Raw genomic sequence first — 56785 nt, forward strand, 5'->3', positions numbered from 1 at the left:
GACTTCGTCGCCTTCGACCCGCTGCCCGAGTTCACCGAAAGCGGCCATATCAGCGCCCGACACCTGGATGACAAGGCCGGCGTTGCAGCATTGCTGGCGGCACTGAAGGCCGTGGTAGAAAGCGGCCGCCAGCCACTGATCGACTGCCACCCGCTGTTCACCATCACCGAAGAGACCGGCTCGGGTGCGGCGGGCGCCCTGCCCTGGGACGTCAGCGAATTCGTTGGCATCGACATCGCCCCGGTGGCACCCGGGCAGGCCTCCAGCGAGCATGCGGTCAGCGTGGCCATGCAGGACTCATCAGGGCCTTATGACTACCACCTGTCCCGGCATTTGCTGAAACTGGCCGGTGACCACGACCTGCCGGTGCGCCGCGACCTGTTCCGCTATTACTTCAGCGATGCCCATTCGGCGGTGACAGCGGGGCATGACATTCGTACCGCACTGGTGGCGTTTGGTTGCGACGCCACCCATGGCTACGAACGCACGCATATCGACAGCCTTGCGGCGTTGAGCCGACTGCTCTCGGCCTACCTGATGAGCCCACCCGTGTTTGCCAGCGATTCGCAACCGGCCAATGCCTCACTGGAAAGGTTCAGCCACCAGCTGGAACACGATGCTCAGATGGAAAGTGACACGCGTGTGCCGGCAGTGGACAGCCTGGTCGGCAATAAAAGCTGATCGCACTGGGGGCTGCTTTGCAGCCCCCAAATCCCGAGAGTTTCGCGTAGCATTGCCCACACTTACTTCAGAAACTACCCACCATGCTGATCCCCTACGAGCAACTGCAAGCCGAGACCCTGACCCGCCTGATCGAGGACTTCGTCACCCGCGATGGCACCGACAATGGCGACGATACCCCGCTGGAGACACGTGTACTGCGGGTACGCCAAGCGTTGGCCAAGGGCCAGGCGTTCATCCTGTTCGACCTGGAAAGCCAGCAGTGCCAGTTGCTTGCCAAACATGATGTGCCCCGCGAGCTGCTCGATTAGCAGGCCAGGCCCCTTCGCGTGCCTATTCGCGAAGAGGTCGGCTCAGGCGAAATCAAGCCCTGCTCTGCCTCCTTGATGCGTTTGTAGACCTCTGCCCGATGCACGGGCACCTCCCTCGGCGCCTCCACCCCGAAGCGCACCACCCCGTCACGCGACTCTACCACCATGATGCGGATGTCATCGCCAATCACGATGATCTCCCCCACTTCGCGCCCTATTACCAGCATGTTCCGCTCCTCCAGCGAATGGGAAAACCGGAGCGTGCATCGTAGCCATTTACCTACTCAATAGTTCCACAGCAAATCAGAAGAACCCTACAGCTCTTAGTAACATCTCCTACAGGCCATTCATCTCGAGTGGGCTTTGACGCGCATTTTTACCGCCATTTCGGCCATTTCGTCATACAGCCGCCCCGGTGCCTCCCGCTTTAGTGCCCACGCCTGGCGCCCGGCTTCGTGGGGCAGGATCAGGAACTCGCCAACGGCCACCTGCTGATGCATGTAGTCGGCAATGTCCGCCGCACTGATCGGCGAGCCTTCCAGCAGTTTGCCCACCTGGGCCTTCATTGCCGGGTTGGGCCCGCGGAATGAGTCCAGCAGGTTGGTCTGGAAGAACGACGGGCACACCACGTGCACCGCTACTTCCAGCTGGCGCAGCTCCACCAGCAGGCTCTCCGACAAGGCCAGCACACCGGCCTTGGCCACGTTGTAGTTACTCATGCCCGGCCCCTGCATCAGCGCGGCCATTGAGGCAATGTTGATGATGCGCCCTTTGCTGCGCTCCAGCAGCGGCAAGAAAGCCTTGCAGCCTTTGACCACGCCCATCAGGTTAACCGCCAGCTGCCAGTCCCAGTCCTCCAGCGACAGCTCGGCGAAAAAGCCACCCGAAGCGACGCCAGCGTTGTTGACGATCACGTCGATGCCGCCGAACTGCTCGGTGCAGGCCTGGGCCAGGGCGGTAAGCTGGCTATAGTCGCGCACATCGCAGCGCTGGACGAAGCCGTCACCGCCGGCAGCGCGGGCCAGCGCCAGGGTTTCGCGCAGGCCCGCTTCGTTGACATCGGCCAGCGCCAGGCGCCAACCCTCGCGCGCCCAGCGCAAAGCGATCTCGCGACCAAGCCCGGACCCGGCGCCAGTAATCATGATGCGGTTTTGCATGGTGGCTGGCCTTGTTCATGGTGGTAGTGCACCGAGTCTAATCAAGGCCGGGTGGGCAGGCAGGGTTCATCAGGGTAGTGAATGGGCGGGCATGGCTATCTGCATGAATGCGCACGGCACACGGATGGAATCTTTCGCAAGCGGCAACAGTCCGAACATACAAGAGGCCAGCAGTACGAGGCCCTTGACCCTCAACCACGCAAGGATTTCGCCATGACCACGATTCTCATCATCATCCTGATCCTTTTGCTGATTGGTGGCTTACCGGTCTTCCCACACTCGCGCAGTTGGGGCTATGGCCCGTCGGGTATCGTCGGTGTGGTGCTGGTGATTCTGCTGGTGCTGTTGCTACTCGGCATGATTTGAACACAGGGCGTGCGAGGCCAGCTGGCGATCCAGCTCCAGCATCGCCTGAAGGAGTGCCTCCACGTCCCTTTTCACGTCCACAGGTGCGAGCGTCTGGTCGTTACACCGGCGCTCCAGACGCTCGCACCGGTTGACCACCTCATCTGCTCGAACGATTTGCGCGGCCCCTTTGATGCGATGGGCCAGCTTCCCCAATGCTGCAATGTCCTGATTTTGCCTGCGCAGCTGCTGAAGGTCATGAATATTGCTTGTGCGCAACTCCCTCAGTAGCGCATGCAAAGCTCTCTCGTCGTTGCCTACCAGGCGGTGCACATGCTCAATGTCGAACACTGCGGGGCTGATCTGCGCCGACATTTCTGGCAGACATTTCAGGCTCAGATCAGGTGATTGCGGCGGGCGAACTCCGCCAGGTCTACGACCGAGTTGAGCCTGAGCTTTTCCAGCAGGCGCGTTTTGTAGGTGCTGATGGTCTTGTTGCTCAAGAGCATGGCTTCGCCAATGGCTTTGTTGCCATGACCACGGGCCAGGTACTGCAGTACCGTCAATTCGCGGTCGGTCAGGCCAGCAATGCACTGGGCTTCACTGGTGATCAGGTCCTGCCTGCGGACCGAGCTCGTGGCGATTTCGGGGTAATAGGTGAAGCCCGATAGCACAGCGGCCACTGCCTTGCCCAGTTCGCCCAGGTCATCGGTCTTGGCCACATAGCCTGCGGCACCGGCCTGCAGGCATCGCAGCGAGTACGCTTCGGCCAGCTGCGACGTCAATACCACGACCTTGCTGGAAAGGCCGCAGGCCTTGATCCGGCTGATCACCTCCAACCCGTCCAGGCCTGGCATCGCGATGTCGAGAATCACCAGGTCCGGCACCAGCTCGCGTACCTGGCGCACGGCGTCTATGCCGTCGGCCGCCTGGCCGACCACCTGTATACGCTGTTGGCGCAGCAGCATGCAGACCGTGGCCCGGATGAAAGGGTGGTCGTCCACCACCAGTGCTGTGTGCATGCCCCCTCCTCGTTTGCTGTGGTTGCCGACTACAACTCGGCATCGAAGACTACGGTGACCTGGCCGGTGTAAGTGGTACCGGGGTACCTCAGCATGCTGTCCATGTCATCTCGGGCCACTACAACTCGGCATCGAAGACTATGGTGGCCAACCCGGTATAGACACTTCCGGCGTTAGGCAGCATGCGGCGCACATCCTCCTTGGCTATTTCAAAATGCATCTGGCCAGGCCGGTTGAGGGTTGGTTGCGCTGCTTCGAACTGCAGCGCCAGAGCACGGCCCGTCGGCAGTGCAAGCCTTTCGACCGGGCCACCTCGATGCTGGATGCCCGCGGGCAAGCTCAGAGAAAGCAGAACAGGAATTCGGTCTCCCTTGTCGTTGGCGAGCCCGCACCGGGCATCAATATCGTACTGGCACAGCTTGTAAACCTTGAACGGGCCAGAAGATGACAGCCTGAATGGCAAGTCTCTGTAGAGACGCTGTGGAACACTTCCCCCGGCAAGCCAGTGCAGCCAGCCATCGCGAGGTTCTAGCACGGCACGGTCAGTCCCCGGCGGAAATTCGAAGAAGAATGCATGCTGGACGTCAAGCAGAAAGTTGACTGTCACAGTGTTGCTATTAAGTGCAGTAACGCCATCACCAAAATCGAAGTCACCGCCGGGGCCAACGCTGTATGTAGTGCTTCCTCTATAGAGCCCGGTTTTCATGCGAAATGGGGCAGGCATCTGAAGGTTGTAAGAGATCCCCATGTCTGTCACATCAATGATCTCGTGATAATCAGACGGACTCCTGGAACTTATTGAGTGGCACCCCGCTGGCGCTGTTGGGTTGGTAATGTCCCAGAGAAAGAACACCCACGGTGGATTGGCTACGGCGGCGACATGGTTGCAACCACCTTCAATGACAGCATCGTATGTAGGGTTCCGATTCCAGGCTCCGCCACCCGTTCTCTGACTGACCCCCGTGAACTCGAAAGACACTGTGTACGGCTCACCGGTGACCTCGTGGTAGACATCGACCTGGCGCCGGCCCGGCATCTGTATGAAAAACTTTGCCCGAGGTGCGACAGTAGTGACCTCTTTTGAGTAGGTCAGGGGCACATCGACCACGTCATTATTCGTACAGCGATAGGCAAACCTTCGGCAGAACAATGCGGGTGGCGTCGTGTTTTCGAATTGCCCCGCCCCTTTGCCCAGGTACTCCGCCGACACCGTAACATCGAGCGCCTGGGCACCCGGGACAAACAACAGGAGCCAGCACGCGCCCCCCCATGCCAGCCAGAATCGCATAAGCTGAGCCATCACTTTTACCCCTTGACCACCATGACTTGATGATCCCCCCCTTCATGAAGTTCGAACTGGTGCACTTTTTGCGAGTGTCCCTCGAACTGCCTGCTACGGCCCGGCAACAGGTGGTGCTTGGTCGCGGGCTCACATTGTTCCCCTGCCACCTGGCATTGGCGGAAGTGATCCAGGACCACGGTGGAGTTACCTTCGTTGACCACGGTCAGTTGCCCGTTTTCACGCTTTACCGGGGTGTTGAAGCGCGCCTGCGCGGGCCGTACGAACAGCAGCGAGCCATACCCCGCCAGCAGGTTGACCCCCGCCGTAAGGCTGTCGCGGTACTGTTCTGCTTCCTGTTCGTCCACGGCAAAACCGTCGCCCAGTTCCGGCAATACCGGCATGAAGCGCAGGCGGAAGTAGCGCTCCTTGTCGCGGGCCCCACGGTACAACAGGCGCACGGCCTGCATGCCCTGGGCCGGTACGATCAACCGCGCCGGGCTGGCGACCAGGCCGCGCTGCTCCAGCGCCAGGCCGTCGGTATCGATTTCATGGGCCACGCCGGCATCGTCATAGACCAGCTCAGCGACGCTCACCTTGACGAACGCTGTGCTATCACCACTGTTGCGCACGCGCTTGAGCAGCGTGCTCTTGTCGCCGTCCAGGTAATCATACAACCCACCAATGTTGAGCTCGGGGGCGGCGTCTGCGGCCAGCGGAAGGGACAGCAAGGCGAAGGCCAGAAAAGAGCGCATGTTCATACGGCAAAGCTCCCTGAGTGACTGGGTTAAGGGTATTGCTGTGCGCAACCTGTCGGCCACGATCAAAGCAGTAGGAAATTTCTGAAAATCACTAAAAACGAGCGGCAATCTCGGGCAGGCAAGGTTGGTCGCCGGCCAGCAGCACCTCGCCCTCACGCGTCAGGCCGTCAAGGTCCAGCCGCAACAGACACAACGGCTGGCCACGCTGGCGAATTTCCAGGGTCGGCGTCGCTTCGCTCATTTCCACTGCGAAGAAGCCATCGGCTTCGCTGACACTGCGGCTGGCATGGTTGATTACCTGGGCACCGCGCAGCGGCTGGCCCTGGCCATCCAGCAGGCGACCCAGCACGGTGACCGTGCGCAGCACGCGCACCTGGCGGTAATCGATGCCACCGCGGTTCAGGTGATAGTCCAGGCTCGACGGCTGAATCACGGCGGCGGTGGCCTCGCGCCCCTCGAAGTCGAACTGCACGTGGCCGGCCTTGTAGGCCGTGACCGGGATGATGTTGCGCCCCGGGTGCAGGTCGACACCCAGCACGTCGTCGGCGCGAAGCTTCAGGTCTTCGATGTCGGTATCCACATCAACGATCAGCGCTGCCTGGTGCGTCATGTACTGGCCACTCACCGCCGCCTTACCGGCGCCCACCGCCACCAGGCTTTCCAGGTTGAGCCCCCCTGTGAACTCACCGTTGTAGGAAGAGCGCAGCAGGTAGGCGTCGCCGTGCATTGCCTGGTTCTCAAACTGGGTGTCGGCGCCCAACCCCGCACCATAACGGTCGGCACTGAGGGTGGCGCCGACACTGCGCAACGGCCCTAGCTCGACGTCCTGCTGATAACCCAGCGACGTGTTGAGGTCACGCCCGCCATCACGTGAAGTGCGGCTGCCGATGCTGGCGGACAAGCGGCGGCCACCGCCACCCAGGCTCATGCTCAGGCTCAGGTTGACCCCACGGCTGCGTGCGTCACCGGTGCCGCTGTTGCCGGGTCGGTCGAACAGCGACAGCCGCCAGTTGGCATCGGAGCCAAGCAGGCGCCCGTAGTAGGCCCAGCCCAGGTCAATGCCGGTGCCTGCGTCGCTGCCACTGCTGTGGGACAGGCGCACGCTGGCGGTATTGCGGGGGTCGAGACGGTGGCTGAGCGACAACGCAGATTGCGTCTGGCGCGCCTGGAACGGCCGTGCCGACGCGTCGTCGCGACGGTCCGGGTAGGTGCGGGTCAGCCAGCTACGGCTATGGCTGGCGACCAGCGAGCCGCGCTCATAGGCGTGGATCAGCTGAAGGTCATAGCCGCTGCCATGGTCTTGAGCCTGGAACAGGTTGCCATACAGTTTGAACCGGTCGCGCACATCCCAGTCCAGCGACGTGCCGTATTGCATGGCATCGTCGATGCGCTGTGCGGACAGGCCGACGATCGCCCTGGGGTGCAGCAGGTAGTTGGCCAGCACACCCGCCGCCAGGCTGTCGTCATGGGTATCTTGCCAGTTGCTGAGCTGGCTGCTCTGGCGACCCACGTACAGGTTGTAGCGCCAAGGCGCATCGGTGCTGCGCCAGTTGCCGGGCTTGTACACGAACGCCTGGCTGCGCGAACTCACCTGCCCGTCCTCGACCAGGCGCACCTCCACCTCGTAGATGCCGCCGGGCAGCACCTTGGTATCAAGGGTCTGTAGCCCGGGTTGCACCGGCTGGCTGTTGATCAGCACGCCGTTGCGGTAGATCTCCGCCACGGCCGGGCGGTTGGGGGTGACATGAATGGGCGTGGCACTGGGTGCGGCGTTGTCGATCAGCAGGCTGTCGCTGCTGCCGAACATCAGGCCCACGGTGGTGTCGGGGCTGGCGCCCATCAACCGGGGTTGGCGGGTAAGGCCTTGGGCACTGGGGGTGAAATACCCCAGGCGGTAGAAATGGTCCTCGACCAAGCGCTCGCCATACAACTGGTCTACCCGGTAACGGGTACCCTCGCGGCTGTCGCTGCCGCGGTCAAGCTGGCCGTCCGCCAGTGCTGTCCACTGGCCAACGCTGCCCTGCCCCTGCAAGGCATAGCGGCCACTGGTAGCCACGCCATCGTTCACCAGGTTGAGCTGGTTGCGCAGCAACAGGCCATGGCTGCCCTGCTCTGGCAGGCGGTGAAAACGTTCGGCAGTGGCCATAGATTCGGCACGGTCGGTCAGCAACGAAAGCTGGGAATTTGCCAGGCTGTAATGGATGGCCCGCAAGCCATCCGGGCAGGCTGCCTGACAGTCGCCAAGGGGGCGGCCATCGACCAGACGCTCGCGCCAGATCCGGCGCAGGCTCTCGGGTTCACGGCTGTCGAAGGTCTCGGTGAACTCCAGCAGCTGTACCTGCTGGTCACGGCTGAGCACTACCATGGCATCACCGAGGTAACGGCCGTCCAGGTCAACCCGCACGGCCAGGGGCACATCGAAGAAATGCGCCTCGAACTCGCGCGGCAGGCCCTTGATCGGCCCCAAGGCGCTGCCCGCGCCGTGGCTCATGCCGGCCCAAAGAGCCATGCTGGCGGCCAGGGGTAGCCAGCAGCGCAAGGCGGCATTGGAGGAATGTCGGGACATGGGGGTCGCTTGCAGGCATGACCCGCCCACCCCTCGCTACGGGCGAGGGCCAGGCAGGCACTGTGGATGAACGAAGTATTAAGGGGTGGCGGTTTCGAAGATCATGCTGACCAGGCCTTGGTAGTTGCCAGGCTCGTAACCCGCTGGGGGGGCAGGCTGGGCTTCGACATGGAAGCCGATGATCGCGCCTGGTGCGGCCTGGGCGGCGCTGACCACTTCCTCGGGGGTGGTTTGCAGCACGGTGTCGCCGACCGTGACGTTCAGGCCGATGTTGTTGCTGCCGCTGGCGATCACTGCCGGAGAAACCAGATAGGCACTGATCGGGCCAATGGTGCTCTTGACCTGCAGTTGCTTGCGGATCGGGTCGAGCCTGCCTTGAAAGGAGTTCCAGGCCATTTCCTGCGGATCGTTAATCCAGTTGCCACCCACCGGCTCGACGTAGAAGGCATCGGTCGGTACCTGGGCGACGATTTGCACCTGTTTCTCGATCGGGTCGGCGGCATGGGCGGTGCCCACGAACAACAGGGCCAGGGGAAGGGCAAGTAACGTGCGTTTCACGAATAGATTCTCCTTGAAGGTAACAGGCCTGCCGGGTGAGCCCGACGGGTGAGGAGAAGTATTGGGGAAGTGTGCGACGGGATAACCAGGATGCTTCCGAGCGAGCCTCGGAAATTTCCGAACGCAGGCAAATCGTCACCGCACAATGCACAACGCCCCGGCTGGCGGGGCGTTGTGTTACTGCGCTAAAGGGTTAGTGGGAAACCGCCCCGCTGGCCCCCAGGCCAGTCTGCGAACGCACGAACTGCGGATAGAACAGCGCACGCTCGTCGTCGGCAGCCTTGGACTTGTCGGTGACCGAGAAGAACCAGATGCTGACGAAGGCAATGGCCATCGAGAACAGCGCCGGGTACTCGTACGGGTAGATCGGCTTCTCGTGGCCGAGGATCTGCACCCAGATGGTCGGGCCAAGGATCATCAGCGTCACCGCGCTCACCAGGCCCAGCCAGCCGCCGATCATGGCGCCGCGGGTGGTCAGTTTCTTCCAGTACATCGAAAGCAGCAGCACCGGGAAGTTGCAGCTGGCGGCGATGGAGAACGCCAGGCCGACCATGAAGGCGATGTTCTGCTTCTCGAACAGGATACCCAGGCCGATCGCCAGCACGCCCAGGGCGATGGTGGTGATCTTCGACACGCGGATCTCGTCCTTGTCGTTGGCCTTGCCCTTGCGCCAGACGCTGGCGTACAGGTCGTGGGACACCGCCGAGGCACCGGCCAGGGTCAGGCCGGCAACCACTGCCAGGATGGTGGCGAATGCCACTGCCGAAATGAAGCCGAGGAAGATGCTGCCACCCACGGCATCGGCCAGGTGCACCGCTGCCATGTTGTTGCCGCCCAACAGGGCGCCGGCGGCGTCCTTGAAGTCCGGGTTGGTGCTGACCAGCAGGATCGCGCCAAAGCCGATGATGAAGGTGAGGATGTAGAAGTAACCGATGAAGCCGGTGGCGTACAGCACGCTCTTGCGCGCTTCCTTGGCGTCACTGACGGTGAAGAAGCGCATCAGGATGTGTGGCAGGCCGGCGGTACCGAACATCAGTGCCAGGCCCAGCGAGAACGCAGAGATCGGGTCCTTGACCAGGCCGCCCGGGCTCATGATCGCCTCGCCCTTGCTGTGCACCTTGATCGCTTCCGAGAACAGGGTGTTGAAGTCAAAGCCTACGTGCTTCATCACCATCAGTGCCATGAAGCTGGCACCGGACAGCAGCAGCACAGCCTTGATGATCTGTACCCAGGTGGTGGCCAGCATGCCGCCGAACAGCACATACAGGCACATCAGGATACCCACCAGGATCACCGCGACGTGGTAGTCCAGGCCGAACAGCAGCTCGATCAGCTTGCCGGCACCGACCATTTGCGCGATCAGGTAGAACGCCACCACCACCAGCGAACCGGAGGCCGACAGGGTACGGATTTCCTTCTGCCCGAGGCGGTAAGAGGCCACGTCGGCAAAGGTGTACTTGCCCAGGTTGCGCAGGCGTTCGGCTATCAGGAAGAGGATGATCGGCCAGCCGACCAAAAAGCCGATCGAGTAGATCAGGCCGTCGTAGCCAGAGGTGAACACCAGGGCGGAAATACCCAGGAAGGAGGCCGCCGACATGTAGTCGCCGGCAATCGCCAGGCCGTTCTGGAAGCCGGTGATCTTGCCACCGGCCGCGTAGTAGTCCGCCGCCGACTTGTTGCGTTTGGAGGCCCAGTAGGTGATACCGAGGGTGAAAGCGACGAACGCCACGAACATGGCGATCGCGGCAACGTTCAGCGGCTGTTTCTGCACCTCGCCGGTCAGGGCATCGGCTGCCCACACGGCGGGTGCAAAGGCTCCGCAGGCCAGTACGGCCAGGGCTTTGGCGTGGCGAATCATTGTTGCGCCTCCTTGAGGATGGCCTTGTTCAGCTCATCGAATTCGCCGTTGGCGCGGCGTACGTAGATGGCGGTCAGGACGAATGCCGAAACGATCAGGCCGACGCCCAGGGGAATGCCCCAGGTAATCGACGACTCAGGGCTGAGCTTGGCGCCCAGCAGATGAGGACCGTAGGCGATCAGGAGGATGAAGCCGCAGTACAGGCCGAGCATGATCGCCGAGAGAATCCAGGCGAACCGTTCGCGTTTGGTGACCAGCTCCTTGAAACGGGGGCTGTTTTGTATCGAGAGGTAAATGCTGTCGTTCATTGTTTTTGTCCTAGCAGCACAGGTAGGGGATAAAACCCACACCCTTACTTTATGCGGCTGTTGGACGGCAACCAGACGACCTTAGTCTTAGATGCAACGGTGTTTTACCGATTGCGTAACAAAACAGCTTGCGCCTGCCCTGTAGGAGCAGCCTTGTGCTGCGAAGAGGCCGGTGCAGGCTGCCCGAATCTTCGCAGCTTGTACCGGCCTCTTCGCAGCACAAGGCTGCTCCTACAGGGATTTGCAACAGCTGATTACTTGCCAGTCCACTCCTTCACGCGATCAGGGTGCTTGGCTACCCAATCCTTGGCCGCCGCTTCAGGCTTGGCCCCTTCCTGGATTGCCAGCATCACCTCGCCAATCTCGTCCTTGGACTGCCAGCTGAATTTCTTCAGGAACTCCGCCACTTCCGGTGCCTTGCTGGCCAGTTCCTTGCTGCCGATGCTGTTCACGGTTTCCGCCGCGCCATACACGCCTTTCGGGTCTTCGAGGAACTTCAGCTTCCACTTGGCGAACATCCAGTGCGGTACCCAGCCAGTCACTGCAATCGACTGTTGCTTGGCATAGGCACGTCCCAGCTCCGCCGTCATCGCCGCGCCCGAGCTGGCCTGCAGCTTGTAACCGGTCAGGTCGTAGTCCTTGATCGCCTGGTCGGTCTTGAGCATCACGCCGGAGCCCGCGTCGATGCCGACAATCTTCTGCTTGAAGCTGCTATCGGTCTTGAGGTCGGCGATGCTCGCCGCCTTCACGTACTCGGGGACGATCAGGCCGATCTTGGCGTCCTTGAAGTTGGCACCGTAGTCGACCACGTTGTCCTTGTTCTTGGCCCAGTACTCACCATGGGTAACCGGCAACCAGGCCGACAACATGGCATCGAGCTTGCCGGTTGCCACACCCTGCCACATGATCCCCGTGGCCACGGCCTGCAACTTCACGTCGTAGCCGAGCTTTTGCTTGATCACTTCGGCGGCCACGTTGGTGGTCGCCACGCTGTCGGCCCAACCATCCACGTAACCAATGCTTACTTCTTTAGCCATTGCCTGTGCAGCGCTCATGGCCATTACCAGGGCGGTGCCCACACCCAGGAAACGTCGCATTTTTTTCAAAGTTGCCATCAAAGCATCCCCTCGTCAGGTCTTGGAGATTGCATCATCTTCCTGCAACACAGGTCGACCTGATCCAGCTGCGACCTGCACCCGCCCCATATGCGACAGCACTGTGCCATTAGCGTCATCGGCCTACACCCGCCTGCGCGATCCTTGCATGCCAAAGCTTTGGCGCCGGGCTACTATCTACCCTTTTGCGCCTGACGATGGACCGCCCGATGCCCAGTTCTGCCCGCCTGTTGCCGCCGCTTTACCTGCTTGCCTGCCTGTTGGCCCTGCTCGGGCTCGCCGGGCTCTGGTACGGGCTTGGCAAGCCGGTGCACCTGCCCGATGCGGCCAGCCCGACGCACAGGTTGCAATGCGCGTCCTACACGCCGTTCGACAAGGATCAGTCGCCCTACGACCAGCCGTTTCGCCTGCGCCCGGCACGCATGGACGCCGACCTTGCCTTGCTGGCTGAGCGTTTCCAGTGCATCCGCACTTATTCCATGACCGGCCTTGAGGCAATCCCGGCGCTGGCGCGCAAGCATGGGCTGAAAGTGATGCTGGGCGCCTGGGTCAACGCTCACCCGGCCGACACCGACAAGGAAATCGACCTGCTGATCGCCACCGCCAACGCCAACCCCGATGTGGTCAGCGCGGTGATCGTGGGCAACGAGACGTTGCTGCGCAAGGAAGTCACCGGCGCGCACCTGGCCAAGCTGATCGCCCGGGTGAAAAGCCAGGTGAAGGTGCCGGTGACCTACGCGGATGTGTGGGAATTCTGGCTGCAGCACCCGCAGGTAGCACCCGAGGTGGACTTTTTGACCATCCACCTGCTGCCCTATTGGGAAGACGACCCGCGCGGCATCGACGATGCGCTGGCCCACGTGGCCGATGTACGCCGGGTGTTCGGCACACGCTTTGCGCCCAAGGACATCCTGATTGGCGAAACCGGCTGGCCCAGCGAAGGCCGCCAACGCGAAACCGCAATACCCAGCCGGGTCAACGAGGCACGCTTCATTCGCGGCTTCGTGACCATGGCCGAAAGCAACGGCTGGCGCTACAACCTGATCGAAGCGTTTGACCAGCCGTGGAAGCGCGCCAATGAAGGGGCCGTAGGCGGTTACTGGGGGCTTTACGATGCCGACCGGCAGGACAAGGGCGTGCTGGAAGGGCCGGTGAGCAACCTGCATGACTGGCCGCAATGGCTGCTGGCCAGTGCACTGCTGATGGCGGCCATGTTGTTGCTGGCGGGGCGCCCTGCTACGCCGATGGCGGCCTTGCTGTTGCCATTGCTGGCCGCGTTTGGCGCAGGTTGCCTGGGGTTGTGGGGCGAACTGATGCGCACCCATGCACGCTTTGCCGGGGAGTGGCTGTGGGCCGTTGCGCTGGCTGGCCTGAACCTGCTGGTGCTGGCCCATGCGCTGCTGGCGTTGGCGCAGCGGGCCGGCTGGCGCGAGCGCTTGTTCGCCTGGCTGCAGGCGCGGGCCGGCTGGCTGTTGCTGGCGGCGGGTTTTGCCGCGGCGGTGAGCATGCTGGCGATGGTGTTCGACCCGCGCTACCGCAGCTTCCCCAGCGCCGCGCTGGCCTTGCCGGCGCTGGTGTATGTGCTGTGGCCGGTGCGGGCGCGGCGGGCGGAGGTAGCGTTGCTGGCGTTCATTGTCGGGGCCGGGGTAGCGCCGCAGTTGTTCGTTGAAGGGCTGGAAAACCAGCAGGCCTGGGTTTGGGCGGTGGTGAGTGTGCTGATGAAAGCCGCATTGTGGCGCAGCTTGCGACTTACTCAAAAAGCCTGAAAACACACCTACCTGTAGGAGCGGCCTTGTGTCGCGATGGGCCGCAGAGCGGCCCCGGGATTCTGGGATTGGCGAAGATTGCCGGGGCCGCTCTGCGGCCCATCGCGACACAAGGCCGCTCCTACAGGGACCGCGTAGCTTCACCTGCTCTTACAAGGCGCAACCCCGCCAGCACCAGCGCAAACACGGCAATGCTGGCGGTATACAGCACCAGCGCCGGCACCGCGAACACCAATGCCAACACCGCCAGCCACCAGCCGGCCCGAGCGGGCACGAACTGCGCCAGCAGCGCCAGGCCCAGCCCGCTCCAGGCCATCACCTGGTGGTGAATGCCCAACCCCAGCAACGACCGCACCTCACACTGCCAATACGCCGCAGGCACCGTGCACAGCCCAACCCACTGGCCATCCTCCATCAGCCCATAGCGCACGCCATAGCTGGCAGCGAGCCACAGCCCCAGAAACAGCACCAGCAGCGCAGCCGGCAGCGAACGAAACATCCTGTTCTCCAATAGCGGTAATCGAAAGTATCCATGATCGCTTATGCTCGGTTCCAAGGCAAAATCCCAACCCTGCAGCTATGTTGCAGATAACAAGCACACCAAAGGCCACCGCAGCTGGCAACTTTGCCCGGTTGGATGTGGTCCTAGCCTGCACACTGCTCGACCTTGCGTTCTTTTGGGGGATTACATGCTTCGATCTTTGCGCCTCGCTGCCGTGCTCGGTAGCCTGCTCATGGCGGTGGCCGCTTCAGCGCGGGATATCGACGCTGCCAGCTACGGCTACCCCTTGACCAACCCGTTCGAGGCGACCATCGCCACCACGCCGCCGGACCAGCGCCCGACCCTGCCCAGCGACGATGACATCGACCAATCGGACTACAGCCTGAACCTGCGCCCGGAGCGTGAGTTCACCTTGCCCGACAATTTCTGGGCGGTGAAAAAGCTCAAGTACCGCCTGGCCCGCCAGGATCACGAAGCGCCGCTGATTTTCATCATCGCCGGCACTGGTGCGCCGTACAGCAGCAGCATCAATGAATACCTGAAGAAGCTTTTCTACCAGGGCGGCTTCCACGTGGTGCAACTGTCATCGCCCACCAGCTACGACTTCATGAGTGCCGCCTCGCGCTTTGCCACCCCCGGCGTCAGCCAGGAAGACGCCGAAGACATGTACCGGGTCATGCAGGCCGTGCGTGCCCAGCACCCGCGCCTGCCAGTCAGTGAGTTCTACCTCACCGGCTACAGCCTTGGTGCGCTGGACGCCGCTTTCGTCAGCCACCTGGACGAAACCCGCCGCAGCTTCAACTTCAAGCGTGTGCTGCTGCTGAACCCACCGGTCAACCTGTACACCTCTATCAACAACCTCGACAAGCTGGTGCAAACCCAGGTCAAGGGCATCGACCGCAGCACCACCTTCTATGAGCTGATGCTGACCAAGTTGACGCGCTACTTCCAGGACAAAGGCTACATCGACCTGAACGACGCATTGCTGTATGACTTCCAGCAGTCCAAACAGCACCTGTCCAACGAACAGATGGCCATGCTGATCGGCACCTCGTTCCGTTTCTCGGCAGCCGACATTGCCTTCACTTCAGACCTGATCAACCGCCGCGGCCTGATCATTCCGCCGAAGTTTCCGATTACCGAGGGCAGCAGCCTCACGCCGTTCTTCAAGCGTGCCCTGCAGTGTGATTTCGACTGCTACATGACCGAACAGGTGATCCCGATGTGGCGCGCCCGCACCGACGGCAACAGCATCCTGCAGCTGGTCAACCAAGTGAGCCTGTACGCCCTGGAAGACTACCTGCGCGGCAGTGACAAGATCGCGGTGATGCACAACGCCGACGACGTCATTCTCGGCCCGGGCGACATCGGCTTCCTGCGCAAGGTGTTTGGTGACCGGCTGACCCTCTACCCCCATGGCGGCCATTGCGGCAACCTCAACTACCGCGTCAACAGTGACGCCATGCTGGAGTTCTTCCGTGGTTAACAAACTCCTCTTCGCCACTGCCCTGCTTGCCGCCGGCCACACCCTGGCCGCCGAAACCGCCCCCCGGGCCAGCGTAATCGAGGCCGACCCGCAAGTGATCGGTACCGCGCCGCTGGTGCCTGAATCCGATGGCTTCATCGACCCGCTGCGCGAGCTGAAATTCAACCCGGGGCTGGACCAGCGCGAGTTCGAGCGCTCAACCCTGGAAGCGCTGAACGTGTACGACCCGCTGGAGTCGATCAACCGGCGCGTCTATCACTTCAACTACCGGCTCGACCAATGGGTGCTGCTGCCGCTGGTGAGTGGTTACCAGTATGTAACCCCGCGCTTCGTGCGCACGGGGGTAAGCAACTTCTTCAACAACCTGGGCGATGTACCAAACCTGTTCAACAGCGTGTTGCAGCTCAAGGCCAAGCGTTCGGCCGAGATCACGGCGCGGCTGATGTTCAACACCCTGATCGGGGTGGGTGGGCTATGGGACCCGGCGACCAGCATGGGCCTGCCGCGCCAGAGCGAAGACTTTGGCCAGACCCTGGGCTTCTATGGCGTACCGGAGGGGCCGTACCTGATGCTGCCGGTGTTGGGGCCTTCGAACCTGCGCGACACCACCGGGCTGGTGGTGGACTATGCGGGGGAGCAGGCAATCAATTACTTGAACATGGCCGAAACCAGCACCGACCACCCGGAAATCTTCGCCCTGCGCATCGTGGACAAGCGCTATACCACCAACTTCCGCTATGGCCAGCTGAACTCACCGTTCGAGTACGAGAAGGTACGGTATGTGTACACCCAGGCGCGCAAGTTGCAGATAGCCGAGTGAACCCGTTTCTGCGACTGACTCGGTCCCTGTAGGAGCGGCCTTGTGCCGCGAAAGGGTCGCGAAGCGGCCCCAAAATCTCGGCTAGTGCATAGATTGCTGGGGCTGCTGCGCAGCCCTTTCCGACCGGTCCGTCGCCCAGGCAAGGCCGCTCCTACACGGGATCGTGTCAGCAGGTCATATTCCCAGGAACTGGCACAGCTCCCGCTTCTTTGCCAAGGCATCCTTGCGCCCCAGTTCGATCAGCTCACTGCAATAGCTGGCCTCGAACAGCAGATAGCTCAATACCCCCCCGCCCCGCTGGTGCGCGTCGCCCCCGGCCCACGCAGGAACAGGCGCAACGCCGCCGGCAGCTCACGCCGGTGCCGGGCGGCGATCTCGTCCAACGGCTGGCTGGGCGCTACCACCAGCACCTCGATAGGCGCCAGCCCCAAGCGGCGGGCATCCAGGTGCGCCGGCAACAGCCGGCTCAAGTGGTTGAGCCGCTGCAGCAGTTCGATGTCGTCTTCCAGGCTGTCAATGAACGTGCTGTTGAGCAAGTGCCCACCGATCTGCGCCAGGCTGGGCTGCTGCCCCCTGAACACGCGCTGAGCGGGCAAGGGCGGCGCTGGCCGCTGCGGGTTGCCGCTGACCCCCACCACCAGCACCCGGCTGGCGCCCAGGTGCAACGCCGGGCTGATCGGCGCCGACTGGCGCACCGCGCCGTCACCGTAAAACTCGTCGCCCAGTTGCACCGGGGCAAATAGCAGCGGAATGGCCGCGCTGGCCAGCAGGTGGTCGATGGTCAATGGCGTGGGCACGCCGATGCGGCGGTGGCGCAGCCAGGCTTCGATGGTGCCGCGCCCCTGATAGAAGGTGACCGCCTGGCCGGACTCGTAGCCAAAGGCGGTGACTGCCACCGCGCGCAACTGCTCGGCGGCCAGGGCATGGCCGATGCCATCCAGGTTCAGGTGTGCCTCCAGCAGGCTGCGCAACGGGCTGCTGTCCAGCAGCGCCACCGGCGCCTGGCCGCCTAATCCCAACAGGCTGTGGCCGACGAAACGGCTAGCCTGGCGGACGACGCCGGGCCAGTCACTGCGGATGACCAGGTGGCTGCGAAAGTTCTGCCAGAAGGCGGTAAGTCGCTGCACGGCGTCGTTGAAGTGAGTGGCGCCGCTGGCCAGGGTGACGGCATTGATGGCACCGGCAGAGGTGCCGACGATGACCGGGAACGGATTATGTGCGCCTGCGGGCAGCAGCTCGGCAATGCCGGCCAATACGCCGACCTGATAGGCGGCGCGGGCGCCGCCGCCAGAAAGGATAAGACCGGTTACCGGGGGTGGGGCCATCGCTTCCTTCCTGGGGTTGATGTGCTTTCAGCGCTTTTTCTTGTCATACAGCCGCGGCGCACCCTCGGGCCGTGACTTGAACCGCCGGTGCGCCCACAGGTACTGCTCGGGGCACTCGCGCAACACACTCTCGACCCACTGGTTGATGCGCAGGCAATCGGCCTCTTCGCTTTCGCCGGGGAAGTCAGCCAGCGGCGGGTGGATGACCAGACGATAACCGCTGCCATCCTCCAGGCGCTTTTGGGTGAACGGAATCACCTGCGCCTTGCCCAGCCGGGCGAACTTGGTGGTGGCGGTTACCGTCGCTGCCGGGATACCGAACAGCGGCACGAAAATGCTCTGCTTGGCGCCGTAGTCCTGGTCCGGTGCGTACCAGATCGCCCGGCCCGAACGCAGCAGCTTGAGCATGCCGCGCACATCCTCGCGCTCCACCGCCAGCGAATCGAGGTTATGCCGCTCGCGGCCGCTGCGCTGGATGAAGTCGAACAGCGCATTGCCGTGCTCGCGGTACATGCCGTCGATGGTGTGCTGCTGGCCCAGCAGCGCGGCACCGATTTCCAGGGTGGTAAAGTGCACGGCCATGAGGATGGCGCCCTGCCCTGCCTGCTGGGCGGCCTGCAGGTGCTCCAGCCCCTCGATATGGGCCAGGCGCGCCAGCCTGGCCTTGGGCCACCACCAGCTCATGGCCATTTCGAAGAAGGCGATACCGGTGGAGGCGAAGTTGGCCTTGAGCAGACGCCGCCGTTCGTCGACCGACAGCTCCGGGAAGCACAGCTCAAGGTTGCGCGCGGCAATGCGCCGACGTTCGCCGGCAAAGCAATACATCACGGCCCCCAGCGCGGCACCGGCTTTCAACAGGGCCCGATACGGCAACTGGACCACCAGCCACAGCAGGCCCAGGCCCAGCCACAGGCCCCAGAACTTTGGGTGAAGGAAATAGGGACGAAAACGCGGGCGTTCCATTGAAGCTTCCGGAAAGACAAAGGCTGCGCATTCTACAACGGATCAGCGTATGTTGCGGGCAACCGGTGTTCTCGTTATAAATCAGGGCACTTTTTTCGCAACAAGCCGTCTATGCAGACCATGAGCCCAAACCACACACCCGACACCGCCTCCGTGTTCCAGCTCAAGGGCAGCATGCTCGCCATCACAGTGCTGGAACTGGCGCGCAATGACCTTGAAGCCCTCGACCGCCAGCTGGCGGCCAAAGTTGCCCAGGCACCGAACTTCTTCAGCAATACGCCACTGGTGCTGGCGCTGGACAAGCTGCCGGCCGGCGAAGGGGCAATCGACCTGCCAGGCTTGATGCGCATCTGCCGCCACCATGGCCTGCGTACCTTGGCCATCCGCGCCAACCGCATCGAGGACATCGCCGCCGCCATCGCCATCGACCTGCCGGTGCTGCCGCCATCCGGTGCCCGCGAGCGGCCGCTGGAGCCCGAGCCCGAGGTGGTCAGAAAGCCCGAGCCGGCCCCCCCGCCGCCACCGCCCCCCGAGCCGGAGGTGCGCCCGACCCGGATCATTACTGCGCCGGTGCGCGGCGGCCAGCAGATCTATGCTCAGGGTGGCGACCTGATCGTTACCGCCTCGGTCAGCCCGGGCGCGGAACTTCTGGCCGATGGCAACATCCATGTGTACGGCGCCATGCGCGGCCGGGCCCTGGCCGGCATCAAAGGCAATACCAAGGCGCGGATCTTCTGCCAGCAGATGACCGCCGAAATGGTCTCCATCGCCGGCCAGTACAAGGTTTGCGAAGACCTGCGCCGCGACCCCCTGTGGGGCACCGGTGTGCAAGTCAGCCTGTCCGGTGATGTGTTGAACATCACCCGTCTTTAACGGATACTTGCCGTCATTTTCAGAGCAACTTTTTTAACTGTTGCCGTTTTTTTGCTTTTTGCAGGGACACATGTCCCGACTTATTTTAGGGGTGAAACACCTTGGCCAAGATTCTCGTGGTTACTTCCGGCAAGGGGGGTGTGGGCAAGACCACCACCAGCGCCGCCATTGGTACCGGCCTCGCACTGCGTGGCCACAAGACCGTCATCGTCGACTTCGACGTGGGCCTGCGTAACCTCGACCTGATCATGGGCTGCGAGCGGCGCGTGGTATACGACTTCGTCAACGTGGTCAACGAAGAAGCCAACCTGCAGCAGGCCCTGATCAAGGACAAGCGCCTCGAGAACCTGTACGTACTTGCCGCCAGCCAGACCCGCGATAAAGACGCGCTGACCCTGGAAGGCGTCGAGAAGGTGCTGATGGCGTTGAAAGAAGATTTCGAATACGTGATCTGCGACTCGCCGGCCGGTATCGAGAAAGGTGCCCACCTGGCGATGTACTTCGCCGACGAAGCCATCGTGGTAACCAACCCTGAGGTTTCTTCGGTACGTGACTCGGACCGCATGCTGGGCATTCTGTCGAGCAAGTCGCGCCGCTCCGAAAACGGCGAGGAGCCGATCAAGGAACACCTGCTGATCACTCGCTACAACCCAGAGCGCGTCGTCAACGGCGAAATGCTGAGCATCGATGACGTCACCGACATCCTGGCGATCAAGCTCAAGGGCGTAATCCCTGAGTCCCAGGCTGTGCTCAAGGCCTCCAACCAAGGTATCCCGGTCATCCTCGACGACCAGAGCGATGCTGGCCAGGCGTACAGCGACACCGTCGACCGCCTGCTGGGGAAAGACAAACCCCTGCGTTTTGTTGAAGTGCCGAAGCAAGGATTCTTCGCGCGCCTGTTTGGAGGCAAGTAAACCATGAACCTTTTTGACTTCTTTCGTGGCAGACAGAAACAGACCAGCGCGTCGGTAGCGAAAGAGCGTCTACAGATCATCGTGGCGCACGAGCGCGGCCAACGCAGCGAGCCGGACTACCTGCCGGCGCTGCAGAAAGAACTGCTGGAAGTGATCCGCAAGTATGTGAACATCGGCAACGATGACGTGCATATCGAACTGGAAAACCAGGGCAGCTGCTCGATTCTGGAGCTGAACATTACCCTGCCGGATCGCTGATCTGGCTGAAAGCCGGGGCTGCTTTGCAGCCCATTCGCGGCACAAGGCCGCTCCTGACAAGGGATCGCGTTCCCCTGTAGGAGCGGCCTTGTGCCGCGAATGGGCCGCAGAGCGGCCCCGCTTTTTTCTCCCGATTTAACAGAGAACACGCAATGCCGCTGTCCAATATCCAGATCCTGCACGAAGACGCCGCCATCCTGGTGATCAACAAACCGACCCTGCTGCTGTCGGTGCCTGGCCGCGCCGAGGACAACAAGGACTGCCTGATCACCCGTCTGCAGGAAAACGGCTACCCCGACGCGCTGATCGTGCACCGTCTGGACTGGGAAACCTCCGGCATCATCCTGCTGGCCCGCGATGCCGACAGCCACCGCGAGCTGTCGCGCCAGTTCCACGACCGCGAAACCGAAAAGGCCTACACCGCACTGTGCTGGGGCCAACCGGCACTGGACAGCGGGAGCATCGACCTGCCGCTGCGCTACGACCCGCCAACCAAGCCACGGCATGTGGTGGACCACGAGCAGGGCAAACATGCGCTGACGTTCTGGCGTATCGTCGAGCGCTGCGGCGACTACTGCCGGGTAGAACTGACGCCGATCACCGGGCGCTCGCACCAGTTGCGCGTGCACATGCTGTCGATCGGCCACCCACTGCTGGGTGACCGGCTGTATGCCAACCCCGAAGCGCTGGCAGCCCATGAGCGGCTGTGCCTGCATGCATCCATGTTGAGCTTCACCCACCCGGTGTCCGGCGAGCGGTTGAAGTTCGAGTGCCCTGCGCCCTTCTAAGCCGCACCTCATCCCCCTGTAGGAGCAGCCTTGCGCTGCGAAGAGGCCGGTGCGAACAACCTCTATCGGTGTTGTTGGGACTGGCCTCTTCGCAGCACAAGGCTGCTCCTACAGGGCGTAATGCAGACACAAATTGTCGACATTGTGCGTTAAACTCGCGCCACTGCTGTCTGGAGTGAGCTATGCGCGACGAACTGAATTCTGGCCTTATCGATTTCCTCAAGGCCTCCCCCACGCCCTTCCATGCCACCGCCAGCCTGGCCCAGCGCCTGGAAGCTGCCGGCTACCAGCGCCTGGACGAGCGGGACAGCTGGGCCACTGTGCCTGGCGGCCGCTACTACGTCACCCGTAATGACTCGTCGATCATCGCCATCAAACTGGGCAAGCAGGCACCGTTGCTGAACGGTATCCGCATGGTCGGTGCCCACACCGACAGCCCGTGCCTGCGGGTCAAGCCGCAGCCGGAGCTGCAGCGCCAGGGCTTCCTGCAACTGGGCGTGGAAGTGTATGGCGGCGCCCTGCTGGCGCCCTGGTTCGACCGCGACCTATCGCTGGCCGGCCGCGTCACCTACCGCCGTGACGGCAAGGTCGAAAGCCAGCTGATCGACTTCAAGCTGCCAATCGCGATCATCCCCAACCTGGCCATCCACCTGAACCGCACCGCCAATGAAGGCTGGGCGATCAACCCGCAGAACGAGCTGCCGCCAATCCTGGCCCAGGTAGCGGGTGACGAACGCATCGACTTCCGCGCCTTGCTTACCGAGCAACTGGCCCGCGAGCACGAGCTGATCGCCGACGTGGTGCTGGATTACGAACTGAGCTTCTACGACACCCAGGACGCCGCACTGGTCGGCCTGAACGGCGACTTCATCGCCGGGGCCCGCCTGGACAACCTGCTGTCGTGCTACGCCGGCCTGCAAGCCCTGCTGGCCGCCGACAGCGACGAAACCAGCGTGCTGGTGTGCAACGACCACGAGGAAGTCGGCAGCAGTTCAGCCTGCGGCGCCGACGGCCCGATGCTGGAGCAGACCCTGCAGCGCCTGCTGCCCGATGGCGACGCTTACGTGCGCACCATCCAGCGCTCGCTGATGGTGTCGGCCGACAATGCCCACGGTGTGCACCCCAACTACGCCGACAAGCACGACGGCAATCACGGGCCCAAGCTCAACGCCGGGCCGGTGATCAAGGTGAACAACAACCAGCGCTACGCCACCAACAGCGAAACCGCCGGTTTCTTCCGCCACCTGTGCATGGCCGAGGAAGTGCCGGTGCAAAGCTTTGTGGTGCGCAGCGACATGGGCTGTGGCTCGACCATCGGCCCGATTACCGCCAGCCACCTGGGGGTGCGCACGGTGGATATCGGCTTGCCGACCTTTGCCATGCATTCCATTCGCGAGCTGTGCGGCAGCCATGACCTGGCGCACTTGGTGAAGGTGCTGACTGCCTTCTACCGTAGCCGCGAACTGCCCTGACCTGTTGAGCCCCATACTGCACTTGTAGGAGCAGCCTTGTGCTGCGAAGAGGCCAGTACAACCCATGCATCTTTACTGGGTGTACCGGCCCCTTCGCAGCACAAGGCTGCTCCTACATAAAGCGGTGCGACCTGATCGAATGCTCAAGGTCAATTCCGCTTCGCTCGCTAACCGCTATGCTTGTTACATGGCCCCACTGCAAAAGGATTGCTGTCCATGTCCCCGTTCCTGTCCCTGTTCGTGCCGGTGTTCCTGTTCCTGATGCTGCTGACCATCGGCTTCAGCATGCGCGAACGCAACATCGGTGTACTGATGATGTGGATCGGCACCTTGGGCATCTTCGGCCTCACCTGCTGGAAGATCCTCGAGAAACTGCCGACATAAACCTCTACACTCGGTCAATCGTTTGACCTGAGGTAGATTTGCCCGTGCCTGCCCTCCTGCGTTACCTGTTCCTTCTCCTGCTGCTGTTCATCACTCCAGTACAGGCAGCGGGCCTGCCCGGCCTGCTGGGCGGCAGTGCGCCCGCGCAACCGGAGGCCACCGAGCCACTGGGCAAGTCGCTGGACGAAGTGATCAAGAACCTGGAAAACGACCAGCAGCGGGCCAAGCTGCTGGCCGACCTGAAAAAGCTGCGCGACGCCACCAGGCAATCACAACCCAGCGTGGAACAGGGCGTGCTCGGCCTGATCGGCGGCGCCCTGCACGACTTCGAAAAACAGTTCAGCGGCGATGCCAGCCCGTTCCACCGCTGGTCTACGGAAATCGAACAAGCCCAGGCCGAACTGGCCGAACTGATAGTGCCGGTGCACCAGTGGCCGGCGATCCTGTTCGGCTTTGCCGCCGTCATTGCCGTGTGGAGCGTGCTGGCCTACGCCTTCAACTGGGTCGGCCACCGGATACGCCTGCGCTTTGGCCTGAGTGAAGAACTGCCCCAGCACCCGCGTACCTGGGACCTGGTGCGCTTTGCCCTGCGCAAGCTCGGCCCGTGGCTGGTGGCGCTGGTGTTCACCGTGTACCTGAGCTTTGTGCTGCCGCCGTCGCTGGGTAAATCGCTGGCCATGGTGCTGGCCTACGCATTGGTCGTCGGCACCTGCTTCTCGGCCATCTGCGTGATTGCCTTCTCGCTGCTCGACGGCCCGCACCGCCACCGCGCCCTGCACATTTTGCGGCACCAGGCATTCCGCCCGCTGTGGCTGATCGGCAGCTTCGCAGCGTTTGGCGAGGCCATGAGCGACCCGCGCATGCTGGTCGCACTGGGCACCCACCTGGCCCATGCCCTGGCGACCCTGGCCAACGTCATCGCCGCGCTGTGCACCGGGCTGTTCATTCTGCGCTTCCGCCGCCCGATCGCCCACCTGATCCGCAACCAGCCGCTGGCGCGACGCCTGACCCGCCGCACCCTCAGCGACACCATCGAGATCCTCGGCAGCTTCTGGTTCATCCCGGCGCTGATCCTGGTGGCCATCTCGCTGTTCGCCACCTTCGTCTCGGCCGGCGACACCAGCACCGCCCTGCGTCAGTCGCTGATGTGTACCGTGCTGGTGGTGGTGTGCATGGTGCTCAACGGGCTGGTACGCCGCCACGCCGCCAACCCCAAACGCGCCAACAAGCGCCAGGCGGTTTATGCCGAACGCTTGCGCAACTTCGGCTACCTGCTGGTGCACCTGTTCATCTGGCTGGTGTTCATCGAACTGGGGCTGCGGGTATGGGGCCTGTCGATGATCGGCTTTGCCGAAGGCGATGGCCACGAAGTAAGCCTGCGCCTGCTGGGCCTGGCCGGCACGCTGATCGTCGCCTGGCTGGTGTGGATCCTTGCCGACACCGCCGTGCACCACGCCCTGGTGCGTTCGCGCCGGGGCCTGGCCAACGCCCGCGCACAAACCATGATGCCGTTGATCCGCAACGTGCTGTTCGTGGTCATCTTCATCATTGCGGTGATCGTCGCCCTGGCCAACATGGGCATGAACGTTACCCCGCTGCTGGCCGGTGCCGGTGTGATCGGCCTGGCCATCGGCTTTGGTGCGCAATCGCTGGTGGCCGACCTGATCACCGGGTTGTTCATCATCATCGAGGACTCGCTGGCCATCGACGACTACGTGGACGTGGGCGGGCACCTGGGCACGGTCGAGGGCCTGACCATCCGTACCGTACGCCTGCGGGACATCGACGGCATCGTGCACACCATCCCGTTCAGCGAGATCAAGAGCATCAAGAACTACTCGCGGGAGTTCGGCTACGCCATCTTCCGTGTCGCCATCCCGCACAACATGAGCATTGACCGGGCTATCACGCTGGTTCGCGAGGTGGGGCAAAAGCTGCGCAATGACCCATTGATGCGCCGCAACATCTGGTCGCCGCTGGAGCTGCAGGGGGTGGAGAGTTTCGAGTCGGGGTCGGCGATCTTGCGGGCCCGGTTCAAGACCGCGCCGATCAAGCAGTGGGAAGTGTCGCGGGCATTCAACCTGGCGCTGAAGCGGCAGTTGGATGAGGCCGGGCTGGACCTGGCGACGCCGCGGTTGTCGGTACAGGTGGTGACCGCCGGGGGTGGAGGCATGACGGAGGCAGGTTCATCCAGTTAGGGCCCCCTTATCAACCGGCCTGGGCACGAATGCGGATAGCATCATGCCGCCAATACTCAAGGTCGCAGTCGATCAAGTGCCCATGCTGGTCGCTGTTGACCCGGGTAATGTGCAACCCCGGGCTGCCCACCGACACCTTCAATGCAGCCGCGGCGTCCACCGGCAACGCCGTCGGCAGGATCTCGAAGCACACCTGCCCATACCGAATGCCGTACACCCGCCCATAAATCTCGGTCAGCGACTGCGCCAGGTCCTGTTCGAGAATGTCCGGAAAGTACCGGGGGTTGAGGTAATGCTCGGCATACAGCACCGCCCGCCCGTCAATCCGCCGTAACCGGCAAATACGCACCACACTGGACAACGCCGGTAGCTGCAAGCGCGCACAAATGGCCGCCGAGGCTGGCTGCAGCCGTGCCGAGAGCAGTTCGGTAGTGGCCACACGCCCCTGGTCGCGCACCATGGCATGGAAGTGACTGCGCTCGATCAGGTCGTAGGTCAGCCGCTGGGGCGCGACGAACCAGCCGCGGCGCTCTTCGCGGTAGATCAAGCCCTGCGCCTCCAGCTGCGCCAGCGCCTCGCGCAGGGTGATGCGCGTGGTGTCAAACACCCCGCTCAGCTTGCGCTCGGCCGGCAACTTGCCACCCGGCGCCAGCAGGCCGTGCTCGATCTGCTCCTGCAGGGCATGGCAGATGGCTGTTACCGCACGCGGTGGCATCGGCTGCATCAAAGGTTACCTATCTGGACTAGTCCAGCCCCAGAACAGGGCACTTGGAGAATAGTGCAAGCCTAGGCAGGGCTGATGAACATCCTGTGACAAGGCTGCCCACAGGGTACTGCCAGAATCGGGCCAGCCCTGCAAAACCGGGGGTTCACCATGGTCTACGCTGTATTGCCAGGAGCCCGTCGTCACCTTGACGGGCCCTTCCCTACATCAAATTGTCACGCAAGCGGCCTACCTTGGCTCAAGGTTTGCTGACCTAGACCAAAGGTTCCAGGCAACGGCTTCACTCATACCAACGATCGGTAAAAGGCACCCACCCAAGGAGCTACGGATGAAAAAGTTGTTCATGGCGTCACTGCTCGGTTCGGCCATCGCGTTCTGTACCTCGGCCATGGCCGACGACCTCAAGGCCCTGGAAGATGCCGCCCGCAAGGAAGGCACCGTCAACAGCGTGGGCATGCCCGATGCCTGGGCCAACTGGAAAGGCACCTGGGAAGACCTGGCCAGCAAGTACGGCCTCAAGCACAGCGACACCGACATGAGCTCGGCTCAGGAAATCGCCAAATTCGAAGCCGAGAAGGACAACGCCAGCGCCGACATCGGCGATGTGGGCGCCGCCTTCGGCCCGATCGCCGTGACCAAGGGCGTGAGCCAGCCGTACAAACCAAGCACCTGGGACCAGGTGCCGGAGTGGGCCAAGGACAAGGACGGCCACTGGGCGCTGGCCTATACCGGCACCATTGCCTTCATCATCAACAAGGACCTGGTCAAGGAAGAGGAACGCCCAAAAACCTGGCATGACCTGGAAAAAGGCAAGTACAAGGTCGCCATCGGTGACGTCGGCACTGCCGCCCAGGCCGCCAACGGGGTGCTCGCCGCCGCCATCGCCTACAAAGGCGACGAAAACAACGTGGCGCCGGGCCTGCAACTGTTCACCAAACTGGCCCAGCAGAAGCGCCTGTCGCTGGCCAACCCGACCATCCAGACCTTGGAGAAAGGCGAGGTGGAAGTCGGCGTGGTGTGGGACTTCAACGGCTTGAGCTACCGTGAACAGATCGACCCCAAGCGCTTCGAAGTGCTGATCCCGTCGGACGGCTCGGTAATCTCCGGCTATACCACGGTCATCAATAAATACGCCAAGCACCCCAACGCGGCCAAACTGACCCGTGAATACATCTTCAGCGATGCCGGGCAGATCAACCTGGCCAAGGGGCATGCCCGGCCGATCCGTGCCGAGCACCTGAAGCTGCCGGCGGATGTGCAGGCCAAGTTGCTGCCTAACGAGCAGTACGGTGCAGCCCAGCCGATCAAGAACGCCGAAGCCTGGGAAGCCACCTCGAAGAAACTGCCGCAGATGTGGCAGGAGCAGGTGATCATCGAGATGGAGTAAAGGGCTAGCTTGCCTAGTGCCTGACCCGGCCCCTTCGCGGGCACGCCCGGTCCCACAGAGACCGTGCAAAACCCTGTGGGAGCGGGCATGCCCGCGATGAAGCCAACGCGGTTTATGACTGGAGCCACCATGCAACACAACGTCATCCTGGTCCTGCTAGACGGCCTCAACTATCAGGTGGCCCACCACGCCATGGGCCACCTGCATGCCTATGTCGAGGCCGACCGCGCCGCGCTGTACCGCGTGGAATGCGAGCTACCGTCACTGTCACGGCCGCTGTACGAATGCATCCTCACCGGCGTGCCGCCCATCGACAGCGGCATCGTGCACAACAACGTCAATCGCCTGTCCAACCAGCGCAGCGTGTTTCACTACGCCCGCGAGGCCAACCTGGGCACCGCAGCGGCGGCCTATCACTGGATGAGTGAGCTGTACAACCGCTCGCCTTTCGACCCGCAGCGCGACCGCCATACCCACGCGCCGAAGCTGCCGATCCAGCACGGGTTGTTCTATTGGGACGACCGTTACCCCGATTCGCACCTGCTGGCCGATGGCGAATACCTGCGCCGCCGCCATGCCCCCAACTTCCTGCTGGTGCACCCGATGAGCATCGACGATGTCGGCCACCGCCACGGTCTGGACAGCAGCCAGTACCGCAACGCCGCACGCAGCGCCGACATCCTGCTGGCCGACTACCTGCCAGGCTGGCTCGAAGAGGGCTACCAGGTACTGGTCACCGCCGACCATGGCATGAACAACGACCGCTCGCACAATGGCCTGCTGGCCGAGGAACGCGAAGTGCCGCTGTTCGTCTTTGGTGACGCCTTCAGCCTTGACCCGGCGGCCAAGCCGCTGCAGACCGAGCTGTGCGGCACCATTTGCGAACTGCTGGGCGCTGCCCACGACAAGACCGTGTGCCGGGAGCTGCTGAAGTGACTGCACCCAAGCGCAGCGGCGCCCGTGGCCGCTACCTGGCCCTGCTCTGCCTGCTGCCGTTTGCTGTGTTCTTCGTCATTTTCCAGATTGCCCCGCTGGCCTGGGTAGCGATCAACAGCGTGCAATCGGAAGCCGGCTGGGGCGTCGAAAATTTCAGCAAGGTATTCAGCTCGAAGTTCTACCTGCAGGCCCTGCAACGCAGCCTGGAGATCAGCTTCTGGTCGAGCCTGTTCGGCATCGTCATCGCCACCCTTGGCGCCTATTCGCTGCGCCAGGTGGACTCGAAACTGCGCGACTTCGTCAGCGCCTTCGCCAACATGACCAGCAACTTTGCCGGGGTGCCGCTGGCCTTCGCGTTCATCATCCTGCTCGGTTTCAACGGCGCGCTGACGCTGCTGCTGAAGCAGATCGGCCTGCTGGAAGACTTCAGCATCTACTCCAAAAGCGGGCTGATCCTGGTGTATACCTACTTCCAGATCCCGCTGGGCGTGTTGCTGCTCTACCCGGCCTTCGACGCCCTGCGTGAAGACTGGCGCGAGTCGGCCGCGCTGCTGGGCGCCAACCACTGGCAGTACTGGCGGCACATCGGCCTGCCGGTGCTGACCCCGGCACTGCTGGGCACCTTCGTCATCCTGCTGGCCAATGCCCTGGGCGCCTACGCCACCGTGTATGCGTTGACCACCGGCAATTTCAACGTACTGCCGATCCGCATCGCTGGCCTGGTGGCCGGCGACATCAGCCTCGACCCCAACCTGGCCAGCGCCTTGGCGATGGTGCTGGTGGGGCTGATGACGCTGGTAACGGTGGTGCATCAATGGCTACTGAAACGGAGCTACCATGCGCGCTGACGCCCGTTCCGGCGGCTGGTACCACCGCATCGTGGTCTACCTGCTGTTCCTGATCCTGCTGCTGCCACTGGCCGGCACCCTGCTCTACTCGCTGGCCACCAGCTGGTCGGCCAGCCTGCTGCCCAGCGGCCTGACCCTGAAATGGTACGTGGCGCTATGGAGCGAGCCGCGCTTTCTGGCCGCCTTCGGCCAGTCGCTGCTGGTGTGCATGGGTGCGCTGCTGCTGTCGGTGGTGCTGATCCTGCCACTGCTGTTCGTGGTGCACTACCACTTCCCGCGGCTCGACGCGTTGATGAACATCCTCATCCTGTTGCCGTTCGCGGTGCCGCCGGTGGTGTCGTCGGTGGGGCTGCTGCAGCTGTATGGCAGCGGGCCGATGGCCATGGTCGGCACGCCCTGGATCCTGATCGGCTGCTACTTCACCATCGCCCTGCCGTTCATGTACCGGGCCATTACCAACAACCTGCAGGCCATCAACCTGCGCGACCTGATGGACGCCGCCCAGTTGCTAGGGGCCAGCACCTGGCAGGCAGCGCTGCTGGTGGTGCTGCCAAACCTGCGCAAGGGCCTGATGGTGGCGCTGCTGCTGTCGTTCTCGTTCCTGTTCGGCGAGTTCGTGTTCGCCAACCTGCTGGTCGGCACCCGCTACGAGACCCTGCAGGTGTACCTGAACAACATGCGTAACAGCAGCGGCCACTTCAACAGCGCACTGGTGATCTCGTACTTCGCCTTTGTGCTGGTACTGACCTGGGTCGCCAACCGCCTGAACAAGGACAAGACCTGACATGAGCTTCGTCAGCGTACAGAAACTGCAGAAAAGCTACGCCGGCAGCCCGGTGTTCGAGAATATCGACTGCCACATCGAACGCGGCGAGTTCGTTACCCTGCTAGGCCCGTCCGGCTGCGGCAAGTCCACCCTGCTGCGCTGCATCGCCGGGCTGACCCCGGTAGACAGCGGCCAGATCCTGCTCGACGGCCACGACATCGTGCCGCTGAGCCCGCAAAAGCGTGGCATCGGCATGGTGTTCCAGAGCTACGCGCTGTTCCCCAACATGACCGTGGAACAGAACGTGGCTTTTGGCCTGCGCATGCAGAAGGTCAAGGCCGACGAAAGCCAGGCCCGGGTGCGCGAGGTGCTGGCGCTGGTGGAACTGGGCAACTTCGCCGGGCGCTACCCCCACCAGTTGTCTGGCGGCCAGTGTCAGCGCGTGGCCCTGGCCCGCTCGCTGGTCACCCGCCCGCGCCTGCTGCTGCTTGACGAGCCATTGTCGGCACTGGATGCGCGTATTCGCAAACACCTGCGCGAGCAGATTCGTGCCATCCAGCGTGAACTTGGGCTGACCACCATCTTCGTCACCCACGACCAGGAAGAAGCGCTGACCCTGTCCGACCGCATCTTCCTGATGAACCAGGGGCGTATCGTGCAGAGCGGCGACGCCGAAACCCTCTACACAGCGCCTGTGGACCTGTTTTCCGCCGGCTTTATCGGCAACTACAACCTGCTTGACGCCGACAGCGCCAGCCGCCTACTACAACGCCCGGTCACCAGCCGCCTGGCGATCCGCCCAGAGTCGATCACCCTGGGGGTCAATGGCGAACTGGACGCAGAAGTACGCAGCCACAGCCTGCTGGGCAATGTGATTCGCTACCGCGTAAACGTGCGCGAAGTGGAGTTGGTGGTGGACGTGCTCAACCGCTCGCCGGCCGACCTGCACGCGGACGGAAAACGGGTAAGCTTGTCGATCGACCCCACGGCGCTGCGGGAAGTGGCTTAAGGAGACTCAATACAATGGCACTGGCAATTTTCGATCTGGATGAAACCCTGATCCACGGGGACTGTGCGTCGCTGTGGAGCGAGCAGATGGCCCGGCTGGGCTGGGTCGACGGCAAGGAATTCCTGCGCCGCGACCATGAACTGATGGAAGCCTACGGCAAGGGCCACCTGCAGATGGAGGACTACATGGCCTTCAGCCTGGAGCCGATTGCCGGGCGTACACTGGAGGAGGTAGAACACTTGGTTGAGCCGTGGGTCGAGGACGTTATCGAGCCCATCATCTACGGCGACGCCTGCCGCTGCATTGCCGAGCACCGCAAGCGCGGGGACCGCATCCTGATCATTTCCGCTTCGGGGACGCACCTGGTCGGGCCCATTGCGGCACGGCTGGGGGTGGATGAATACCTGGCGATCGAGCTGGAGGCGGTGAACGGGGTGTATACGGGCAAGACTCACGGGGTACTCACCTACCGCGAAGGCAAGATCACCCGGTTGCTGGAGTGGCTGGATCAGGAGCAGGAGAACCTGGAGGGGGCGAGTTTCTATTCCGATTCGCGCAATGACTTACCGCTGTTGCTGAAGGTGGATCACCCGCATGTGGTGAACCCGGATGCGGTGTTGCGCGAGCATGCCCAGACCAATGGCTGGCCGATTCTGAGCTGGTCTTGAGGGCCTTGGGGGCGCTTTGCGCCCCTTTCGCGGCACAAGGCCGCTCCTACAGGGATTTACGCACAGGTTCGACCTGATGCGATCCCTTGTAGGAGCGGCCTTGTGCCGCGAAAGGGCTGCAAAGCAGCCCCGGCAATATCAAGCCTGGCTCGGATCTATGACCATCACCAACTTGCCCGACACCTGGTTGGTCTCAAGCTCGGCATACGCCGCCTGGGCGAACTCCACCGGGTAGGTATCAACCAGCTGCGGTGACAAACGCCCTTCGGCGAACAGCGGCCACACCTGCTGTTGCAGCTCGCGCAGCAGTTCAGCCTTGAAGCCGTCATCACGGTTGCGCAGCGTCGAGCCGGTAATCTCCAGGCGCTTGCCCAGCACCTGGGCCAGGTCCAGCTCAAACTTGCGCCCACCCATCAGGCCGATGATCACCCAACGCCCGTCACGTGCCAGCAGCTTGAGGTTGAGCTCGCCGTAGCTGGCACCCACCGGGTCGAGAATGACGTCGAACGGCCCGAAACCTTCCAGTGCATCCAGGTTCTCGTTACGTACCACACCACCCGCAGCGCCCAGCGCCTGGCAGTAGGCCAGGCGATCCGGTGAGCCGACGCTGACCCACACCGGGCTACCGAATGCCTTGCACAGCTGGATGGCAGCCGAGCCAACGCCACTGGCACCAGCATGCACCAGCACCTTCTCACCGGCCTTCACACCCCCCAGCTGGAAGATGTTCAGCCAGGCGGTGGCATACACCTCCGGCAACGCTGCCGCTTCATGCAGGCTGAGCCCTTCGGGCACCGGCAATACATGACGCGCGTCGACCACCACTTCCTCGGCCATGGCACCGCTGGCCAGCAGTGCGCACACCCGGTCGCCCACGCGCCAGTCGGCGCCGGCGCCCACTTCCTCGACCACACCGGCGCATTCAAGGCCCATGTACGGGCTGGCGCCTGGCGGCGGTGGGTATAAACCTTTCATTTGCAGCAGATCGGCGCGGTTCAGGCCCGCAGCAGCCACGCGAATGCGCACTTGGCCCGCGTCACAGGCCGGGCGTTCGGCCTCGACCCACTCCACATGTCCGTCAACGCCTTGCAATGCCTTCACAGTGCCTCCATAGTTGAATCATGACTGGGCCTGGGGAACGCACACCCCAGGCTTTTTGCAGTATTTGCCCGGTTCCATGGAACCGGCAACGGAAAAGACGGCCTACTATGCGTGATCAATTGCCTCCACGTCGAATCAGCATGAAGCATTTCCTCCCAAGCACCGCCCTCGCTGTAATGATCGGCCTGGGCAGCCTCGCGCTCGGCGGCAATGCAGCGGCCGCCAACAAGTGGGACGGCCTGCAGCCGGACCGCGACGAGATCGTCGCCAGCCTCAACGTGGTGGAATTGCTCAAGCGCCACCACTACAGCAAGCCGCCGCTGGACGATGCCCGTTCGGTCATCATCTACGACAGCTACATCAAGCTGCTGGACCCGGCGCGCAGCTACTTCACCGCTGCCGACATTGCCGAATTCGACAAGTGGAAAACGCAATTCGACGATTTCCTCAAGAGCGGTAACCTGGACCCGGGCTTCACCATCTACAAACGCTACCTGGACCGCGTCAAGCAGCGCCTGGACTTCGCCCTGGCCGAGCTGAACAAAGGCGTGGACAAGATCGACTTCACCGCCAAGGAAACCTTGCTGATCGACCGCAAGGACGCCCCGTGGATGAAGGACCAGGCCGAGCTCGACGACCTGTGGCGCAAACGCGTCAAGGACGAAGTGCTGCGCCAGAAGATCGCCGGCAAGGAACCCAAGCAGATCCAGGAAACCCTGACCAAGCGCTACAAGAACCAGCTGGCGCGCCTGGACCAGACCCGTGCCGAGGATATCTTCCAGGCCTACATCAACACCTTCGCCCAGTCCTACGACCCGCACACCAACTACCTGTCGCCGGACAACGCCGAGAACTTCGACATCAACATGAGCCTGTCGCTCGAAGGCATCGGCGCGGTGCTGCAAAGCGACAACGACCAGGTCAAGATCGTGCGCCTGGTGCCGGCAGGCCCGGCAGCCAAGACCAAGCAGGTAGCCCCGGCCGACAAGATCATCGGCGTGGCCCAGGGCAACAAGGAAATGGTCGACGTGGTCGGCTGGCGCCTGGACGAAGTGGTCAAGCTGATCCGTGGCCCGAAAGGCTCGGTGGTACGCCTGGAAGTCATCCCGGCCAGCAATGCGCCGAGCGACCAGACCAGCAAGATCGTGTCGATCACCCGTGAAGCGGTAAAACTTGAAGAGCAGGCGGCGAAAAAGTCGGTGCTCAAGCTCAAGCAGGACGGGCGTGACTACAAGCTGGGCATCATCGAGATCCCGGCCTTCTACCTCGACTTCAAGGCCTACCGCGCCGGTGACCCGGAATACAAGAGCACCACGCGTGACGTGAAGAAACTGCTCACCGAACTGCAAAAAGAAAAAGTCGACGGCGTGGTCATCGACCTGCGCAACAACGGCGGTGGTTCGCTGCAGGAAGCCACCGAGCTGACCAGCCTGTTCATCGAGAAAGGCCCGACCGTACTGGTGCGCAACAGCGACGGCCGCGTCGACGTGCTGGAAGACGAAAACCCGGGTGCCTTCTACAAGGGCCCGCTGGCCCTGCTGGTCAACCGACTGTCGGCCTCGGCGTCAGAGATCTTCGCCGGCGCCATGCAGGACTACCACCGCGCGCTGATCATCGGTGGCCAGACCTTCGGCAAAGGCACCGTGCAGACCATCCAGCCGCTCAACCATGGCGAACTGAAGCTGACCCTGGCCAAGTTCTACCGGGTTTCCGGGCAGAGCACCCAGCACCAGGGCGTGCTGCCGGACATCGACTACCCGTCGATCATCGACACCAAGGAAATCGGCGAGAGCGCCCTGCCCGAGGCCATGCCGTGGGACACCATCCGCCCGGTAGTCAAGCCGGCGGCAGACCCGTTCAAGCCGTACCTGGCCCAGCTCAAGGCACAGCATGAAGCGCGCAGCGACAAGGATGCCGAGTTCACCTACATTCGCGACCGCCTGGCCCTGACGCAGAAGCTGATGACCGAAAAAACCGTCAGCCTCAACGAGCAGGATCGCCGTGCGCGCCACGACGAAATCGAGGCCAAGCAACTGGCGCTGGAAAACGTCCGCCGCAAGGCCAAGGGTGAAGAGCCGCTCAAAGAGCTGAAGAAAGAAGACGAGGACGCACTGCCGGTCGAGGATGAAAACACCAAGCCGGAAGACGACGCCTACCTGTCCGAGACCGGTCGTATCCTGATCGACTACCTCAGCGCCAGCACCAAGGTGGCCAAGAAGTAAGGCGCAAGGGGCTGTGATGGCAGATTAATGTGAGCTGTCATCAAACAGTCATCGCGCTGTCGTGAAATACGGGGGCCGGGCATGCAGATGCCCGGCCCTTTCATTTTCAGGAATATGTCATGACCGTCGCCGAACAGCTCAGTGCCTTGGGTGCCATCCTGGCTCAACGCAGCATTCACAGTCTGTTTCAGCCGATCATGTGCCTGAGCGAGCAACGGGTTTTCGGCCATGAAGCGTTGAGCCGCGGGCCGTCCAACAGCCCGCTGCATGCACCGCTGAACCTGTTCAGCATCGCCCGCCAGGCCGGCCGCCTGACCGAGCTGGAAGCCGCCTGCCGGGAAAGCGCCTGCCGGCGCTTCAGCGAGCAACAACTGCAGGGCAAGCTGTTTCTCAACATCTCGCCCGAATCGTTGCTGGAGCCACACTACCCGTCCGGCCTTACCCTGAAGCTGCTGGAGCAGGTCGGCCTGCCCCCCAGCCGGGTGGTGATCGAGCTGACCGAGCACACCCCCACCGACGACTTCCAGCTGTTGTCCAACGCCCTGCACCACTACCGCGACATGGGCTTTTCGATTGCCCTTGACGATCTGGGTGCGGGCTACTCGAGCTTGCGCCTGTGGTCTGAGCTGCGCCCCGAATACGTGAAGATCGACCGCCACTTCATAGACGGCATTCACCGCGACCCGCTCAAGCGCGAGTTCGTCGGCTCGATATTGCAGATTGCCCGGGCGTCGAAGGCACAGGTAATTGCCGAAGGCATCGAGCTGGCAGAGGAACTGAAAGTGCTGACCGAGATGGGTGTAGACCTGGTGCAAGGCTACCTGCTGGGGCGCCCGCAAGAGCTGGGGGTGCGGGAAAGCCGGCCTTTACCGACGCCGATGAGCGCGCCACTGGCTGGACAGCCGACGGTGCGGCTCAATGCCACGCTTGGGCAGTTGCTGGAGTTGTTCGAGCGGCATCAGCACCTGGAGGCATTGGAGGTGGTGGATGCTGATGGCAGGGGTTGTGGGTTGATCCACCGGCATGGTTTGCCTGCCCTGGCCCTATCGCCGGCAAGCCAGCTCCCACAGGTACAGCACAGGCCTTGAGCCTTGCGCTGTATCTGTAGGAGCAGCCTTGTGCTGCGAAGAGGCCAGTAGGAGCAAATACCTTCAGTAGCAGTAATGGCCTCTTCGCAGCACAAGGCTGCTCCTACAGGCCGGTGGTGTACCGGCGGGAGGGACCGCGCTGATGCTGAGTATCAGGCTGTTTCGGGGTAGCTGTACTCGAATACCCGGACCACCTCGGAGGCATGCCACGACGCCGCTTCCATGCCATCGACCGGCCCGGCAAACCGCCCCAGCCGTTCGACACATTCAAAGAAGCCGGTACGCGGCAAACGGCTGGCGCCCTGGCTGATCACCAGCGAGCTGCGCAACGGCTGCTCGGCACGGGCATCCAGCACCGCCAGGTACTCCAGCGCAGCGGTCAGCGTCTGCATGGCAGGGCTAGGCAGTTGCAAGCGCTCGATCAGCGCTCGGTAGGTCAGCAAGTGTCGTTGACGACGGGCCAGGTCAAGCTCGCCCAGCAGGTTTTCCCAGTGCTGACGGCTGATCCTGACCTGGCTCATGACGGCTCGCTCCAGCCAGCCACCCCCAGATGCCAGGCCAAGGCGCGGCGGATGGCAGCATCCGGCTGGCGTTCGCCCGATTCGATCATGGCCAGATACGCCGGGCTCACCCCAACATTGCGCGCCAGTTGCTCAGGGGCAATGCCCTTGGCCTGGCGAATCTGCGCCACTTCGCTGAACGCCGGTAATGGCGCCGCGGCAGCGGAGCCGGCTTCTTCGCCCACAACCGCCTCGGCCGGCGCCTGCCCCGCCGCCTTCAGCAGTGCCTGGTACTGCTCCCAGGGAACGACAGCGTACTCGGGTTGACCGTCCCGGCTAATGACCTGAATACCCATTACAAACCCCTTTAAAAAGGATTACAGCATGTAATCCGTAGGCATAACCCTTATGCCAATTATATTACCAACTCCGGGGTCTGTCCGGTGGCGGTGCAGTTCAGGCTGTTTTCACGGCGTATTGCGCTCCAGCCCCAATGCTTGCGGGGTAGCCGGCAGACGCTCTACCACACGCAGCCGCTCGGGTGCCTGGCTGTCGCGCCAAGCCTTGAAGCGCGCCAGTTCGTCGGCCACGGTCTTCAGCACCCACCCCAGTACGGCGATGTCATCGAGAAAACCCACGCCCAGCAACCAGTCGGGGATGGCATCGATAGGGCTGACGAAATACAGCAGGCCAGCCACGATGGTGACAAGCGCCTTTGGGCTGATGGCGCGGTATTCGCCGCGCCACCACGCCAGGCACAACGACTGCAGCAGTTTCACGTCCTCACGCAACCGGCCGATGCGCGGGCCTTTGCGGGCCACTGCAAACAGCAGGGCCGGCAGCCGACCACGGCTGAGCAGGCGCTCGGCCAGGGGCAGGAAACGGGCAAAATTCCAGGGTGCGCTCATGGAGCCTCCAGGCGGAAAAGGTTATCCACATTTATTGTGGATAACCTTGTGAACAGGGTCGCGTTTCTGAGCCCAGGTCCCTGCCAGGCAAGGGCCACGGTCAGATCGGGCGTTTTTTACACAACCGTTTCAAGCCGTGGGTACCTGACCGCAAACGATTTGCGCCAGAAACATCGTACATCTACTAGCTGCATTTCCTCGGACAGTATCAGTTGTTGCAGGTTCGTCCAATCGCCACAAACGAAAACGCCCCGTCAGGACGGGGCGTTTTGCAAGAACCAACCAGTGTTACTTGGCAGGTGCTTCAGCAGGTGCTTCAGCTGGAGCCTCGGCTTCCGGCTCGCCACCTTGCAGCTGGGCCGGATCCTTGATCGCGATCAGTTCAAGGTCGAACACCAGTACCGAGTTCGCCGGGATCAGCGGGCTTGGGCTTTGTGCGCCGTAGGCCAGTTCAGCCGGGATGAACAGCTTGTACTTCTCGCCAACGTGCATCAGCTGCAGGCCTTCGACCCAACCCGGGATCACACCGCTGACCGGCAGGTCGATCGGGCTGCCACGCTCGACAGAGCTGTCGAACACCTTGCCATCGGTCAGCTTGCCTTCATAGTGGACAGTGACCACGTCGGTCGGTTTTGGCTGCGGGCCATCAGCTTTCTTGACCACTTCGTACTGCAGGCCGGAGGCAGTGGTGACCACGCCTGGCTTCTTGGCGTTTTCTTCGAGGAACTTCTTGCCGGCGGAGGCGGCTTCTTCGCTGGCCTTGGCCAGGCGCTCCTCGGCGCGTTTCTGCAAGGCAGTGAACGCCTCTACCAGCTCTTCGTCCTTGATGCGTTGTTCTTTCTTGCCAACGGCGTCTTCGATGCCGAGCGCGACCGATTTCGAATCAAGGTCTTCCATGCCTTCCTGAGCCAGGCTCTTGCCCATGTTCAGGCCGATACCGTAGGAGGCTTTCTGCGCCGGAGTCTTCAGCTCGGGGCTGCTGGCTTGTTGATCACAGCCAGCCAGTACCAGGCCTACCAGGGCAACCGCAGCCGCCAAACGATGCTGTTTCATGTGTTTTCCTTGTTCATGCGCCATAAGGGCAATCAGGGTAGAAGCCGCGAGCTTATCAGGCGTCCCCAACCCATGGCTACCGGCATAAGAACCAGCAAACAGGGATTAGTTCCACAGCCTGGCCCGCGGCCGGAAAGCCTTAAAAAGTGCAAAAGATTATTCGTTACGTTTTGTATCGACCAAGATATACCATAACGCTATCATCTGCCGCTTTCAGGATACTGAGCCGGGGCGGCCAGGCTATCTAGAACGGGCTTCAGGGACGCACGATGAGATGGGATGGAGCAGTAACCTTCGGTGATTACTGGCTGGGGTACACCGGCAATACCGACCAGACTGCTGCCCATGCCCACGTCGCCATCCAGCTGTGCATCGGCCTGCGCTACGACATCACGGTGGAATTCGGCAAGCAGGTCCTCACCGCACCTGGGGTATTGATCGGGCCTTCAGTCGACCATCGTTCGCTGCCCAACCCAGACCGCGTTGCCTTTCTCTATTTCTATCCGGATGCGCCACTTGGCCGTGCGCTGAAGGCCTTGCTCGACGACAGCGGCAAGGCTGCAGTCAGCCAGGATATCGTCGATTGCGTGCGCCAGGCCGCCAACTTCCACGAAGTGGTGGCGGCACTGGAACTCAAGTTGGTGCCCCCCGAAAGCTTCGACCCGCGCCTGTCCAATGCCCTGCACCTGCTGCGCCAGGACTGGGCCGGCATCGGCGCGGTCTCACGCGCTGCCAGCGCAGTCGGCCTGTCCAGCCCGCGCCTGCGATTTTTCGCCACGCACCAGATGGGCGTGCCACTTTCGCAGTGGATCATCTGGCGCAAGCTCGAACGTGCCTGCCATGCCCTCGCCCACGATGCCAGCCTCAGCGATGCCGCCATGGCTGGTGGGTTCGCTGACCAGGCCCACCTCACCCGCATGATGCGACGCATGGTCGGCATGTCGCCCAGCCGCGTTGCCATCGTGCTACGCAATACAAGCGATTCGTTCAAGAATCCACAGTTCTAAATCGCCATCATCCCCTCCAGCCCGCGCCAGCCGGGGTCTCCACCACCAGGCGCAGGGCTGCTTGCCGACCGCCCCTGAACCCGGGGCACACAGGTCGGCTTTTTTAATCGTTCCGGTCCTTGGCCCCATTGCGGCTGCCAGGCAGACGGGCGCATGGCAGATGCCACTTCATCAACCTAGCGAGCAAGGAGTGCTAGCCAATGTCAGGACCTTCGCGGCTGACCGTTTTCCTTACCGGCGGTGCCGGCGTACTGGGCGATACCCTGATCGACCAACTGGCCGACCGCTATCACCTCGTTTGCCTGACCCGTCGCAGCAGCATCCGCCACCCTGGGGTGGAGACCGTGCGCGGTGATATCTGCCAACCCTACCTGGGCCTGTCCAGCGCGGATTACCTGGCACTGACCAAGCGGGTCGACTGGGTCATCCACTGCGCGGCCATCACCCGCCTGGATGGCCATGCAGAAGCGGTGTTCTCGGTCAATTACCAAGGCACCGAGCAGGTGCTGGAGTTTGTCCGCGACGCCGATGTGCCGCTGTACCACATCAGCACCGCCTTCACGCACCCGTGTGACTACCACCCCGGGGTGATGCCTTCGACCCCGTACGAAGTGGTCAAGCGCCAGGCCGAAAGCCTGGTGCGTGATGCCGGCGTACCGGTGTCGATCTTCCGCCCGTCGATCATCATCGGCGACAGCCACAGTGGCCACATGCCCATGCTGCAGGGCTTTCACCTGACCATGGGGCTGATGATGTCGGGCTACCTGCCGATCATCCCGTGCCCGGAGGACGGGCGGGTCGACGTGATCGCTCGCGACGTGGCGGCGGCCGGTATTGCCAGCGCCCTGGACCAGCGCCTGATCGGCGACGATTACTTCCTCAGCAATGGCCCGCAGGCGCTGGATATCCGTACCCTGCTCGACCTCATGTGCGCGGAAATGCAAGACCAGGGCAAGCCTTTTCAGCGTCCGCGCTGCATGAACCCGGACATCTACGAACGACTGGTGCGCCCGGTGTTCCTGCCGGCCCTTGAAGAGAACATCCGCGCAGCCCTGGGCCGCGCCACCCAACTGTGCCGCTACGCCAGCCTGCTGCAGCCGCTGCCCAGCTCGCTGGAGCAGCTGTTGCCGGCCCAGCACCTGGCCATGCGTTCCCCGCGCCAGGAACTGGCCCTGACCCTGGCGCGCCTGTCACCCAAGCTTTCGGCCATGCAACGCATGTTGAAGATTCCGGTAGCGGGTGAAAGCCGTGGCGAACTGGCCATGGAGGCCTGAGACGATGAACAGCTTCACTCCCCTGCCCGAAGGGCTCGACGCCGAGCGCGTGCGGGCGCAATACCGTGACCATGTGAACGCCGGCTATGCACGCCTGGCCTCGATGATGAACCTGCCGATCGAGGTGGCAGGTGAAGGCGTCTATTTGTTCGACATGGACGGCAATCGCTATCTGGATGCCGGTGGTTACGGCGTATTCCTGCTCGGCCACTCGCACCCGCAAGTGGTCGAACAGGTCAGCCGCCAGCTGCACAGCCACCCGATGGCCAGCAAGCTGATGCTCAACCCGTTCCAGGCCCAGGCCGCCGCAGCCCTGGCTGCGCTATGCCCCGCGCCGCTTCAGTACGTGTACTTCTGCAACTCCGGCACCGAAGCCACAGAGGCTGCACTGAAGCTGGCCTGGCTGAACGGCTGCCAGCAGGTGATCTCGACCCAGGGCGGCTACCACGGCAAGACCCTGGGTGCGCTGGCGGTGACCGGGCGTGAACTGTATCGCTCACCGTTCGACGACCGCCTCGGGCACACCCACTTCGTGCCATTCGGGGATGTCGAGGCGCTGCGCCGGCAGTTGCAGGCGCAACCCGAACGGGCCTGCGTGATCCTCGAGCCGGTGCAGGCCGAAGCCGGGGTGATCGTGCCGGCGGCTGGCTACCTGCAGCAGGTGCGCACGCTGTGCGACCAGTATGGCGCAGTACTGATCGCCGATGAAATCCAGTCTGGCATGGGCCGTACCGGGCGCTGGTGGGCTTGCGACCACGAGGGCGTGGCACCGGACATCCTGCTGGTCGGCAAAAGCCTGTCCGGTGGCTGCGTGCCGGTCAGCGCCATGGTGTGCACGGCCGACCTGCAGGCACCGCTCAATCGCAATCCGTTGATGCACACCTCCACCTTCGGCGCCAACCCGCTGGCCATGGCTGCCGTGATGGCGACCTTGCAGGTGATGCAGCGCGAACAGCTGGTGACACGCGCCGCCGACCTGGGGCAACGCCTGCAGCTGGGCCTGGAAAGTGTGCTTGGGCAACACCCGCGTGGTGCCGAGGTACAGCTACGCAGCGCCGGCCTGTTGCTGGGGCTGGAGTTCGCCGACGCAGGGCTGGCGGCAAACATGGTCATGCACCTGATCGACCAACGCATCGTGGTCAACCATTCGCTCAACGATCACCGGGTAATCCGCCTGACACCGCCAGCCCTGTACAGCGACAGCGACGTTGAATGGCTGCTCGGCGGCTTCGCGCGCGCCCTTGCCCGTACCTTTGAATAGGACACCGAAATGAAAGAAGTCAGCCTGAACGCCCATGTTCCCAGCCAGAGTGCCGAACAGGTCTATGCCGCCATCAGCAACTTCAGCGTTTACCCGCAGTTGTGTGAGTCGGTGCGCAACATCGAGATCGAATCGATCCATGAGCACGAGGTGCTGAGCAACTGGGAGGTGAACTTCCACAGCGGCATTCTCAAATGGCAGGAACGCGACGTCTTCGACCCGGCCAACCTGCAAATCCATTTCCGCCAGACCGCTGGCGACATCGACCACTTTTCCGGCTCCTGGCAAGTCAGCGACACCGCCGAAGGCGCCAGCATTGCCTTCCGCTCCTGCTTCGACCTGGGCCTGCCGATGCTGGCCGACATGCTCGACCCGGTCGCCCGTCAAGCGATCCGCGACAACATCAGCGCCATCATCCATGGCCTGTTCCCGAACAGCCAGATCAAGGATTGATGCCATGCCTTTGTCTCTCCTGCGCAACGCCAGGGAAACCCTGCAACGCTTCGCCCCGGACTTTGCCAAGCTGCTGACGGAACTGCCCTTCGAGCAGCGCGAAGCCGCAGGCAGCCCAGTGGTGGACTGGTTCAAGCACACCGGCCCGGTCGCCCTGCTGGTGCCCAAGGCCGGCGGTGGCCTGGGCGCCAACGCACGCGAAGCGCTGCACGTACAGCTCGCCCTCGGGGCCTTGTCGCCGTCGCTGGCCGTGGCCAGCACCATGCACCAGTTTTCCGTGGCCAGCCTGGTAGCGGTGGCCGGCAATGGCGCAGGCGCCGAAGGCCTGCTGTTGTCGGCCATCGCCCAGCAGCGTCTGCTACTGGCCTCGGGCTTCGCCGAAGGCGTGCCCGGTGGCGGCATCCTTGATGCCGGCATGGAAGCCGTGCAACTGGCCGACGGCGTACGCCTGAGCGGCAGCAAGCAACCGTGCAGCCTGAGCAGTTCGATGGACCTGCTGACCGCCAGCTACAGCCGCGCCAGCGAGCACGGCGAAGAGCTGATGATCGCGCTGATCCCTGCTACCGCACCCGGCATCAGCCACCACCCGTTCTGGGGCAACAGCGCCCTGGCTGCGGCACAGAGCCTGGAACTGCGCCTGGAAGATGTCTACGTCAGCGACAAGATGATCTTCTCTGCCGGGCTGAAATCGCAGCTGGGCGACGTGCAGACCATCGGTTTCATCTGGTTCGAGCTACTGATCAGCGCCAGCTACCTGGGGGCCTGCATGGGCCTGGTGGAACGGGCGATCGACGAGCGCCGCTGGAGCGACCAGCAGCGCGTGCAGCTGGCCTGCCAACTGCAACTGTGCCTGAGTGCGCTGGAAGGCCTGGCCCACGAAGTCGATCAGGTGCAAGGCAACGCCGATGACCTGCTGGCGCGCCTGTTGCTGACCCGCTACGGCATCGAACAGCACCTGGCCAGCGCCTCCGACCTGGCCCACCAGATGCTCGGCGGGCTGGCCTTCATCCGCTCCAACCTGGGCTGCGACTGGCTGGCCAGTACCCGTGGCCTGCAGTTCCACCCTCCCGGGCGTTTCAGCATGACGGCCAACCTCGACAGCTACCTGCAAGGCGCCACCTTCAGCATTGCCAATGGAGTCACCCTGTGAAATTGCTCAACAAGATTGTCGTCATTACCGGCGCTGCACGCGGCCTGGGCCTGGAAACCGCGCGCAAACTCAAGCGCCAAGGGGCAACGGTGATCGGCATCGACCGGCTCGAACCGCACACGGCCCTGAACTTCGATGCCTACTACCTGCTCGACCTGTGCGACCGCGAACGACTGGATGAAGCCGCCGCCTCTATTCTCGAACGCTTCGGCGACATCGATATCCTGGTCAACAATGCCGGTGTGCTGACCCTGGAACGAGGCGAAACGGGGGTCAACGATGACGTGCGCCGCGCCCTGGAAGTCAACCTGCTGGCGCCTTGGCAGCTGACTTCGCGCTTTTTGCCGGCGCTGCTGCGCAAGCGCGGCAAGGTGGTCAACGTGTCTTCGCTGTTTGCCTTGGTCAACGCGCCCTACGTCGCCGCCTATGCCACCAGCAAACGGGCCATGAGCGCCTATTCGGATGTGCTGCGCATGCAGTACCCCGGGCAACTGGACGTGGTCACGGTGTTCCCTGGCTTCATCGACACCGCCATTCACGACCCGGCTGAACGGGTCGGCCTGTCGGTCAAGCGCCTGGTCAGCTTCAAGCGCGGCGAGCGTGTGCTGCTGTCGCTGGAGGAAAAACTCGATGACGCCAGCAATGGCCTGGTGCGAGCCTGCACCCAGCAGGGCTTGCGCAACCGCGGCCTGACCTTCCTCGGCAGCGTGGCAATGTACACCGCGCGCTGGCTGCCGAGCCTGGTCGATGCCTTTATCAGCCTGCGCCTGCGCAGCCTGAGCAAGGCCGGGCAGCTGTCGCTCAAGCCCGAACTGATCGACTGAGGCCAGGCCGATGACGCAACTGGCACTGGACAAACCTTCGCTACGCCCGGAGCGCAGCCTGCTCAAGCCGTCGACGCTGGAAACCACCTTGGTGGTCGGCTATGCGTTGCTGCTGTTCGCCGCACCGCTGGCGCTGCTGGTGGCCACCCTCGAACAGGCACCGCAGGCATGGCCGCTGGCATTGCCGCTGCTACTGCTGGCGGGCTACGGCCTGTTCCTGCAGGGGATCCTCGGCCATGAAGGTTTCCACTTCAACCTCAGCGACAACCGCCTTTACAGCTGCCTGCTGGCGGTGCTGCTGAGCTCGATGCTCACGGGCTTCTGCGTCACCGGCTACTTTGTCGACCACTGGCAGCACCATCGCTATAACGGCGGCCCCAAGGACCCGGACTGGCGCCTGCTGCGGCGCTACCGCCTGGCGCTGAGCCGCCTGCTGGTGTCGCGCCTGCATGCCACCGCCTGGTATCTGCTGCAAACCGTGCGCCTGGCCCTGCCCGGCGCCAAGGTCAGCGGTGCGCTGCCTTTGCCGGACCCGCAGATCCGCTTGCTGGCCAGAACCAACCTGGTGTGCCAGCTGCTGTGGCCAGCGCTGTGGCTACTGCTGGCTGCGAAGTGGCCGCTGCTGCTGCCCGCCGTGGCCGGTTGCCTGCTGCTGGCGTTGCTGATTTCTGCCCTCAACGCTTATCAGGAGCATGCCTTCGAAGCCAGCGTTGCGCTGCCGGTGGCCCGCTCACGCACCGCCTGCCTGAGCACCCTGCTGCACCTGGGCTCCAACTACCACCTGGAGCACCACCTGTACCCGCGGGTACCGTGCTGGCGCCTGCCACGCCTGCACCGCCAGCTGCTCGCCAGCGGTTGGTATGAAGGCCGCCAGGCGCTGCTCGAACCGCGTTTCTTCGGCGCCTTGCGCTACTGCAAGGCACGTTTCCCCTACGCCGGTGCCTGGCAAGCGATGCCACCGCCCGGCCACTCCGGGCAGTGATTCAGGCCCGGTTTGCAACCTCCACACTCAAGGAACCGAGTATGTCTTTTGACGTAGATGAACTGATTGAAAACGAGCGCCGCACCCTGCTGGCCCACCCGCTGTTCGCCCGTATCAGCACCCTGGATGACGTGCGCCTGCTGATGGAAAACCACGTCTTTGCCGTGTGGGACTTCATGACCCTGCTCAAACGCATCCAGCGCGACCTGACCTGCGTCAGCCTGCCTTGGCTGCCGCCACGGCACATCATTGCCGCACGGCTGATCAACGAGATCGTCACCGGCGAGGAAACCGACGAACACCCTGACGGCGGCTTCATCAGCCACCTCGACCTGTACCTCAGCGCCATGGAGGAGATTGGCGCCGACACAGGTCCGTTCCGCCAGTTCCAGGGCCTGCTGCAAGCGGGCGTACCCCTGGCCCAGGCGTTGACCAATGTCGACATCCCGTTGCCGGCCAAGGTGTTCGTCAGCAAGACCTTGGACGTTGCCCTGCACGGCACTACCGAGCAAGTGCTGGCGTACTTCTTCTTCGGCCGCGAAGACATCATCCCGGACATGTTCGGCGGCCTGCTGCAGCGCTGGGCGATCGACGAGGCCAGCGTGCCGATGCTCACCTACTACCTCAAGCGCCACATCGAGATGGACGGCGACGATCACGGCCCCGCGGCCAAACGTATCATCGCCGAGATCGTCAGCGAACCGGCGCAACAGCAAGCCCTGGCGAAAAGCGCCGGCGACGCGCTGGTAGCCCGCACCGTGCTGTGGGATGGCGTGCTGGAGCTTTTGCACCAGCGCGCTACCGCGACCGCGCAGGCTAACTGCGAAGCGGTAGCCAGCTGAGCATCAGCCCTTGCCTGCGCCCGCCGCAGGCAAGGGCTGATGGCCCACAACGACAAGGACGAGAGCGTGTGACATGGTGAAAGGCAAGTACGCCAAGTTGGCAGTATCGGTGCTGGTCATTGCAGGCCTGGCAGTGCTGGGGCTGCAACGCTGGCAATACGCAAGGCAGTACGTCAGCACCGACAACGCCGAAGTGGAGGGCGTGATCATTCCCATTCGGGCACGGCTTAGCGGCGTGGTGGTACAGGTGCCGGTGCACGAGAACTCACGGGTGAAAAAGGGCGACCTGCTGTTCCAGGTGCGTGAGGACGAATACCAGCAAAGGGTTGAACAGGCCCGGGCCAATTACCTGGGCGCGCTCGTTGCCACCGGGCAAGGTGGCATGCCCGGCCTGATGGACAGCCAGGTACGCAGCGCTGCAGCGCGCAGCCAGGCGGCACAGGCCACCATCGGCCAGCTGGTAGCCAACGTCGAGCAGGCTCGCAGCGACTACCAGCGCACACAACGGCTGGCCGAACAAGGCGTAGTCAGCACCCAGGACCTGGAAACCGCGCGTGCCCGCTTCAATGCCTTGAACCACCAACTGCAGGCGGCCCGCGACAACTCCACGGCGGCCCGTGAAGGTACCTTGGCCAACCAGGCGGCACTGAAGGTCGAGGAGTACCGGATCAAAGCGGCCGAATCGGCCCTGGCCCTGGCCCGCATCGAGCTGCAGGACACCCGGCAGGGTTCACCCCAGGGTGGCGTGATCGTGCACAAGGATGTGCAGCCAGGGCAGTTCGTGGTGGCCGGCCAAAAGTTGCTGAGCCTGGTCACCACCGAGCGCATGTGGGTGGTGGCCAACTTCAAGGAAACCCAGATCGGCCGAGTGCGCGTTGGCCAACCGGCACGCATCAGCGTCGATGCCTTCCCCGGGCAGCAGTTCGACGGCGTGGTGCACAGCCTGGTGCCGGCCACCGGCGCCCGGTTCTCGCTGCTGCCGCAGGAAAACGCCACGGGCAACTTCACCAAGGTGGTGCAACGTATCCAGGCGCGTATCGAGTTCCGCCAGTTGCCCACCGCCATGCAGCAGGCGCTTAGCCAGGGCATGAGCGTTTTCGTCGAGGTCGATACCCGCGACAGCGGCCAGCCACTATGAAGTCGCCGTGGCTGGTGGCCGTGACGGTCACCCTGATCTCGATGATGGAACTGCTGGACGTGACCATCGTCAACGTCGCCATCCCCAGCCTGATGGGCAGTTTTGGCGCATCCGTCGACGAAATCTCCTGGGTCTCGACCGGCTATATCGTTGCCAACGTAGTGATCCTGCCGGCCAGTGGCTGGCTGTCGGCCTGGTTTGGCCGGCGTCGCTACTACCTGGTGTCGTCGGCGCTGTTCGTGCTGGCCTCGCTCGGTTGCGCGCTGTCGCAGGAGCTGTGGCAGATGGTGTTCTGGCGCGTCATTCAAGGCCTGGCCGGGGGTGGTTTGCTGGGCATTTCGCAGGCAATCATCTACGACGTGTTCCCCAAGGAAAAGGTCAGTGCCGGTATGGCCTTGTATGGCGTCGGCGTGATGATGGGGCCCACCCTTGGCCCGTCGGTGGGTGGCTACCTGATCGATGAGTTTTCCTGGCACTGGATCTTCCTGATCAACCTGCCGATTGGTGCGCTGGCGCTGCTGCTGGCCTGGCTATGCGTGGACGATTCGGCCAACGAACGGCGCCCGCAAAGCATCGATTACCTGGGCTTCGTGCTGCTTGCCGTCGGTGTCGGCAGCTTGCAGATCCTGCTGGAACGTGGCGAGCACTGGGACTGGCTGGAGTCGGACCTGAGCCTGCTGTGCCTGGCACTGGCGCTGCTTGGCCTGGTGGGTTTCTGCTACTGGGAGCGGCGCGTGGCCAACCCCATCGTCAACCTGGCGCTGTTCAACAACCGCGAATTCCTGCTCGGTTCGGTGTGCGCCTTCTGCGTTGGCTTCGGCTTGTACAGCACGCTGTTCATGGTACCGCTGCTGCTGCAAACGCTGCTGGAGCAAAGCGCCTACCAGAGCGGCCTGGTGATCTTCCCCGGGGCCCTGGCCAGTGCGGTCAGTACCCTGGTGATCGGCAAGCTGTCGCAGGAAAACCGCATCGATGAGCGCTACTTCATCTGCGTGGGCATCCTGGTCTACGGCTACGCCATGTACCTGCACACCCAGTTCACCCTGCAAAGCAACCCCGACACCCTGTACTGGCCGCTGATCATCCGTGGCTTCGGCCTGGGCATGATCTTCGTGCCATTGACCAACCTGGCCATGCGCCAACTGCCGGCCCAGCTGATCTCGGTCGGTTCCGGCGTGCTCAACCTGATGCGCCAGCTGGGTGGCAGTGTCGGTATCGCCATCGCCGCCACCTTGCTCACCCGTTTCTCCTGGGCACGCTACCGCCAGCTCGCCGAGCATGTCGACGAAAACCGCCTGCTCGCCAGCGGCTGGGACCTGGCCAACCTCGACCCGCGCCGGCTCTCCACCGACCTGCTCGGCGCCGACCAGGCCAACGCCGTGCTGGCCTTCATCCAGGCGCGGGAGCAGGCCCAGATGCTCGGTTTCAGCATGCTCTTCGGCCTGCTCGGCGCGGTGATGCTGATCGGCGTGCCCATGGTGCTGCTGATGCGCAACCCCCGCCAACCCAAGCCCTCACTTGCAAAGGAGTCCGTGACGTGTTCGGACAATGCACACGAATCCGCCTAGCGCTGCTGGTGCTGACACTGATTTGCGCCAGCCCGGTCCAGGCCCGCGACCTGTACCAGTCCTATCAGCAGGCCTTGGGGCATGACATGACCTACGCCGCAGCCCAGCAACGCCAGCTGGCGGCGGCGCAAAAGGCCCCGCAGGGCCTGGCGACGTTGTTGCCACACCTGTCCCTGGAAAGCGGCGCGGCCTGGGTCGACCGAGAACACAGCGGCGCTGCCAGCCGCAACCGGGACAACTCCAACGCCTACGCGCTGGTATTGATCCAGCCGCTGCTGCGCTGGCAGAACGTCATCGGCCACGAACAGGGCAAGGCCCTGGCCACGGCTGGCGAAATCGACCTGCTCGCTGCCCGCCAAGACCTGATGCTGCGCGTGGCCGACGCCTACTTCGAGCTGTTGCTGGCCGAAGACCAGTTGGCCACCAGCCGCCAGCAGGTGAACACCCTGGGTCAGCAACTGGACAAGGCGCAGCGTTTCCGCCGCGAGGGCTCAGGTACCGAAAACGAGGTGCAGCGCATCCAGGCCCGCTACGACCTGGCGCAGGCCGAGCAGATTGCCGCCGGCAATACCTTGCGCCTCAACCAGCAGGCATTGGCCCGGCTGACCGGCAGCACCGCCGGCGAGCTGGCCAGGCTTGATGACCAGGTGGCATTCAGCGGCCCGCAACCAGCCCGACTGGATGCCTGGACCGACCAGGCCCGCCAGCACAACCTGAAGGTGCAGGCTGCCGAAGTACGCCAGCTGATCGCCGAGCAGGAAGTGGACAAGCAGCAGGCCGGGCATCTTCCCACCCTTGACCTGGTGGCCGCGCATGGCCGTTTTGCCTCGGTGGGTGGCAGCCTGTACGACGTGACCGTGCCCGAGGAGAAGTACACCCAGACGGTGGTTGGCGTACAGCTCAGCGTGCCCCTGTATGCAGGCGGCGGCACCCAGAGCCGCACCCGCGAAGCCCGCGCCCTACAGGGCGCCGCCGAGGATGAGCTGGAAGATGCCCGCCGCGAGGCCGACTTCATGGCACGCCAGGCCTACCTCAACCTGACAGGTGGCATCAGCCAGTATCAGGCCTTGCAACAGGCCCTGCGCTCCAGCCAGAGTGACTTGCGTATCACCACGCATGCCTTCGAGGCGGGCGCACGCATCAGCAACGACGTGCTGGATGCCGAGCAGCAGCTGACCCGCACCCGCCTGCAACTGGCCCGTCAGCGCTACGCCATCCTGCAGGCGCAGTTACGCCTGATGGCGGCCAGCGGCAGCCTCAGCGACGACAACCTCAAGGCCCTCAGTGCCCTGCTGACTGCGCGGGTTCAAGGGTAGGCGCCCTCGCGGTATTGCCCTGCCACCTCACGCAGCACCTCGCACACCCACTGCCCCGGCAGGCTCTGCGGCAGGGCGGCATTGCGACAGATGCCGACCGAGCCGCCGGGCTCGCGCACACCCAGGTCAAGCTCGACCAGCTCGCCACGACGCAGGTCGAGCAGCACCGCATCGCGCGGCGCCACCCAGAGTGCATCGCTGCCCAGCAGGTAGCGCCGGCTCAGGGCCAGCGACAGGGTTTCCAGGCGCTGCGCCGGCATCTGGATGGCGCATTGCACAAACAGGCTGTCGGCGTGCTGGCGGATGGTGGTGCCGGCGGGCGGCAGCACCAGCGGGTAACGCCCGACCTGCCCCCGCTCGACTGGCGTGCTGGCCAGCAGTGGATGGCCCGGGCGCACCACCAGGCTCATCGACTCGCTGTACAGGTGCTCGAACGACAGCCCCTGGATCTGCGGGCTGTCGGTCATGCGCCCGACCACCAGCTCCAGCTCGCCCAGGTGCAGTTGGCCGAGCAGTTGCGCGCTGACCCCGGTTACCACATTGATCACCAACGCGTCATGGCGCTGGTGCAGGCGGCATAGCACCTCGGGCATGAGCAGGCCCTCGACCGTCGACAGCACCCCAATACGCACCTGCGATGGCGCCCGCGCTTCGCCGCGCAAGCTGCTGACGCCATCGCGCAGGGCCTGCACGCTGGGCCCGGCATAACGCATGAAACGCGTCCCGGCCGGCGTCAGCTCGACGCCCTGGCGGCTGCGCGCGAACAGGCGCGCTTCCAGCAGGTCTTCGAGTTCCTTGAGAGTCTTGGAGATGGCCGGCTGGCTGATCGCGAGCACGTCGGCAGCCCTGGCCAGGCTGCCCTGTCGGGCAATCTCCAGAAAGCACAGCAGGTGGCGGTATTTGATGCGGGTGTCGAGGTTCATGGCAGAGCAGTCTGTTAAACGAGCTGCTACTTTACGCCCTCAGGTGATCATTGCCTCACCCTGGTAACCAAATCTTTCGGTTCGTTAGACATTTCACCTGCCGCTGCTGCCGGTTTGACCGTGACAGGCACATAGGCAAATCGCGCATAATCGGGATCATCGGGGGGCATGGTTTTGATGAGCCTGACCCAATAATTTCCAATGTCGCCATTGACCCTGGCCGGCCGATTGTCATCCGTCCACAAATTCCCCTGATAGCCAGTGGATGGAGCCTGAGTAATGTTGGCCATATCTTGAATAAATGAGGGTTGGCCGTTAGCAGAATTGCACGCCAGTATATGGGTTGCCTGCCCGCTCATTGCGTAGCCAGATCGTTCCAAGGTCTTCACAACTGCACGCGCGGGGTGGTTGACTCGCTCAGTTCCAATTCTACCGGGAAATCCATGAGCCCCGATATTCAAGACGCGCACTCCAGAGTCACTCTGCGAGTAGAAAACCCGCATCCCGTCAACCATTTTAATAGGCCCCTTATAATACAAACCTTGGCCTTTTCCAGATGGCGAATGACCGCTGGGGTCGCTCAAGTTGACAGGATCCCCTCTGACAAAGGCGTAAGCATTCAACCCGCCTTTGCCAAACGGTGATTGGTTATCGGTGCTTTGAAAGCGCATCAGCAGAGGGCTGTAGGTACGGTAGCCCTTTCCTAGAGGGTAGCACTGCGTCAACACATCGCAGCGCTCACCTTTGAAACCGATATCCTCTACGGGGCAGCGAGCAGCAAGTCCATAAACAGCGTAAATTCGCTTTACACAGACTGCACTCTCAATTTCATAGAGTACCGAGCCGTGTGCATCGCTGCCGATAATTCTGTTCAAGCCGGCTGATGACCGAATGCCTGATAGCCCCGCATCAAAGCGCATGCAGGGGAGGGATTCATTGTCGCTGACAAGCGTTGCAACACCGTTGCGCCTATAGAAATACTTTTGGGTTTTGGATTTCATGATGGCCATGATGGCAATGCCTTTTCCCCTGCACCACCGCCTATCATGAAGATAAAACCAAGACAAATGTACTGGTAAATATGCTAGTTGCGGGGGGCACGAATCAAAAATCGATGAGTATTCTTGTGGGATAATTGGTTTGCATCAATATTCTGGCCTCTACGGTTTGGGTAGGAGCGGCCTTGTGTCGCGAAAGGGCCGCGAAGCGGCCCCGGGATTTCAGCGACAGTGCAAAGATTGCTGGGGCTGCTGTGCAGCCCTTTCGCGACACTAGGCCGCTCCTACACGGATCGCGCATGACTTGAGGGCGAGGTAAGCCGGTACAGCCATTGTATGACTATCAGGCTACCGCCAGTTCCACAGCCTCGCCGTTCAAGCGCACCGGCCACACCCGCAGGCGCTGCCCGGCATCCTCCAGGCACTCGCCACTCTGCAGGCTGAAATGCTGCTTGTACAACGGTGCCGCCACCACCAGTTCGCCCTGCACACTGCCCACCAGCCCGCGGCCGATGATGTTGGCACCGGAACGCGGGTCGCGGTTGTCCACCGCGTACAGCGGCTGCGCCTGCCCCGGCAGGTAGAACAGCGCCACTTGAGCCCCGTCGAGCCACACCACCACCCCGGAGTCAGCCACCAGGTCTTGTGCCTGGCACACTGCCTGCCAGTTCTCACAGGTTTTCACAGCAGCATTGGACAGGTTCATCAGACAGCCTCCTCGACAGTAGGGATCAGGTGCAGCGGTGCAGCGGGCCGGCGTTGTTCGCGTTCGCGCACGAAGTGCACGTCCGGGTCGGCACGGCGGTCATTGACGAAGGTGCGGAAGCGCTTGAGCTTCTCCGGGTCGTTGAGGGCGTTGGCCCATTCACATTCATACTGGTCGACCACATGCTGCATCTGCGCTTCGAGCTCGCCGGCCAGGCCCAGGCTGTCGTCGATGATGACCTGCTTCAGGTAGCCCAACCCGCCGTCGAGGTTTTCGCGCCACACCGAGGTGCGCTGCAGCTTGTCGGCCGTGCGAATGTAGAACATCAACACGCGGTCGATCAGGCGCACCAGGGTTTCGTCATCCAGGTCGGTGGCGAACAGCTCGGCATGCCGGGGGCGCATGCCGCCGTTGCCGCACACGTACAGGTTCCAGCCCTTGTCGGTGGCGATCACGCCGATGTCCTTGCTCTGCGCCTCGGCGCATTCACGGGTGCAGCCCGATACCGCGAACTTGAGTTTGTGCGGGCTGCGCAGGCCCTTGTAGCGGTCTTCCAGGCGCAGGGCCATGGCGACGCTGTCTTGCACGCCGTAACGGCACCAGGTGCTGCCCACGCACGATTTCACCGTGCGGGTCGACTTGCCGTAGGCGTGGCCGGTTTCGAAGCCGGCCTCGATCAGCTCGCCCCAAATCAGCGGCAGCTCGTGCAACTGGGCACCGAACAGGTCGATGCGCTGGCCGCCGGTGATCTTGGTGTACAGGTCGTACTTCTTGGCCACCTGGCCGATGACGATGAGCTTGTCGGGGGTGATTTCACCACCCGGAATACGCGGCACCACCGAGTAGGTGCCGTTCTTCTGCATGTTGGCCATGAAGGTGTCGTTGGTGTCCTGCAGCGGCACCAGCGCCGGGTCCATGATCGGCTGGTTCCAGCACGAGGCGAGGATGTTGCCCACCGCCGGCTTGCAGATGTCACAGCCAACGTGGCCCTTGCCGTGACGCTCGAGCAGCTCGCTGTAGGTACGGATGCCCTCTACCCGCACCAGCCCGTAGAGTTCCTGGCGGGTGTAGGCGAAGTGCTCGCACAGGCTCTTGTCCACCGCTACCCCACGGGCGGTCAGTTCGTGCTCGAACACCTGCTTGAGCAAGGCCGCGCAACCGCCGCAGCCGGTGCCGGCCTTGGTGCAGCCCTTGACCGCAGCAAGGTCGCTGCAACCGCTGTCGATGGCGGCACACACCGCGCCCTTGCTGACGTTGTGGCACGAGCAGATGGTCGCGCTGTCGGGCAGCGCATCGGCGCCCAGGGCCGGTGCACCACCGCCTTGCGGCAGGATCAGCGCTGCCGGGTCGGCTGGCAGGGCGATGCCGTTCTGGGCGTACTGCAACAGGGTGTCGTAATAGCTATTGTCGCCGACCAGCACCGCGCCCAGCACGTGCTTGCCGCTGGCGTCCACCACCAGCCGGCGGTAGGCGCTGTTGGCTTCGTCGATGAAGCGGTAGCTGCGTGCACCGGGGGTGGCGCCATGGGCATCACCAATCGAGCCGACATCCACGCCCAGCAACTTGAGCTTGGTCGACATGTCGGCGCCGGTGAACGCTACCGCCGCTCCCCCCATCAGCAACGCCGCCAGGTTGCGCGCCATGCTGTAGCCTGGGGCGACCAGGCCGAACACGCTACCGTTCCACGAGGCGCACTCGCCGATGGCAAAGATGCGCGGGTCGCTGCTGCGGCAATGGTTGTCGATCACCACGCCACCGCGGGCGGCGATGTCCAGGCCGCAGCCACGGCCCAAGGCATCCTGCGGGCGGATACCGGCCGAGAACACGATCAGGTCGGTTTCCAGATGCTCGCCACCGTCGAAGTTCATGCGGTAGCGGTAGGCTTCACCGGCGCTGATCGACTGGGTGGCACGCGACAGGTGCACGCCCACACCGAGCGCTTCAATCTGTGCCTTGAGCGCGGCACCGCCCTCGCCGTCCAGCTGAACCGGCATCAGCCGTGGGGCGAACTCCACCACGTGAGCTTCCAGGCCCAGCGACTTGAGGGCGTTGGCTGCCTCCAGACCGAGCAGGCCGCCACCGACCACCACGCCACGGCGGGCACCGGCTGCGGCAGCGCGAATGCCATCGAGGTCGTCGAGGGTGCGGTAGACCAGGCGGGCATTGCCGCTGGAGCCTTCGATTGGTGGCACGAAGGGGTAGGATCCGGTTGCCAGGACCAGCTGGTCGTAGCCGTAGCGCCCCTCGGCGGTGACTACCTCGCAGCGCTCACGGTCGATTTCCAGCACGGCCTCACCGAGGTGCAGGTGCACGCCGTTGGCGTTGTAGAAATCGTGCTCGCACAGGGCCAGGGTCTCGGCACAGCTGCCGCCGAAGTATTCGGACAGGTGCACGCGGTCGTAGGCGCGTTGGCGCTCTTCGCCGAACACCCGCACTTCGAAGCGCTGCAGGGCGCCGTGGCTGACCAGTTGTTCGACGCAATGGTGGCCGACCATGCCGTTGCCGACGATGACCAGTCGCTCTCGTTGCCCGCTGCTCGCTGTTGCCTTCATAAGCCGATCCTCGATCAAAAAAAAAGCGCCTGGAGCCGAAGCTCCAGGCGCCTTTGCCTGTATTCATCACGGTGTGCCCCCGGTTGATCGCCGTTGATCAGTGGGGCTTGTTGTATTGGAGGTAAAGCAGGGACTGTGCCAATTGCTTTACCTGTACCGGCCCCTTCGCAGCACAAGGCTGCTCCTACAGCTATCGCGTGCCCCTGTAGGAGCAGCCTTGTGCTGCGAAGGGGCCCCACAGGCGATCAAAATGCACAACCGGGGTGCACATCAGCCCATCCCGGTGCACTCAGTACACATCCCGCAGATAACGCTTGGCCTTGCTCAAACCTTCCACATAGGCAGCCGCCTGCGCCGCATCCATCCCGCCATGCTCAGCCACGACCGTGCGCAACGCCGCATCCACATCCTTGGCCATGCGCTGCGCATCCCCACACACATAGAAATACGCCCCCGCCTCAAGCCATTGCCACAACTGCGCGCCCTGCTCGAGCATGCGCTGCTGCACATAGACCTTCTGCGCCTGGTCCCGCGAGAACGCCGTGTGCAGCCGCAAGTGCCCTGCTGCCTCCCAAGCCTGCAACTGTTCCCGGTAGTAGAAGTCGGTAGCGGCGTACTGCTCGCCAAAGAACAGCCAGTTACCCCCTTTCGCCCCCCGCGCCTCGCGCTCTTCAAGAAACGCCCGGAACGGCGCAATGCCGGTACCCGGGCCAACCATGATCACCGGTACGCTGTCGTCTTCGGGCAGCCGGAAGTGCTTCGACACCTGCGGGAAGATAGCCACCTTCACCGCTTGCGCGCGGTCGGCGAGGAAGGCCGAACACACGCCCTTGCGCTCGCCGTACCGCACGGTGGAGACGGTCAGGTGGAC

Annotated in this window: 56 protein-coding genes and 1 pseudogene (2 of these 57 running past the window's edge); 32 read left to right on the forward strand and 25 right to left on the reverse strand. The window is 63.1% G+C overall.

Translation table 11 applies throughout. The annotated features are described in order from the left end of the window. Together ABI582_RS13700 and ABI582_RS13705 are read left to right on the forward strand one after the other, a co-directional pair. A protein-coding gene (locus tag ABI582_RS13700; RefSeq protein ID WP_338746390.1) for an osmoprotectant NAGGN system M42 family peptidase crosses the window boundary here: on the forward strand, positions 1-681 show its 3' portion. It extends 504 nt beyond the left edge of the window; the window shows 681 of its 1185 coding nt (coding positions 505-1185); its start codon lies off the left edge, out of view; its stop codon occupies positions 679-681. 83 nt (positions 682-764) lie between these two features. Further along, on the forward strand, positions 765-992 hold the full coding sequence (locus ABI582_RS13705; RefSeq protein ID WP_054900489.1) for a YheU family protein: 228 nt from the start codon (positions 765-767) through the stop codon (positions 990-992). On the opposite strand, the gene csrA is transcribed toward ABI582_RS13705, so the two are convergent. Continuing rightward, positions 989-1219 carry a carbon storage regulator CsrA gene (gene csrA, locus ABI582_RS13710; RefSeq protein WP_442119441.1) on the reverse strand — a complete coding sequence of 77 codons (231 nt, stop codon included), beginning with the start codon at positions 1217-1219 and terminating at the stop codon, positions 989-991. The genes ABI582_RS13705 and csrA overlap by 4 nt on opposite strands. Positions 1220-1339: 120 nt before the next feature. Beyond that, positions 1340-2149 (reverse strand): SDR family oxidoreductase, encoded by an 810-nt coding sequence (locus ABI582_RS13715; protein WP_442119442.1) that lies wholly within the window; start codon positions 2147-2149, stop codon positions 1340-1342. Positions 2150-2362: 213 nt separating this feature from the next. Between ABI582_RS13715 and ABI582_RS13720 the strand changes: the two genes are divergently transcribed. Next, positions 2363-2515: a DUF3309 family protein gene (locus tag ABI582_RS13720; protein ID WP_012271016.1), complete on the forward strand. Its 153-nt coding sequence runs from the start codon at positions 2363-2365 to the stop codon at positions 2513-2515. On the opposite strand, the gene ABI582_RS13725 is transcribed toward ABI582_RS13720, so the two are convergent. The 9 genes from ABI582_RS13725 to ABI582_RS13765 all read right to left on the reverse strand — a co-directional run bounded on the left by ABI582_RS13725 (position 2498) and on the right by ABI582_RS13765 (position 11961). Next, complete coding sequence (locus ABI582_RS13725; protein ID WP_442119443.1) at positions 2498-2869, reverse strand: Hpt domain-containing protein; 372 nt, start codon at positions 2867-2869, stop codon at positions 2498-2500. The genes ABI582_RS13720 and ABI582_RS13725 overlap by 18 nt on opposite strands. 20 nt (positions 2870-2889) lie before the next feature. Further along, positions 2890-3516 carry a response regulator gene (locus ABI582_RS13730; protein ID WP_442119444.1) on the reverse strand — a complete coding sequence of 209 codons (627 nt, stop codon included), beginning with the start codon at positions 3514-3516 and terminating at the stop codon, positions 2890-2892. Between the two features lie 118 nt (positions 3517-3634). Then, a complete protein-coding gene (locus ABI582_RS13735) occupies positions 3635-4816 on the reverse strand; it encodes a hypothetical protein (protein ID WP_442119445.1) in 1182 nt (393 codons plus the stop codon). 5 nt (positions 4817-4821) lie between these two features. After that, positions 4822-5556 carry a molecular chaperone gene (locus ABI582_RS13740; protein WP_442119446.1) on the reverse strand — a complete coding sequence of 245 codons (735 nt, stop codon included), beginning with the start codon at positions 5554-5556 and terminating at the stop codon, positions 4822-4824. Positions 5557-5647: 91 nt separating this feature from the next. Continuing rightward, the gene (locus ABI582_RS13745) at positions 5648-8122 is read right to left on the reverse strand and encodes a CS1-pili formation C-terminal domain-containing protein (protein ID WP_338746382.1); all 2475 of its coding nucleotides are present in this window, start codon (positions 8120-8122) and stop codon (positions 5648-5650) included. Positions 8123-8200: 78 nt separating this feature from the next. Further along, on the reverse strand, positions 8201-8680 hold the full coding sequence (locus ABI582_RS13750; RefSeq protein WP_338746381.1) for a CS1 type fimbrial major subunit: 480 nt from the start codon (positions 8678-8680) through the stop codon (positions 8201-8203). 193 nt (positions 8681-8873) lie between these two features. Then, positions 8874-10538, reverse strand: a complete 1665-nt coding sequence (locus tag ABI582_RS13755; RefSeq protein WP_016485333.1) for a cation acetate symporter — start codon at positions 10536-10538, stop codon at positions 8874-8876. Continuing rightward, entirely contained in the window at positions 10535-10846 is a 312-nt protein-coding gene (locus tag ABI582_RS13760) for a DUF485 domain-containing protein (RefSeq protein ID WP_019473848.1), read from the reverse strand. Before ABI582_RS13760 ends, ABI582_RS13755 begins: the two co-directional genes overlap by 4 nt. A gap of 254 nt (positions 10847-11100) precedes the next feature. Next, positions 11101-11961 (reverse strand): glycine betaine ABC transporter substrate-binding protein, encoded by an 861-nt coding sequence (locus ABI582_RS13765; protein WP_442119447.1) that lies wholly within the window; start codon positions 11959-11961, stop codon positions 11101-11103. Positions 11962-12158: 197 nt separating this feature from the next. Here ABI582_RS13765 and ABI582_RS13770 point away from each other — a divergent pair, with 197 nt between their 5' ends. Next, a complete protein-coding gene (locus ABI582_RS13770) occupies positions 12159-13727 on the forward strand; it encodes a glycoside hydrolase family 17 protein (RefSeq protein WP_442119448.1) in 1569 nt (522 codons plus the stop codon). 121 nt (positions 13728-13848) lie between these two features. Here the strand turns inward: ABI582_RS13770 and ABI582_RS13775 are convergent, their stop codons facing one another. Next, complete coding sequence (locus ABI582_RS13775) at positions 13849-14226, reverse strand: hypothetical protein (RefSeq protein WP_442119449.1); 378 nt, start codon at positions 14224-14226, stop codon at positions 13849-13851. 190 nt (positions 14227-14416) lie between these two features. On the opposite strand from ABI582_RS13775, the gene ABI582_RS13780 reads away from it, so the two are divergent. Continuing rightward, entirely contained in the window at positions 14417-15715 is a 1299-nt protein-coding gene (locus ABI582_RS13780; RefSeq protein ID WP_041167839.1) for a serine/threonine protein kinase, read from the forward strand. Continuing rightward, on the forward strand, positions 15708-16535 hold the full coding sequence (locus ABI582_RS13785; RefSeq protein ID WP_368977968.1) for an MlaA family lipoprotein: 828 nt from the start codon (positions 15708-15710) through the stop codon (positions 16533-16535). The genes ABI582_RS13780 and ABI582_RS13785 overlap by 8 nt, the downstream gene beginning before the upstream one ends. A 174-nt stretch (positions 16536-16709) precedes the next feature. Here the strand turns inward: ABI582_RS13785 and ABI582_RS13790 are convergent. After that, positions 16710-17860: pseudogene (locus ABI582_RS13790) on the reverse strand (patatin-like phospholipase family protein). A gap of 27 nt (positions 17861-17887) precedes the next feature. Further along, complete coding sequence (locus tag ABI582_RS13795; RefSeq protein WP_114942682.1) at positions 17888-18823, reverse strand: lipid A biosynthesis lauroyl acyltransferase; 936 nt, start codon at positions 18821-18823, stop codon at positions 17888-17890. A gap of 111 nt (positions 18824-18934) precedes the next feature. On the opposite strand from ABI582_RS13795, the gene minC reads away from it, so the two are divergent. From minC to ABI582_RS13830, 7 genes are all read left to right on the forward strand, one after another. After that, entirely contained in the window at positions 18935-19696 is a 762-nt protein-coding gene (minC, locus tag ABI582_RS13800; RefSeq protein WP_442119450.1) for a septum site-determining protein MinC, read from the forward strand. Between the two features lie 101 nt (positions 19697-19797). Further along, positions 19798-20610, forward strand: coding sequence for a septum site-determining protein MinD (gene minD / locus ABI582_RS13805; protein ID WP_016501049.1), 813 nt, complete (start codon positions 19798-19800; stop codon positions 20608-20610). A 3-nt stretch (positions 20611-20613) separates the two neighbouring features. After that, on the forward strand, positions 20614-20868 hold the full coding sequence (gene minE / locus ABI582_RS13810; protein WP_003252572.1) for a cell division topological specificity factor MinE: 255 nt from the start codon (positions 20614-20616) through the stop codon (positions 20866-20868). Between the two features lie 152 nt (positions 20869-21020). Next, entirely contained in the window at positions 21021-21656 is a 636-nt protein-coding gene (locus tag ABI582_RS13815) for an RluA family pseudouridine synthase (RefSeq protein ID WP_011532730.1), read from the forward strand. 182 nt (positions 21657-21838) lie between these two features. Beyond that, positions 21839-23128 carry a M18 family aminopeptidase gene (locus ABI582_RS13820; protein WP_442119451.1) on the forward strand — a complete coding sequence of 430 codons (1290 nt, stop codon included), beginning with the start codon at positions 21839-21841 and terminating at the stop codon, positions 23126-23128. Between the two features lie 216 nt (positions 23129-23344). Continuing rightward, positions 23345-23512 (forward strand): hypothetical protein, encoded by a 168-nt coding sequence (locus ABI582_RS13825; protein WP_016501052.1) that lies wholly within the window; start codon positions 23345-23347, stop codon positions 23510-23512. A 44-nt stretch (positions 23513-23556) separates the two neighbouring features. Next, positions 23557-25710 carry a mechanosensitive ion channel family protein gene (locus ABI582_RS13830; RefSeq protein WP_442119452.1) on the forward strand — a complete coding sequence of 718 codons (2154 nt, stop codon included), beginning with the start codon at positions 23557-23559 and terminating at the stop codon, positions 25708-25710. A gap of 10 nt (positions 25711-25720) precedes the next feature. On the opposite strand, the gene ABI582_RS13835 is transcribed toward ABI582_RS13830, so the two are convergent. Beyond that, complete coding sequence (locus ABI582_RS13835) at positions 25721-26434, reverse strand: UTRA domain-containing protein (protein WP_442119453.1); 714 nt, start codon at positions 26432-26434, stop codon at positions 25721-25723. A gap of 328 nt (positions 26435-26762) precedes the next feature. Here ABI582_RS13835 and ABI582_RS13840 point away from each other — a divergent pair, with 328 nt between their 5' ends. From ABI582_RS13840 to ABI582_RS13865, 6 genes are all read left to right on the forward strand, one after another. Further along, entirely contained in the window at positions 26763-27821 is a 1059-nt protein-coding gene (locus ABI582_RS13840; protein WP_442119454.1) for an ABC transporter substrate-binding protein, read from the forward strand. A gap of 129 nt (positions 27822-27950) precedes the next feature. Then, positions 27951-28757, forward strand: coding sequence for an alkaline phosphatase family protein (locus tag ABI582_RS13845; RefSeq protein WP_368977973.1), 807 nt, complete (start codon positions 27951-27953; stop codon positions 28755-28757). Further along, positions 28754-29605: an ABC transporter permease gene (locus ABI582_RS13850; RefSeq protein WP_442119455.1), complete on the forward strand. Its 852-nt coding sequence runs from the start codon at positions 28754-28756 to the stop codon at positions 29603-29605. The genes ABI582_RS13845 and ABI582_RS13850 overlap by 4 nt, the downstream gene beginning before the upstream one ends. Next, positions 29595-30389: an ABC transporter permease gene (locus ABI582_RS13855; RefSeq protein ID WP_353456438.1), complete on the forward strand. Its 795-nt coding sequence runs from the start codon at positions 29595-29597 to the stop codon at positions 30387-30389. Before ABI582_RS13850 ends, ABI582_RS13855 begins: the two co-directional genes overlap by 11 nt. Before the next feature lies 1 nt (position 30390). Then, entirely contained in the window at positions 30391-31380 is a 990-nt protein-coding gene (locus ABI582_RS13860; protein WP_442119456.1) for an ABC transporter ATP-binding protein, read from the forward strand. Positions 31381-31394: 14 nt separating this feature from the next. Further along, positions 31395-32048, forward strand: a complete 654-nt coding sequence (locus ABI582_RS13865) for an HAD family hydrolase (RefSeq protein WP_338746370.1) — start codon at positions 31395-31397, stop codon at positions 32046-32048. A 138-nt stretch (positions 32049-32186) separates the two neighbouring features. Here ABI582_RS13865 and ABI582_RS13870 read toward each other — a convergent pair whose 3' ends face one another. After that, on the reverse strand, positions 32187-33149 hold the full coding sequence (locus ABI582_RS13870; RefSeq protein ID WP_338746369.1) for an NAD(P)H-quinone oxidoreductase: 963 nt from the start codon (positions 33147-33149) through the stop codon (positions 32187-32189). Between the two features lie 140 nt (positions 33150-33289). On the opposite strand from ABI582_RS13870, the gene ABI582_RS13875 reads away from it, so the two are divergent. Both ABI582_RS13875 and ABI582_RS13880 read left to right on the forward strand, forming a co-directional pair. Beyond that, positions 33290-35371, forward strand: a complete 2082-nt coding sequence (locus ABI582_RS13875; RefSeq protein WP_442119457.1) for a carboxy terminal-processing peptidase — start codon at positions 33290-33292, stop codon at positions 35369-35371. A gap of 119 nt (positions 35372-35490) precedes the next feature. Then, positions 35491-36459, forward strand: coding sequence for an EAL domain-containing protein (locus ABI582_RS13880; RefSeq protein ID WP_442119458.1), 969 nt, complete (start codon positions 35491-35493; stop codon positions 36457-36459). A 152-nt stretch (positions 36460-36611) separates the two neighbouring features. Here the strand turns inward: ABI582_RS13880 and ABI582_RS13885 are convergent, their stop codons facing one another. From ABI582_RS13885 to ABI582_RS13900, 4 genes are all read right to left on the reverse strand, one after another. Further along, entirely contained in the window at positions 36612-36980 is a 369-nt protein-coding gene (locus tag ABI582_RS13885) for a hypothetical protein (RefSeq protein ID WP_306380107.1), read from the reverse strand. Then, a complete protein-coding gene (locus tag ABI582_RS13890; protein WP_338746366.1) occupies positions 36977-37315 on the reverse strand; it encodes a helix-turn-helix domain-containing protein in 339 nt (112 codons plus the stop codon). The genes ABI582_RS13885 and ABI582_RS13890 overlap by 4 nt, the downstream gene beginning before the upstream one ends. A 111-nt stretch (positions 37316-37426) precedes the next feature. Next, the gene (locus tag ABI582_RS13895; protein ID WP_338746365.1) at positions 37427-37867 is read right to left on the reverse strand and encodes a YkvA family protein; all 441 of its coding nucleotides are present in this window, start codon (positions 37865-37867) and stop codon (positions 37427-37429) included. A gap of 288 nt (positions 37868-38155) precedes the next feature. Then, complete coding sequence (locus tag ABI582_RS13900) at positions 38156-38920, reverse strand: FKBP-type peptidyl-prolyl cis-trans isomerase (RefSeq protein WP_234229165.1); 765 nt, start codon at positions 38918-38920, stop codon at positions 38156-38158. 269 nt (positions 38921-39189) lie between these two features. Here ABI582_RS13900 and ABI582_RS13905 point away from each other — a divergent pair, with 269 nt between their 5' ends. From ABI582_RS13905 to ABI582_RS13955, 11 genes are all read left to right on the forward strand, one after another. After that, complete coding sequence (locus ABI582_RS13905) at positions 39190-39927, forward strand: AraC family transcriptional regulator (protein WP_258655592.1); 738 nt, start codon at positions 39190-39192, stop codon at positions 39925-39927. Between the two features lie 200 nt (positions 39928-40127). Then, entirely contained in the window at positions 40128-41201 is a 1074-nt protein-coding gene (locus tag ABI582_RS13910; protein ID WP_258655591.1) for an SDR family oxidoreductase, read from the forward strand. A gap of 4 nt (positions 41202-41205) precedes the next feature. Beyond that, positions 41206-42462 carry an aspartate aminotransferase family protein gene (locus ABI582_RS13915; protein ID WP_442119459.1) on the forward strand — a complete coding sequence of 419 codons (1257 nt, stop codon included), beginning with the start codon at positions 41206-41208 and terminating at the stop codon, positions 42460-42462. A gap of 9 nt (positions 42463-42471) precedes the next feature. Beyond that, the gene (locus ABI582_RS13920; protein WP_258655589.1) at positions 42472-42915 is read left to right on the forward strand and encodes a type II toxin-antitoxin system RatA family toxin; all 444 of its coding nucleotides are present in this window, start codon (positions 42472-42474) and stop codon (positions 42913-42915) included. 4 nt (positions 42916-42919) lie between these two features. Beyond that, on the forward strand, positions 42920-44065 hold the full coding sequence (locus ABI582_RS13925) for an acyl-CoA dehydrogenase (protein ID WP_258655588.1): 1146 nt from the start codon (positions 42920-42922) through the stop codon (positions 44063-44065). Beyond that, on the forward strand, positions 44062-44889 hold the full coding sequence (locus ABI582_RS13930; protein ID WP_306380113.1) for an SDR family NAD(P)-dependent oxidoreductase: 828 nt from the start codon (positions 44062-44064) through the stop codon (positions 44887-44889). Before ABI582_RS13925 ends, ABI582_RS13930 begins: the two co-directional genes overlap by 4 nt. Positions 44890-44899: 10 nt before the next feature. Beyond that, complete coding sequence (locus ABI582_RS13935; protein ID WP_442119460.1) at positions 44900-45871, forward strand: fatty acid desaturase; 972 nt, start codon at positions 44900-44902, stop codon at positions 45869-45871. Between the two features lie 41 nt (positions 45872-45912). Then, positions 45913-46713, forward strand: a complete 801-nt coding sequence (locus tag ABI582_RS13940; protein WP_258655585.1) for a DUF3050 domain-containing protein — start codon at positions 45913-45915, stop codon at positions 46711-46713. A 73-nt stretch (positions 46714-46786) separates the two neighbouring features. Further along, complete coding sequence (locus ABI582_RS13945; RefSeq protein WP_258655584.1) at positions 46787-47851, forward strand: HlyD family secretion protein; 1065 nt, start codon at positions 46787-46789, stop codon at positions 47849-47851. Further along, positions 47848-49419 (forward strand): DHA2 family efflux MFS transporter permease subunit, encoded by a 1572-nt coding sequence (locus ABI582_RS13950; protein WP_258655583.1) that lies wholly within the window; start codon positions 47848-47850, stop codon positions 49417-49419. Before ABI582_RS13945 ends, ABI582_RS13950 begins: the two co-directional genes overlap by 4 nt. Further along, a complete protein-coding gene (locus ABI582_RS13955; protein WP_442119461.1) occupies positions 49389-50735 on the forward strand; it encodes a TolC family outer membrane protein in 1347 nt (448 codons plus the stop codon). The genes ABI582_RS13950 and ABI582_RS13955 overlap by 31 nt, the downstream gene beginning before the upstream one ends. Here ABI582_RS13955 and pcaQ read toward each other — a convergent pair. The 5 genes from pcaQ to ABI582_RS13980 form a co-directional block, all read right to left on the reverse strand. Beyond that, positions 50726-51658 (reverse strand): pca operon transcription factor PcaQ, encoded by a 933-nt coding sequence (gene pcaQ / locus ABI582_RS13960; RefSeq protein WP_442119462.1) that lies wholly within the window; start codon positions 51656-51658, stop codon positions 50726-50728. The two genes, ABI582_RS13955 and pcaQ, sit on opposite strands and share 10 nt — an antisense overlap. A gap of 47 nt (positions 51659-51705) precedes the next feature. After that, positions 51706-52668, reverse strand: coding sequence for an RHS repeat-associated core domain-containing protein (locus tag ABI582_RS13965; protein WP_442119463.1), 963 nt, complete (start codon positions 52666-52668; stop codon positions 51706-51708). Positions 52669-52999: 331 nt separating this feature from the next. After that, positions 53000-53362 carry a nitrite reductase small subunit NirD gene (nirD, locus tag ABI582_RS13970; protein ID WP_258655581.1) on the reverse strand — a complete coding sequence of 121 codons (363 nt, stop codon included), beginning with the start codon at positions 53360-53362 and terminating at the stop codon, positions 53000-53002. Further along, positions 53362-55914, reverse strand: coding sequence for a nitrite reductase large subunit NirB (nirB, locus tag ABI582_RS13975; protein WP_442119464.1), 2553 nt, complete (start codon positions 55912-55914; stop codon positions 53362-53364). The genes nirD and nirB overlap by 1 nt, the downstream gene beginning before the upstream one ends. A 289-nt stretch (positions 55915-56203) precedes the next feature. Beyond that, positions 56204-56785 carry the final stretch of a molybdopterin-dependent oxidoreductase gene (locus ABI582_RS13980; RefSeq protein WP_442119465.1) on the reverse strand. The gene runs 3447 nt beyond the window's last position, so the window shows 582 of its 4029 coding nt (coding positions 3448-4029); the start codon falls outside the window, past its right edge — the gene reads right to left on this strand; the stop codon is at positions 56204-56206.

The sequence above is a fragment of the Pseudomonas sp. SAS7 genome (genome assembly GCF_052112345.1).
In the GTDB taxonomy this organism is placed as follows: Bacteria; Pseudomonadota; Gammaproteobacteria; order Pseudomonadales; family Pseudomonadaceae; genus Aquipseudomonas; species Aquipseudomonas putida_Q.

Coding starts and splice junctions, on each gene's coding strand:
- ABI582_RS13705 (WP_054900489.1), top strand. CDS start 765: ATGCTGATCCCCTACGAGCAACTGCAAGCCGAGACCCTGACCCGCCTG.
- csrA (WP_442119441.1), bottom strand. CDS start 1,219: ATGCTGGTAATAGGGCGCGAAGTGGGGGAGATCATCGTGATTGGCGAT.
- ABI582_RS13715 (WP_442119442.1), bottom strand. CDS start 2,149: ATGCAAAACCGCATCATGATTACTGGCGCCGGGTCCGGGCTTGGTCGC.
- ABI582_RS13720 (WP_012271016.1), top strand. CDS start 2,363: ATGACCACGATTCTCATCATCATCCTGATCCTTTTGCTGATTGGTGGC.
- ABI582_RS13725 (WP_442119443.1), bottom strand. CDS start 2,869: ATGTCGGCGCAGATCAGCCCCGCAGTGTTCGACATTGAGCATGTGCAC.
- ABI582_RS13730 (WP_442119444.1), bottom strand. CDS start 3,516: ATGCACACAGCACTGGTGGTGGACGACCACCCTTTCATCCGGGCCACG.
- ABI582_RS13735 (WP_442119445.1), bottom strand. CDS start 4,816: ATGGCTCAGCTTATGCGATTCTGGCTGGCATGGGGGGGCGCGTGCTGG.
- ABI582_RS13740 (WP_442119446.1), bottom strand. CDS start 5,556: ATGAACATGCGCTCTTTTCTGGCCTTCGCCTTGCTGTCCCTTCCGCTG.
- ABI582_RS13745 (WP_338746382.1), bottom strand. CDS start 8,122: ATGTCCCGACATTCCTCCAATGCCGCCTTGCGCTGCTGGCTACCCCTG.
- ABI582_RS13755 (WP_016485333.1), bottom strand. CDS start 10,538: ATGATTCGCCACGCCAAAGCCCTGGCCGTACTGGCCTGCGGAGCCTTT.
- ABI582_RS13760 (WP_019473848.1), bottom strand. CDS start 10,846: ATGAACGACAGCATTTACCTCTCGATACAAAACAGCCCCCGTTTCAAG.
- ABI582_RS13765 (WP_442119447.1), bottom strand. CDS start 11,961: ATGGCAACTTTGAAAAAAATGCGACGTTTCCTGGGTGTGGGCACCGCC.
- ABI582_RS13770 (WP_442119448.1), top strand. CDS start 12,159: ATGGACCGCCCGATGCCCAGTTCTGCCCGCCTGTTGCCGCCGCTTTAC.
- ABI582_RS13775 (WP_442119449.1), bottom strand. CDS start 14,226: ATGTTTCGTTCGCTGCCGGCTGCGCTGCTGGTGCTGTTTCTGGGGCTG.
- ABI582_RS13780 (WP_041167839.1), top strand. CDS start 14,417: ATGCTTCGATCTTTGCGCCTCGCTGCCGTGCTCGGTAGCCTGCTCATG.
- ABI582_RS13795 (WP_114942682.1), bottom strand. CDS start 18,823: ATGGAACGCCCGCGTTTTCGTCCCTATTTCCTTCACCCAAAGTTCTGG.
- minC (WP_442119450.1), top strand. CDS start 18,935: ATGCAGACCATGAGCCCAAACCACACACCCGACACCGCCTCCGTGTTC.
- minE (WP_003252572.1), top strand. CDS start 20,614: ATGAACCTTTTTGACTTCTTTCGTGGCAGACAGAAACAGACCAGCGCG.
- ABI582_RS13815 (WP_011532730.1), top strand. CDS start 21,021: ATGCCGCTGTCCAATATCCAGATCCTGCACGAAGACGCCGCCATCCTG.
- ABI582_RS13820 (WP_442119451.1), top strand. CDS start 21,839: ATGCGCGACGAACTGAATTCTGGCCTTATCGATTTCCTCAAGGCCTCC.
- ABI582_RS13825 (WP_016501052.1), top strand. CDS start 23,345: ATGTCCCCGTTCCTGTCCCTGTTCGTGCCGGTGTTCCTGTTCCTGATG.
- ABI582_RS13835 (WP_442119453.1), bottom strand. CDS start 26,434: ATGCAGCCGATGCCACCGCGTGCGGTAACAGCCATCTGCCATGCCCTG.
- ABI582_RS13840 (WP_442119454.1), top strand. CDS start 26,763: ATGAAAAAGTTGTTCATGGCGTCACTGCTCGGTTCGGCCATCGCGTTC.
- ABI582_RS13845 (WP_368977973.1), top strand. CDS start 27,951: ATGCAACACAACGTCATCCTGGTCCTGCTAGACGGCCTCAACTATCAG.
- ABI582_RS13855 (WP_353456438.1), top strand. CDS start 29,595: ATGCGCGCTGACGCCCGTTCCGGCGGCTGGTACCACCGCATCGTGGTC.
- ABI582_RS13860 (WP_442119456.1), top strand. CDS start 30,391: ATGAGCTTCGTCAGCGTACAGAAACTGCAGAAAAGCTACGCCGGCAGC.
- ABI582_RS13865 (WP_338746370.1), top strand. CDS start 31,395: ATGGCACTGGCAATTTTCGATCTGGATGAAACCCTGATCCACGGGGAC.
- ABI582_RS13875 (WP_442119457.1), top strand. CDS start 33,290: ATGAAGCATTTCCTCCCAAGCACCGCCCTCGCTGTAATGATCGGCCTG.
- ABI582_RS13880 (WP_442119458.1), top strand. CDS start 35,491: ATGACCGTCGCCGAACAGCTCAGTGCCTTGGGTGCCATCCTGGCTCAA.
- ABI582_RS13885 (WP_306380107.1), bottom strand. CDS start 36,980: ATGAGCCAGGTCAGGATCAGCCGTCAGCACTGGGAAAACCTGCTGGGC.
- ABI582_RS13890 (WP_338746366.1), bottom strand. CDS start 37,315: ATGGGTATTCAGGTCATTAGCCGGGACGGTCAACCCGAGTACGCTGTC.
- ABI582_RS13895 (WP_338746365.1), bottom strand. CDS start 37,867: ATGAGCGCACCCTGGAATTTTGCCCGTTTCCTGCCCCTGGCCGAGCGC.
- ABI582_RS13900 (WP_234229165.1), bottom strand. CDS start 38,920: ATGAAACAGCATCGTTTGGCGGCTGCGGTTGCCCTGGTAGGCCTGGTA.
- ABI582_RS13905 (WP_258655592.1), top strand. CDS start 39,190: ATGAGATGGGATGGAGCAGTAACCTTCGGTGATTACTGGCTGGGGTAC.
- ABI582_RS13910 (WP_258655591.1), top strand. CDS start 40,128: ATGTCAGGACCTTCGCGGCTGACCGTTTTCCTTACCGGCGGTGCCGGC.
- ABI582_RS13915 (WP_442119459.1), top strand. CDS start 41,206: ATGAACAGCTTCACTCCCCTGCCCGAAGGGCTCGACGCCGAGCGCGTG.
- ABI582_RS13920 (WP_258655589.1), top strand. CDS start 42,472: ATGAAAGAAGTCAGCCTGAACGCCCATGTTCCCAGCCAGAGTGCCGAA.
- ABI582_RS13925 (WP_258655588.1), top strand. CDS start 42,920: ATGCCTTTGTCTCTCCTGCGCAACGCCAGGGAAACCCTGCAACGCTTC.
- ABI582_RS13935 (WP_442119460.1), top strand. CDS start 44,900: ATGACGCAACTGGCACTGGACAAACCTTCGCTACGCCCGGAGCGCAGC.
- ABI582_RS13940 (WP_258655585.1), top strand. CDS start 45,913: ATGTCTTTTGACGTAGATGAACTGATTGAAAACGAGCGCCGCACCCTG.
- ABI582_RS13945 (WP_258655584.1), top strand. CDS start 46,787: ATGGTGAAAGGCAAGTACGCCAAGTTGGCAGTATCGGTGCTGGTCATT.
- ABI582_RS13950 (WP_258655583.1), top strand. CDS start 47,848: ATGAAGTCGCCGTGGCTGGTGGCCGTGACGGTCACCCTGATCTCGATG.
- pcaQ (WP_442119462.1), bottom strand. CDS start 51,658: ATGAACCTCGACACCCGCATCAAATACCGCCACCTGCTGTGCTTTCTG.
- ABI582_RS13965 (WP_442119463.1), bottom strand. CDS start 52,668: ATGGCCATCATGAAATCCAAAACCCAAAAGTATTTCTATAGGCGCAAC.
- nirD (WP_258655581.1), bottom strand. CDS start 53,362: ATGAACCTGTCCAATGCTGCTGTGAAAACCTGTGAGAACTGGCAGGCA.
- nirB (WP_442119464.1), bottom strand. CDS start 55,914: ATGAAGGCAACAGCGAGCAGCGGGCAACGAGAGCGACTGGTCATCGTC.